Origin of the sequence: Aliidiomarina taiwanensis, from assembly GCF_003987015.1 — a bacterium.
Classification (GTDB): Bacteria; Pseudomonadota; Gammaproteobacteria; order Enterobacterales; family Alteromonadaceae; genus Aliidiomarina; species Aliidiomarina taiwanensis.
Window position 1 is genome coordinate 1 of record NZ_PIPQ01000008.1, and the last position, 57671, is coordinate 57671.

Here is a 57671-nt window from a genome sequence, read left to right on the forward strand (position 1 = left end):
GATTTTGATGCAAGTGTCCGTTAGGACTGTTTCACTCATGAATATCTGGTTCTTACTTATTTGTAAGGCTCTTCCATTCAAAAGTTCAACTATTGCCAACCGAAGTTGGTCTTTATGTTGATGCTTTCGTCTGCAAGTGCCCACACAGATTACTTGGCTTGATAAATTGTTAAAGAGCGTTGCTTCTGTCCGAAGCGAGGTGCGCATTCTACACACCTATTTTTGTTTGTCTACCTTTATTTGAAAGTTTTTTGAAACCTTGCTCTCAACTCTCTTTTGGTGACCTCTTCTCTCGAAGTGGTGCGCATTCTAGCTACTTTTTTAAAAGGGTCAAGCCCTTTTTTAAAAAAATACGCTTTTATCCATAATATTTTGCTCAACAGCCAGTTACGGGCTAGGATAGAGGTGTAATTTTGTACACTTACTCTTTATCTTCTTTAATCAAAGGAATCGTTCATGCAACAAGCAAGTAGCGCTCTTCATATTATTATAGCTGCTCTTTTAGCCGCAGCCGCGACTGTTATTACTGGGTTTATTCTTGGCTCTTGGGAAAACGCTGTTCTTACAGCTGTGGCATTAAGCACTTTCCTCGGCGGTTTATTAACCCCTTACATTTCATCGGCGCTTAGTAGTAATGGCTCAAGTGCAAAACCCAAAGCAACGTCTTCCACAACACAAGCAAGCACTTCCGCTTCAGGTGAATTACGCACACTCTATGTTGGCAATCTGCCATTCAAAACCGACGAAGAATCCGTCAGTGCCCTTTTCTCTCAATATGGTGCAGTCAATGCCGTTCGCTTAGTAAAAGACAGACGGACTGGCCGAAAGAAAGGATATGGCTTCGTTGAAATGGACGCTCATGCTGTCGACGCAGCATTAGCAGCCTTAAATGATAGCGAGTTCGAAGGCCGTACTATAAAAGTACGCACCGCGCACTCTGATACCGAGTCATAGTATTTCACTGCTTCACCCAAACAGCCCGAGCAAACTTGCTCGGGCTTTTTTATTTGCAAACCGCATTTCCACGTCGTTCGCTTGTGACTTTTAAACCTGAACGCTGTAATATCCACTGCTCATTTCTCCTGTGCAAGCAAGGTTACACACTATGCCGCGTACTCAAGCAGACTATCAGCAGCAACTCTCGGAAAAAGAGTTACGGTTAAATCAACAATTTTCTCTTTTTGCTCATGAGCAGTCGTTACCTGAATTACAGGTTTTCACTTCGGCCCCGACACACTACCGTATGCGTGCAGAGTTTCGGGTTTGGCATGAAGGGGACGACCTGTTCTACATTATGTTCGAGCCAGGAACCCGTAATAAATACCGCGTAGAAACTTTCCCTGTGGCTTGCGAGCTCATTAATACTCTCATGCCTGAGGTTTTGAACTATGTAAAAAGCAAACCTGAGTTACGCCACCGGCTTTTCCAAATAGACTATCTCGCTACACAGACGGGCCAAGCGGCTATTTCTCTTTTATATCATCGCCAACTAGACGACCAATGGATAAACGCTGCAGAAGAAATGCGTGCCCACCTGCAAAGCTTTGGGCAAATAGAACTTATTGGCCGTGCGCGCAAGCAAAAACTCCTTGTGCACAATGACCGTGTTATCGAAACGTTACAAGTAAACGGCAAAGCCTTTCAGTTTGAGCAAATTGAAAATAGTTTCACTCAACCAAATGCCCAGGTGAATGAAAAAATGCTGGAGTGGGCGCTCTCTGTTACCCAAGGAAGTTGTGGTGATTTACTCGAATTATACTGTGGTAACGGTAACTTCAGCTTGCCTCTGGCACAGAGCTTTCAACGGGTGCTAGGTACTGAAATATCGCGAACCTCCGTTATGAGTGCGCAAACAAATATTGCGTTAAACAGTATTGATAATGTGCTCATTGCTCGGATGTCAGCTGAAGAAGTTTCAGCGGCTATGAAGGGGGAGTTTGCGTCACGTCGCGTGGATGAACTAAAGCTAGAAGACTATGACTTTAAAACCGTGCTGGTTGATCCACCAAGAGCAGGGTTAGATGACGCGACCTTAGGTATGGTGCAGGCTTACGACAATATATTGTATATCTCCTGTAACCCTGACACTTTAATTGAGAACTTAAAACAGCTATGCAAAACCCACCGCATTGTGCACCGTGCGTTGTTCGATCAGTTTCCCTTCACCCACCACACGGAAGCCGGGGTTTACTTAACCAAGCGCTAACGGCCGGTGACTACGAGACAACTGCTTCGGTTGTCTCGTGAGCTTCTACAGCGACACTTTCTTCTTCAACTTGCTCGCACGGCACTTTATTGTGCTTACGGCATAGGTATAAGTTTAATGTATGCGCAGTGATCAGAAGTAAGGCACCCACAATAATGGCCAGCTGTTCCCACGGGGCCGACATTTCATGTTTGAAGAAGAACAAAACGCCCGCCGCAATAAGAGCGACTAACGGTGCAAAGCTGGAGTGATGGCGCATACCCAATACCACTGCAATACCACCTACAGTGAAGCTAATTGCAAGCACCACAAGTTCGACCCACAGCATACCGAAAAATGACAAGCCCATCAGTGCCATCGTTGGCAATACCACGGGCAGCATTAAACAATGCAAGGCGCAGAGTATGGCGATGGTAATACCGGCTTTATCGAATGATTTGTGTTGCATGGCTGAGGTGCCTCCAAGTTGAGTTGTTATAGTATAACATACCGACTCGGCGGAGATAAATATTTTTATGCAAGTAAACTTGGAAAAGTCACAACTTCTTTTATATTTTTCACACCTAGCTTAATCATGAGCAAGCGGTCAACACCTACAGCAACACCTGAACAATCTGGTAAACCATGTGCTAACGCGGCGAGTAAGCGCTCATCAACTGGCACTTCCTCAAGCCCTGCCTGCCGACGTTTTTGGTTATCTTCTATAAACCGCTGCCGCTGCTCCATGGCATCCGTTAACTCCCAAAAGCCATTGGCAAGCTCTAAGCCTTGGTAAAATGCTTCAAATCTGTGTGCTACGCGAGGGTCATTTTCGTTTTTTCGCGCTAATACCGCTTGGCTCGATGGAAAATGATAGACAAAGGTCAAGGTGTCTTGCGGAAAATGCGGCTCCACAATAAGGCTCATGGCTAAATTCAACAAGCCGTCCTTGTCTTCTGCAACAACATCGCAGTCAATGCCCTTCGCGCGTATGGCTTCGGCTATTTCTTGGCGAGAAGCAACCAAAGGGTCAACGGCTAAAGCCTCAATGAACGCTTGCTGGTAGCTGATACGGCGCACCGGCATAGTGCCAAGTAATAACTTAAATAGCTCTTCAACTTCAGACATCAGTGCCTGGTCGTCAAAGCCAAGCCGATACCACTCCAGCATACTAAATTCAAAGTTATGCCGGAGGCTCAGTTCTTCGTCGCGCACAACTTTGCTTATTTGAAAGCAGTCTCCTATGCCCGCTGCTAACAGCCGCTTCATTGGATATTCAGGAGACGTTTGTAAGTAATAGGGAGTGCGGTCAGGCAAGCCTTGCCCTTGCAGATACGTCACTGCATTCACTAAATGCAGATCTGTCACACCGGTACGGCATAATAAAGGCGTTTCAACTTCGAGCACGTCTTGCTCATTAAAAAACGCCCGGATCTGACGTTGTATATCAGCCCGGGCTTTGATCGCCTGACGCGACGCTGTAGGTCGCCAATCAAGAGTATGCATAGATACTATTTTTGCGCGCGTGAAACGTACTCACCGCTACGGGTGTCGACACGCACCACTTCACCTGTTTGCACAAATAAAGGAACGCGCACTACAGCACCAGTAGACAAGGTTGCAGGCTTACCACCTGTTCCTGCCGTGTCACCTTTTAAGCCTGGGTCGGTATCGACAATTTCAAGTTCAACAAAATTTGGAGGTGTTACACTAATAGGCTTACCATTCCAAAGCACCAGGGTACAGGCGCCTTGTTCTACTAACCACTTAACATTTTCACCCACAGCTACTTCGTCTGCTGCAACTTGCTCAAAGGTTTCATTGTTCATGAAGTGCCAGAATTCACCGTCGTTGTAGAGGTAATCTAGCTCAATCTCAACCACGTCTGCAGCTTCAACACTGTCACCTGACTTGAAGGTTTTCTCAATGACACGACCACTGATTAACTTACGTACCTTCACACGGTTAAAAGCTTGGCCTTTGCCCGGCTTAACCATTTCGTTCTCAACGATAGAGCATGGCTCACCGTCAAGCATAATTTTCAAACCACCTTTAAATTCATTCGTACTATACGTTGCCATGATTCCCTCTTCAGTCCAAACCGGCAAAAAGTCGCACTGATAATAAACCAAAATGGCACAAATTTCAGGTAAAATAACAGGCTCACGTTTAGAGGGTATAAAATAGAGTGTCGAATCAGGTTCAATTTACGTTTTATGAAGACTGGCAACGAGAACTTAGCCAAAGCTTTACCTCCCCTGAAGCCTTGGGTAAGGCATTGAATTTAGACAGCAACTGGATTGAGCTACACAGTCAAGCGCGCCAGCTGTTTCCAATGCGCGTCCCCCGTCCTTTCGTGGCCCTCATGGAGCCAGGTAACCCCAAAGACCCTTTACTTTTACAAGTATTGCCCCTACAAAACGAGTTTGAGCCCGCAGCAGGCTTTACCCAAGACCCGCTAGAAGAACAGTCGCTTTCGGGCCCAACAGGATTACTGCATAAGTATAAAAGCCGTGTACTTATTGTATTACGTGGTGGCTGCGCAGTGAATTGCCGCTATTGTTTTCGCCGCCACTTCCCGTACCACGAGCACCATGTGTCGCGCCGTGAACTGGACGAGATAGACGCATACCTAGCACAGCATACCGAAATTAATGAGGTTATTTTGAGTGGTGGCGACCCGCTTATGGCGCGCGATCAGCATTTAGCTGAAGTTATTCAGCGCATGGAAGCCCACCCACACCTCAGCCGCATTCGAATTCACACGCGACTGCCCGTCGTAATACCTCAGCGTCTGACCCAACAGCTAGCTACTTTATTAAGCGACTCTCGTTTAGACGCGGCCATTGTCTTGCACATCAACCATCATCAAGAAATAAGTACAACGTTGAAGGAACGGTTAAGTCTATATCGAGCCCAAGGTATTTGGCTGTTTAACCAAAGCGTACTATTACGCGACGTCAATGACTCGGTGGCAAGCTTAACCACATTAAGTGAACATCTATTCAGTGCTGGCGTTCTCCCCTACTACATTCACCAACTTGACCGTGTAGCAGGCGCAGCACACTTTGAAGTGCCAGAAGAAGAAGCTCGCTTCATCATGCAGGGGTTATTGGAAGAATTGCCGGGCTTTTTAGTACCGAAGTGGGTGCGAGAGGTAGGTGGCGAGCGAAGCAAAACTCCGCTCGCTTTATTCCATGAAACCTAACGTACTGCGTTTAACCTGCGTCAAGAAAGGTTTCTTTAAACCAGCGGTTGAGCATTTTTATTTCTGAACCTATGGTTTCTTCGTCACGCTTGCTTACCTTAGGGAAGTTTGAAATACCTTCCGTACGAATGGCGCGGCCGGTTATTTCCACATCTGCAGCTTCAGCTAACACTGTACCCTCTTTATCTTTCAGCGTGTAACTTAAGGTCATGCTGGGAAAGTCATTGGGAAATTGAGAGCGCGTAAAGGCAGAACGATTTCCAGGACCTGCGTCCGCTTGCTGCACTCCCGCCATATCATAGTCTGTCACTACAATATGGAGCTGCTCACCCTGCTTGAAGTGCATTGTCGCTAGCTTATTCAGGTGTCGCGCCAAACGCTCCAAGCGAATATTTAACGACGCATTATCCGGGTCTAAATGGTTTACCTTTGCATCAGTATACTCGCTCGGGTTTTTCCATTCGACCGTGACAGGCTCGGCAGCGAGCCCCGCGTGAGCCCAAAAAAGTGCGCATAAAAGTAGTATATAGCGTTTCATTGTTGCCCCCTTACTAGGTTTTGTGTGGAGTTAGCACCTTTGCTTAGTAAGTCTTTCGTAGCACGTTACTAAGCAAGGCGCTTACCAACACGAACTGACCTAAGTAAATTAAGCCGTTGTATTGATATTCGTTCCAATAGAAGCTCCGGGTGTGGAGCTCGATTTAGGCCCGCTCTGTGCAGCCGACTCAAGCAACTGTAAGGTTGCTGCGCCTTCTGACTTCTGTTGGTTCTTTGCAAGCTGCAATGAAACCAACTCCAAGCTTTGTGAGCCCGTTGGTGTAATTTCCATTGGTTCTCCTTTCTACAACATCTACGTTTGGGAGCATGCGGTAATCACCGATTTGTGTTTACCGCATACCTTGTAACGGCAGTGTCGCCAATTACTTAACGTAATTTTCAAAACGGAAGCGGAACCAACGCTCAATCATCGCTTTTTCATAGTCCAGCAGGTCATGCTGCGGGCGGGCCTGGCGGGCGATACGGCCTTGCCCTGGTAACTCCCGACCACGCAAACGTTCCTCGCCAGCTTCCACCTGCACACCTTTCTCGTTCAATAACTGATAGCTGAACTCAATACGTGGGAAGTCATTACTTTTCACCACCCGTAACATCTGCATTCTGCCTAAGTCCGTATTGAAAATAACTTCACCCGCTAAATCTAAGTCCGTTACCTTCAGCTTTAAGGTATAACCTTCTGGTAAACGGTCTGTGATATAGTCGAAGTACATTTCGAACTCTTCGAAAATACGCTTTTCAAATCGGCTTTGTATTTCTTCACCCGCACGAACATCGCGATATTTTTCGGGTTCATGCCAGGAGACCTCGGCAGTTCCAGCCCACGCAGTAACCGAAACGAAACTTAACAGTACTAACATTCCATACATTTTCATCATCATTCCTCGCCTTCTGTGAGCCTACATTGAAAGCATACATACACCTTCGCCGATTTACCGTCAGAATGCTTTTTACTTTGTAAAAGTTTGTCAAAAAAAAGGGAGATGCCGCAGCATCTCCCTTTCATTTTATAAACTAGGCTTAGCTTATATGATGAAGCAAGGCTTACATCATGCCGCCCATAACAAATCATAACCGCATGATATTGCAGTTATTTATTCTTTTTCATACACTTAATGCAAACATTCCTGTCAACAAAACTGTCAACATTAAGTAGTCATGAGCAAGAAAAAATCGATTATTGACCGCAACCTGAACAAGCGTGGCAACGTCTATTGGTACTCTCGAAGAATCCCTAAAGAATTACATGATGTTCTTGGCAAAAAGCGTGAAGACATATCCCTGAAAACTAGCGACCTCCAACTAGCACGAATACTCAGAGATGAAAAAGATGCGGAAATATCTCGCCTGTTATACCACAAGACTGCACTTCGTAGAGCCAAGCTAGAGCAGGCGCTAGGTGACTTTAGACTTTACCAAATGAAGTCAGTGGATTCCGGCTCAGTGTTTATCGATTTTCCACTATCATCAGCAGATCTGAGAGCAATGGGGCATGAAGTAGAAGCAGATGCTCTTAGTATTCTAGAAGGCTCAAAAGAAACGAAAGAGAAGTATAGCTTGAGCTTAGGTGAGGCCGTTTCACTCACTAAGCAGCGCAAGCAAGGTAGCATTACAGATGAGTCATTACATCGCTATGACAAAGCAGCGGAAAAGTTTGCGGAGTTTATGCGAGAAGATGTTCATTCGCTTCCACTAAAATCAATAGACCGAGTGACTGCACATAAATTTGTGCGTTTCCTAGAAACCTCAAGCTATAAGCGAGCAACTATTCAAGGCTTACTCAACCGTCTCAAGGTTGTATGGCAGCAATCAGCTAACTTAGGTCATGTCGGGCATGAAAACCCGTTCGATAATCAAGACATAATTGTCGCGGACACTCGTGAGGACAACAAAACACAATTGTTTAGTGATGCCGAGCTTGAGCAAATTATCGATTTGGTCAACCAGCAATCCCGAGACTTTAAGCTCATTATCAAAATTCTAGCGTTTACAGGCGCTCGCCCTGCGGAAATCTGTAACCTGTCCGTAGATGCGTTTAGGGAGCATGAGGGAGTAAAGGTGCTAGTTATTAAACAGGGGAAAACGCTCGCAGCATCAAGGTTTATTCCGCTCACCGAAGAATTGATTAATGACATCGAAAGTCACTGCAACCTGCGTGTGGCAGATGCCCCGCTCTTTGATTTGGATGCTAAAGAAGTTGGTCGCATATTTTCAAGATTGAAATCTAAGGTAATTTCTAGTGACGAGCGAAAAGTAATGTATAGCTTACGGGTTCACTTTGCCACCGCAGCTCAGCGTGCTGGCGTGAGAGAAGATATAGCTGCTCAAATAGTCGGGCACTCGAATGCCAAAACGTTAACTTTTGGGTACTACTCGAAAGGACATGAAGCTCCCGTATTAAAGCAAAATTACGATAAGATAGCCCTATACATTAGGGAGCGTTGGAAAATGCACATCCGCATCTAACAAGATAAAAATAGCCAAGTTAATGTCGGTAACTGCGACTTTCGATGGTAACATCGTAATCGATTTCGGAATTTTACTTTTCTCTCTCTTTTAAGATTGACTCAAGTCGTCGAACGACTAAAGTGCAAACATAGTCAGGGGGAGTTTTTTCTCCCATGAGCCAGCTCTGTAAAGTTCGATGGGGAACACCGTACAGCAGCTCACATAGCTCTCTCTGGCTTACATTAAGCTTAGCTTTATAGCTTTTAATTTGCTCACAAAAATTCATCTACCCGCCTTGACATTGCGCACTGAGTGCGTAATATGTGGTGGTATAGTTAACGAACAACGAGACAACCATGAACAAACCAATCCTATTCTCTTTCTTTTCCGGCTCAGGTTTTCTTGACCTTGGTTTCGAATTAAACGGCTTCGATGTCCAGTTCGTTAACGAGTACCATGTTCCATTTCTCAAAGCTTATCAATATAGCAGAAGCAGGCTAGGCATTTCGACTCCTAAGTTTGGGGTGGACAGCTCTGACATAGACCATTTGGTTTATGGTGAAGGTCGAGCTTTGTTATCTCAAAAAGTGAGTAAGGCTAAAGAGAGTGGCTCGCCTGTCGGATTTATTGGAGGGCCACCTTGTCCTGACTTTTCGGTCGGAGGTAAAAACCGTGGGCACGAGGGCGAGAATGGTCGTTTAACTCGTACCTATGTCGATGGCATCATCAAGTACGCTCCTGATTTTTTCATCTTTGAAAACGTTAAAGGTCTATGGAGGACAAAACGACATCGTGAGTTTTATGAGCAGATGAAGGCTAATCTAGTTGAAGCTGGATATGAGCTTGCGGATCGGCTCACTAACTCTATCGAGTACGGCGTTCCCCAAGACCGAGACCGCATCATTCTATTCGGAGTCAAAAAAGCATCGCTGTCATCAAAGTTAAGCAAACCATTACTCGATGCTCTCGGTTGGGAGTCATACGTTAAGTATGACCGAGACCGCATATTAGGTAGTGAAGCTTGGCCGACCACAAGTGCATACAGAGAAGACAGTAAGCTCCCTTTACCCAAGAGTGTCCAGGGTTTAGAGCAATTAACAGTCGAGTATTGGTTCAATAAAAATAATGTCTCCAAACATCCGAACTCGTGTCATCATTTTGTGCCGAGAGCAGCGTTAAGTCGTTTTCAAACCATTGACGAAGGTGATGTCGGTAAAAAGTCGTTTAAAAGGCTACACCGTTGGCGTTATTCACCAACAGCGGCATATGGAAACAATGAGGTACACATACACCCATATAAGAGCCGACGAATCTCAGCGGCAGAAGCTCTAGCGATTCAGTCTCTACCGAAAGAGTTTGAGCTTCCCGCTGATATGTCACTGAGTAATATGTTCAAAACCATTGGTAATGGCGTGCCTTATCTGTTGAGTGAAGGCATTGCTCAAATGGTGTCCGTTTTTATCGGTCGTTATTTATCTCAAGAATTACCTCAAGAGCATCGTGAAGCTGCTCAACAGAGTCAATAACAAAAACATCATCTACCGCTGCTTGCGGCTTACTCGATACGTTAGTAATTGAGTGGGTCGCAACTGTTTTTAGAGCCTCTCTATCAGAATTATTTACCTTTGTTGCCGCAGCGTAGTACTTGAGTGCTTTAGGGTCAATTATCCAGCTACGGGTTTGAAGGTGAACATGAATGGCTTTCATTAATGAGCCTTCATGCGGAATTTGAAGTCGCCTATCGGGTCTGAAAGTCGTCTTGACTGAAAAATAGCCCCGTATATCGTCAAATGAACACTGCCCAATAAAATCCTGATACGCCGTATCGAGTAGGTCTAGGTCATCAACGGTAAGGCGTCCAAATGGGATGTGAAACCTATGTGGAAGCTCGATATTACTTGTATCTATAATCACAAAATCTGGGTTAGAAGTGATTAATTCAACATCAGATGATTCTGATACTTTTTGTCTAAGATCTGCTATTTGGTCTGAGAACTTATCCTGATATAGCTTAGAAACATCGAATCTTTTTTTGTTCGGTAAGTTCAGAATTAGAAGAGGAGATTGCTTCTTTATCCGGTAGTTCCATGCGTTTGCGCCAATAATCCATTCATACCAGTCGCCTCGAGCATTGTTGAGAGCGCCTCGCTCTAATCCAGCATTCATTGCTACCGAATCAATTTGAGTAAACGCATCCATTATTTTGAGATCTGGTGCGTGATAGACATCGGAGAAAAAGTTTACAAAGGTTTCGGCCTTCTTTAGCTCAAGACCGCCATCTGTTTTTTGCCCGATGGCCGCCTGTCGTTTCGATAAATCTATGTTCATTCAGAGTTCTCTTTTTTCAATCCTTAAGATTGTCAGTCCATATATCAAGTAGAAGGGCATTTAAAATGTACGTCTTTCTTATCACCACAATCTAACTTATGAAAAACAACTATTCAGAAATATTTTGAACGTCACTTGTATCGTCGATATTAACAGCCTTGTTTTAAGACGTACTCGGACTATTTTGCCACAAAAATCTGAGAGGGTATTTTACAATCAGTAAAAGGCCATCCCCCCCCTTGGTAGGGGGCTAAGTTCTAGCGTAATTGGCACTAAGCGTTGGTCTATTGAGTTCTCCACTCACCAGTTCTGGCGTTCCGCTCTATCTGTTTAATAACCTTGTCTTTAATCTCAGTATCGGAAAGGACTCTATGCGTGTAGCTAGTTCTTTTGGTCGGCTTCAAGTTTTGAGGCCATGTCCAATTGCATGAATCGTTATCGCACACGTAATTTGCTTCCGCATCAGGATAATATCCGTTTAAATCATCTAGCTTCATTTGGCACGACGGGCAATATGCAAATAGGTCATTGATGCTTACACAGTATTCAAGGTCATGTCTGTAACTTGTAGTCCATTTCCATTTCCAAGTTAAACCGTATATCGAGTCTTCAAAGTAGGTGGTGTATGACGGATACTCAACCTTTGAATTTACAGTGCGTAGCTTGTCTCTAATGAAAAAGACTAATATGGTAATTAAGGCAATAACCACGATAGCCCATATTGGCAGCTCGAATGTAAAAGCATATCTCAACCATGAAACCACCTCCCTTACCCCTACACTGTATGAAGTGAGGAAAAATGACACGAATAAGATGAAAAGAGGATGCTTCAAGATTTTTTTTAATACCAGCACAATTTATTTCCCTTCATATTTTCCTCAACTATTGAATAGGCTTGCAGAAAGCATTATCCGAACATTTTGTATGCTGTGGCTTATCCAGTAAACAATACAACAACATAAGCCGGATTGACACAAATAGGTATAGAGTAGCGATACACTCGTATGAGACACAAAAAGTGTATCAATAGAGTTGATTTTTATATTTTGAGGCGGTATAACTTTAGCAGTCTAGACTTAAATGAGACAGTTGAGGTTATACAGACATGCAAAACATTGGTTACATCCGAGTATCAACAGTTGACCAAAAGACCGACCGCCAGCTTGACGGTATCCAATTAGACCGAGTGTTCACTGATAAATGCTCAGGCTCTACTACCGAGCGTCCACAACTAGAACAGCTAAAGGCGCATGTCCGAGAGGGTGACATCGTTCATGTGCATAGCATTGACCGAATGGCTCGTAACCTAGAGGACTTACTCGATTTAATCAGGTTCTTTGATGACAAGGGTGTTCAGGTTCAATTCAAGAAAGAGAACATGACGTTTGGTGGTGCTGAGAGTAATCCCATGCAGAAGCTCATTCTGTCAGTCATGGGATCTGTCGCTGAGTTTGAGCGAGCGATTATCTTAGAGCGCCAGCGAGAGGGCATAGAGAAAGCTAAACAGCGTGGCGTTTACAAAGGGCGTAAGAAGTCGGTCGATAGAGACAAGGTGCTTGAGCTTCACCAGCAAGGCATTAAGAAAATGCAGATAGCCAAGAAGTTAGGCATAGGTCGAGCGACGGTCTATCGGATACTTGAAGAGCAGGCTGAGGGCTAGTTAATTAGGCTGGTATGCGAACTGAATTTGACAAGTGCCGCTCTATAAACTTCTTTATATATGCTACATCCAGCATTTATCCATAATGCGACCCTAACGAGCAAGGGGGTTACATTTGGGTAATCTCCGAGCGCTCGGCTTTTACCGAGAATTAGCGAGGAACTGTCGATGGCAAAAACCAAAGATGGTAAAAAGAAAGTTTACGTCGCTGAGCATGTGCGGATTATTAACGGCAAGAAAGTTAAAATTCCGGCTCATTACCGCTCAACAAATGACTAAACTTTGATGAGATGCTGGGTGTAGCACTATTATAGGTTCAATGAAGTCAGAGAACAGCATCTGATATTTTTGGTTTAAAATTTCTGAGTCAACATGGTTGATTTAATATTTGCACGAGCATTAAAGCCATTGGTCTTAAAAGAATTAGATGTCTACTCCGATAATGGAGCTACAATAGACGTCGCCAAGGCTTCAATCGCTTCCTTTTTTGTTTGCTCGGGGGTTACCCACCACATAAGCCCGCCAACAACTACTGCCACAAACAGACTCGCAGCAAGGCTGGATAATCCGCTCAAAAACCAATTCAAAGCTTTTTCTCTGAATTTGGGATTTTTATAAGTTCGGGCTGCCGCCACAAGCTTTTTGGCCTCGGCATCGAGCGCTTTTTTGGCGGCAGACTCCAATTTCTGCTTTCGCTCAAGCCACTCTCTTTCTTGTTGCTCATGTTTCCGATTAAACTTGTCGCTTATTTCACGCTCGATTTTATCCGTTATACCTACTAAGAATCGTGTCGCGGACTCCACATAGGTGTTTAATATCTCTTGGCTTTTCACCGCATTATCATGGTGGGCTTGAACACGAGTGCGTATTTCTTCCTCAGAGGCACCCTCTTCTCTAAGCTTGACTGCAATTTCGTGCTTAGCTTTTTTGTAAAACGAATAAGCGATAAAACCTACGGGGTCATTGTCTCCTTTTACCAAGCACTCGAAGACCCAATTTTTATTTTTATTATCGACCATAATCGAGTCTCGTATTTATATTCCATTATTTTATTGAGCTGACAACGGGAAGGTTACGCTTTGTTATAGGCCGATAAAAACAAATCACCCCAACGGCTATTTAGCTGTTTACGACTTTTTTTCTTATGAGCCGCAACAGATTTCTTATCAGCTAATTCGGAGATAACAACTTTTTCAAGTGCCTTCTCGATTAACTTTCGCTTTTCCGAGTCAGTTAAACTACGGTATGGCCTAATTCTATTTCTCATATTCCCCCTCCCGCGCATTCGTAATTTTAGGCGAAAATCTAACCTGATTCAAACTTTTAAACCAACCACCAAATTTGAGTGGAATGCTCATACAACTTTCCCACCCCTATGGGGAGGCTAAGCCCCTGTTTTAGCGCTTTCCAGCAAATCCCACCCCTATGATAAAGCCGCCGTAGTTGTGGTGGTTTTGTCGATACGTTGTCGGTGGCTAGTGATTCTCTGGTCATTGGCTTGGTAGATAATTACTCAATAACAATCACAGTACGAGTGAGCTAACGGTTGTCTGTTAGTTACCAGTTACCTTGTCTTAGATTGATTAATTAACCATCAAACTAAGTGATTTCAACTGGTCTATAAACAGATGACGAGCCTTGTCTCAGTAACCATCAACCATCTACTAGCCAAGCATTGACCAAGCACTAGACCTCACTGATTTCATCGTATTGTCCTTTATCATTTATTCATTAACCAAGCAGACGCTGGGGGTGACTTAGCTATCTTAGAGACGACCTTAAGTCATTAGGGTATGGTTTAGAAAACCTTGAGCCTACCTAGCGTCCTCTTATGGAGGGCTCCATGATTCATCAGTCAATTACACGTTCAAAACGTAACTACGAATGGTCAAAGACACTATGTGAACACTATGATTTCTCTGGTTCAGTGCGAGATGTATCTCTAGACACCAGCTCAGGGTTGTCAGGTAGTGCAATAGATGACCTGTTTAGTGAGTGGTATCCAAGCATTAGCAACAGAGCTAAGCGTGGTACAAAGCAGGCCTTTCAGTCAGCCTTATTGAACATCGCTAATGCGCTGAGTGAAACCGACAGATACCAAGAGCCTACTGGATTTCTCTGCTCTACGCTGAACAAGTACAAGCGAGAGATTAAGCGGTACAAAGACAACGATTTTAGCCGTGTACTCTTTGCATCGGTACTGAGAGATCTGGCCAATAGAGGCTTCTTAGATCTTTACCGAGGGTTTAAGGGCGAGAACCATACGAAAGGACTGCTCTCCCTTTGGTTGCCAACAGATAGCGCTAGAGAGCTTCTCAGTGAGCTTAGCGCCAGCTCTGAGGTGATACCATTTCACGATAGCATTGAGCCGATTGTGCTTAAAAGTGACAAGGGTGAACTCATCGACTACCAAGACAACGATGAGTCACGCTTAATGCGCTCAGAGCTAGAGCTATTGAATGAACTGAGAGAGTCAGTAACGTGGTCTTATCGTCCTGCTGAACGCATTCATAGCGACACTGGTAAAGCGTTTCTAAGTGACCAATATGTGACGCTAGGCTCTCGTAATGTCCGCTTCAAACGCTCATTCAAGGGTTCATTCAGTATCGGTGGTCGGTACTACGGGAATGCTCAGTGTCTAAGCAAGGCTGAACGCTCCACTATCATCATCAATGGTGAGCCAACGACTGAGCAAGACATCAAGAGTATGCATGTTCGTATGCTCTACAACTATCTGGGGAAACCAGCGCCAGCTGATGGTTATGACATTGACGGATATGACCGAGAGACCGCTAAGAAAGTGGCTCTGATTGCGCTTAATGCTGACTCTGAGAAGTCCGCTGCTGGCGCTATTCGTCAGAGTTTAGGGTTTACCTCAGATGAAGCAAAGCAAGCCATAGAGAGCTTTAGGCAAGCCCACAAGCCAATCGCTCAGTTCTTGTATTCGTCGAGTTGGAAGCAACTGCAATACCTAGATAGTGAGTTAGCGAGAGGGATACAGCTAAAAGCCGCTGAACAGGGGATTCCAGTGATACCCATTCACGATAGCTTTCTAGCTGGTGCGGGCAAGGCTGATACATTGACTGAGATAATTCATAGCGAGTATGAGAAAAGATTTGGGTATCCGCCCGTGATTACCATGTAAACCCCATCGATAATTCTCATCTGGTGCGCTGGTTTCTGAGCCTGTGCACCGGATGCGCCGAACCAAGATTTATTCTTATCTTGAACTTTTAGCTATCGACCTGTTTGCGTCTTGCGTCAAGCATTTTAATTGCTCTACTGTCCGAAAAATAAACAATTGATGCATATACAAAAACAAAAAGCTGTAATCCCCCAAGCCAATAGCTCGGCTTTATTAACATAATCAGATAGATTGAACTTGATATAACAACGCCAAAAATTCTCTTTGCAACATGGTATTCGGCGTAATCATGATTTACTTTCACTTGCGCTTTCGAGGTGGTATTTGACATTCGAGCCGCGAGTTGTCCAAGTACTAGTGTAGATGCTAACGACCAATCTGGCGCTAGGATAAGCTGAGATAGACTTTCATTCACAAAAGTCTTTACCAAGACGAGCAAAGTCAGTGGCAAAAGAACGAAGACGTACCCCGTTTTTAAGCCCCACTCAAACCCGATATTGATTTTAGAATTCATCGAATCCGCCCTGATTCAGTTTATGTCGCACAATCTCATATACATGTACTATTTTGGCGTTTTTAATATCTGAAAATATCCCATCTCCGCCATCACAATATTCCATCTCAACTAAAGCGACCATTACATCTTTCGCTCCAATCCCCGAAAACTCAGAATTCTGGTACTTTTTCAACCACTCCTCGTGAACAACTTTAGCCTTAAAGACCGATTTGGTTTTGTTGTCTCTAAATGTCCATACGGAATCGCCTTCATTGACTGCGATTTTGACGGTTAGATACATTTTCTGCCTTACAAAATGACCTTCGGCAAGGAACATCTCCTTTACGTTTGCGTTAAATCGCCAGTCAGTATTTAGGCGAAGCGTTTTATCTGATGCATCCCGATTAATAAACTCAACCGACTCAGACTCAACTACTCTTTCATTAACACTTGAGAGTTCGGCCAATACCTCAGCGAACGCCTCTCGAGAAATTACTGGATAATGACCATCCACGAAACCAACCGCAGCATCGTTTAACTCTTTTTCTGCTTCTTCGACTAGTTTTTCCACCTGCTCCCTGTTGGAGATATTCTCTACAAGATTTGCAAATGTCCTATCAGAGGATTTTCTGACTGCATCAACCACATAGCTTTGCGCACCCTTAGCCTTTGCGGCGATTTGCCCGATGAGCGAGCCAACCTTGACCTTTTCCAATTCATAAATTAATTCTTCGCTTTCTCCAAGTGCTGCGCTTAATACATTTCCTAGCTTTGTATAAACTCTAATGTAACCAGCCATAACCTCGAATACTTCCGCTGGACTTTGATGCCCAGAGCTAAAGTTGTATTTGATGTCGATTCCCTGAGCCATGCGCCGCCTCCCTATAAGGTCAATAAGCTAGAGTTATTACCACCTTAGCAAAACTTCAACTAAAAGTTACAAAAAACAAAAAAGGGAGATGCCGAAACACCTCCCCTTTCACTGTCAACATCAATGTCAACAAAACTGTCAACACGATTGCGTAACCCTTTGTTTTATAAGGGATACGATGACGGCTTCGATATTACATCATGCCGCCCATACCACCCATGCCCATGTCGCCACCTGGCATTGCTGGAGCATCGTCTTGCGGTAGTTCTGCAATCATCGCTTCGGTGGTGATCATCAGACCTGCAACCGAAGAAGCGAACTGCAGCGCTGAACGGGTTACTTTTGTTGGGTCTAGAATACCCATTTCAAGCATGTCACCGTAGGTGTCGTTACCTGCGTTGTAACCAAAGTTACCTGTACCTTCTTTCACTTTGTTGGTTACTACAGACGACTCTGCACCTGCGTTGTCTGCGATTTGACGTAAAGGTGCTTCCATTGCACGTAGTGCTACTTTAATACCTACGTTTTGGTCTTCGTTGTCGCCACGAAGGTCTGCTAGGTTGCTAGCGGCACGAACAAGTGCAACACCACCACCTGGAACAACACCTTCTTCAACAGCTGCGCGTGTTGCGTGAAGTGCGTCTTCAACACGTGCTTTTTTCTCTTTCATTTCAACTTCAGTTGCTGCACCTACTTTAATAACTGCAACACCGCCTGCAAGCTTAGCTAAACGCTCTTGTAGCTTCTCACGGTCGTAGTCTGAGCTGGTTTCTTCAATTTGCTGACGAATTTGTGTTACGCGGCCTTCAATCATTTCTTGGTCGCCTGAACCGTCAACAATTGTGGTGTTGTCTTTGCTGATAACAACACGCTTCGCACTACCTAGGTCTTCTAGCTGTGCTTTTTCTAGCTCCATGCCAATTTCTTCAGAAATTACGGTAGCACCTGTTAGCACTGCAATGTCTTGTAGCATGGCTTTACGACGGTCACCAAAACCTGGCGCCTTCACAGCAGCTACTTTCACAATGCCACGCATGTTGTTAACAACAAGTGTTGCCAGGGCTTCACCTTCAACGTCTTCAGCAATAAGCATAAGCGGCTTACCAGACTTAGCTACACCTTCTAGCACAGGTAGTAATTCGCGAATGTTGCTGATTTTCTTGTCAACCAGAAGAATATGCGGGTTGTCTAGTTCAACAGTGCCTGCTTCTTGGTTGGTCATGAAGTAAGGTGACAGGTAGCCACGGTCGAACTGCATACCTTCAACAACTTCTAGCTCGTCTTCAAGTGCTTGACCTTCTTCAACGGTAATAACACCTTCTTTACCTACTTTGTCCATTGCTTTGGCAATGATTTCACCAATGGTGCTGTCAGAGTTTGCAGAGATGGTACCTACTTGCGCAATGGCTTTGCTGTCTGAGCACGGCTGAGATACGTTCTTTAGTTCAGCAACGGCTGCAGTGACTGCTTTGTCGATACCACGCTTCAGTTCCATTGGGCTCATGCCCGCAGCTACGGCTTTTAAGCCTTCGGTAACAATTGACTGTGCTAGTACTGTTGCTGTTGTGGTACCGTCACCAGCTTCGTCGTTTGCTTTTGAAGCAACTTGCTTCACCATTTGTGCGCCCATGTTTTCGAACTTGTCTTCAAGTTCAATTTCTTTCGCTACGCTCACACCGTCTTTAGTAATAACAGGTGCGCCAAATGACTTGTCTAGAACAACGTTACGGCCCTTTGGACCTAAGGTTACTTTTACTGCATCAGCTAGGGTGTTCACACCTTTTAGCATTTTCTGACGCGCTGTATTTCCAAACTTAACTTCTTTAGCTGCCATGATTATTTCCTTAACTTACAAATTAGGTCGATAAATCAGAATAAAACTCAAAAATCGGCTGAATTACTCAACGATTGCCAAAATGTCCGACTCGCTCATAATAAGCACTTCTTCGCCGTCCACTTTTTCTGTCTTCACGCCGTAGCCTTCACTAAATAGAACCGTGTCGCCTACTTTTACGTCCAGAGCTTTCACTTCACCGTTGTCTAAAATTCTGCCATTACCCACAGCAATGACTTCACCACGGGTTGACTTTTCTGCAGCAGAACCAGTTAACACAATACCGCCCGGCGATTTGCTTTCAGCTTCTGAGCGCTTAACGATCACGCGATCATGTAAAGGACGAAGTTTCATTGTGATACTCCCATAGTTAATGTTGGAAAATAGATCAGACCCATTCTGATCCTTGTTTAAGGTTGTGGTTAGAAAATGGGGTCACCTTGTTAAATTGCAAGGCCACCCCTAAAAAATTTAGTCTTTCTTCTCTCGATCGTCGGAAATATGACCATCGATGTCGGTTTTTTCTTCGTATTCCGCGTCAAAGACATTGGAGTGGTCTCTTTCACGCTGCCCGAAGCTTTGGCGAAAATGAGTCTGTGTATGAACACTGCGCATTTGTAGCTTCTTCACCACCCAAAGACCCACCGCCATTTGTACAGGCGGAAACAACAGCAACACAGCGACGGCGTCTGTAAAGAACCCTGGGGTAACAAAAAGCACACCGGCAAAAAACAACATAATGCCCGACAACACTTCTTTGCCCGGTGGTTGGCCCTGAGCAAGCTTTAACTGCGCTGCTTGTAAGTTTCGAATACCCTGGCGGCGTACTAAGGCGGCCCCCACAAAGGCCGTTAAAATAATCAGCAGAATCGTATTAAAACCACCAATTGCATCGCCCACTTCTATTAGTAGACTAATCTCGATAATCGGTACGATTATAAATAATATAAGTAAAAACATAGTGAGCCTTCTTTGGTTTCTCATTAAGATATGGGGCATGATAGAGGCCGTTTCAAGTGCTGGAGTATGGGTTATGCAAGTTTTTTTACGTTCAATGGTTTTTACGCTGTTCTTGGGTGTTTTTAGCAGCTCCTCTTTGGCTGCTCTGCAAAGCCCTTTTGGCGACGCTATACAAGGCAATAAGTACCCACCTTCCGAACAAGTGTTTGTAATAGACTACAATCAAGTTGACGCGGAGCTGCGCGTTCGCTTCAGCATTCGCGATGGGTTTTATTTGTATCAGCATCGCTTCGACTTCAGCCCTGAAGAGAAAGTTCATCGAGTTCACCCGCTGCCAGAAGGAGAGTTACATAGCGACGAGTTTTTTGGCGATACGGTTATTTATCGCGACCATGTGGAGCTTGTGGTGGACTTGAACGCGGCACGCCGTAATGAAATTTTAAACGTGCACCTTCAAGGATGTGCCGACGAGGGCTTTTGCTACCCACCAACGACACAACAAATTTTCCTACGGCGGACAGCAGGCACAAGCGATGACACCGCAGCCTTAGCTTCTTCGCCAGCGCCTGAGCCCTTGCAGGCGTCAAAGTCACAAACCACAAGTGTGTTTCTGTGGGGCCTTTTTATTCTGGCAGGGCTTGCCCTTTTAGCGGTGCTTTTACGTCGCAGAAAAAAGTGATAAAAGTGCATTTATGCAGCGATATTCGCTGATACGACCAGTATTTTGCTGTGATTTTATCAATTCACTCTTATAATGTCAGAATGAGCTAACGAAGCCGACACTGCATTAAGGTAATATGGCGGTTCTATGACAGAAACAAAGCGCATTTTAGTTTTAAACGGGCCAAACCTTAACTTATTAGGCTTGCGCGAACCAGACGTGTATGGCGCAACAACACTGGCTGACATTGAGTCTACCTTAAAGCGACAAGCTCAGGCTGCCCGCTGTGAATTAGACTTTTTTCAGTCCAATGCCGAGCACGAGCTCATAGAGCATGTCCATCAAGCAGCAGGTCAGTATAACGGGATTATTATTAATCCGGCAGCCTTTACCCACACCAGTGTGGCACTGCGTGACGCCTTGTTAGGAGTCGCTCTTCCATTTATAGAAGTACATATTTCGAACGTGCACGCACGAGAAGACTTTCGTCGTCATTCGTTCTTTTCTGATTGTGCCGTGGGCGTTATCAGCGGGTTTGGAGCGCAAGGATATGAACTTGCTCTGACAGCCGCACTCAAACAATTCTAAATAAAACTATCTTTTCACTACGAGAAGTAAAATTTACCGACAAAAGTGAGTTAACAGGTTATGGATATTCGTAAAATCAAAAAGCTGATTGAATTGGTGCAAGAGTCTGGCATTGCCGAGCTTGAAATAACGGAAGGTGAAGAGGCGGTTCGTATTTGCCGTACAGCTTCCAACACTATGCCTGCTATGGCTCAATACCCGGTGCCTCAGCAAATGCCTGCGCCTGCTGCAGCCCCAGCCCCTGCCGCACCTACTGCTCAGCAAGCTCCACAACAAGAAGCGGCTCCAGCTACTGAAGAAGTATCAGGTAACGTTGTGAAGTCACCTATGGTGGGTACTTTTTATGAGTCGCCAGCGCCAGGCAGCAAAGCCTTTGTTACGGTTGGTCAGCGCGTGAATGTCGGTGACACCCTGTGCATTGTTGAGGCAATGAAAATGATGAACCACATTGAAGCCGAAGTAGGCGGTGTGGTGAAAAAGATTCTGGTCGAAAATGAAGCGCCGGTTGAGTTTGACCAACCGCTATTTATCATTGAATAAACGACCCAATAAGGCGAAGATCATGCTAGATAAAGTAGTCATTGCCAACCGGGGTGAAGTTGCATTACGCATCCTTCGTGCTTGTAAAGAGCTTGGCATTAAAACCGTTGCCGTTCACTCCACGGCCGACAAAAGTTTAAAACACGTATTGCTGGCAGACGAGTCGATTTGCGTCGGCCCGCCTTCAGCAACTGAAAGTTATTTGAATATTCCACGCATTATTAGTGCCGCAGAAGTAACCGACGCAACAGCCATTCACCCAGGCTATGGGTTTCTTGCTGAAAATGCTGACTTTGCAGAGCAAGTGGAAAATTCTGGGTTTATTTTTATAGGCCCAACCCCAGAAGTTATTCGCACCATGGGTGACAAGGTCGCTGCTATTGAGACCATGAAAAAAGCAGGCGTTCCTTGTGTGCCTGGCTCTGATGGCCCCTTAGGTGACAATGATCAAGAAAATTTAGCGATTGCACGTCGTATTGGCTACCCGGTTATTGTAAAAGCGGCCGGTGGTGGCGGTGGCCGAGGTATGCGCGTTGTTCGCAATGAAGACGAGCTTCTTAAGTCCATTGTAGCGACCCAAACCGAAGCGCGTGCTGCGTTTGGTAACCCGGTTGTTTACATGGAGAAGTTCCTCGAAAACCCTCGCCACGTTGAAATACAAGTACTAGCCGACGGTCAAGGCAATGCAATTCACCTTGGTGAGCGCGACTGTTCTATGCAGCGCCGCCACCAAAAAGTGGTGGAAGAAGCACCTGCTCCAGGCATTAGCCCCGAGGTTCGTCAAAGCATTGGTGAGCGCTGTGCTCAAGCCTGTTTAGAAATTGGCTATCGCGGTGCAGGAACCTTTGAGTTCTTATATGAAAATGGTGAGTTTTACTTCATTGAAATGAACACCCGTATTCAGGTAGAGCACACAATTACCGAAATGGTGACGGGCTTCGACTTGGTGAAGGAACAGCTGCGTATAGCGGCGGGTATGCCTTTGTCCATTGCTCAGGAAGATGTGCAAGTGCGTGGTCATTCCATTGAATGCCGTATTAACGCAGAAGACCCACAAACCTTTATCCCTTCGCCGGGAACCATTACGCGTTTCCATTCCCCAGGCGGTATGGGTGTACGTTGGGACTCACATATATATACTGGTTATCGCGTACCACCAAATTACGACTCCATGATAGGCAAGCTTATTACCCATGGTGAAACACGCGAAGTAGCCATTCGTCGTATGCAAATTGCTTTGTCAGAGCTTATTTTGGAAGGGATAAAGTCGAACGTTGCGTTGCATCAAGACATTATGGCCGACGAAGGCTTCCAACAGGGTGGTACGAACATCCACTACTTAGAAAAGAAGCTAGGCATTAACTAAGCACTTTTATTGCTATTAAAAGTAAGTGTCTTGCACTTTTGACAAAGCTCAGGTAAAACGCCTGAGCTTTTTTATTTTAACAAAATAAGGTAACCACCATGGCTTGGATACAACTCACGCTAACCACCGACAACGAGCACGCACGTCAGCTTGGTGATATATTGATGGCAAACCAAGCTCAAGCGGTCACCTACCGGGACGCTCAGGACGCCCCAATATTCGAGCCGCCTCCAGGGGAAATTGCCTTATGGTCACAAAGCTTAGTCACTGGCCTGTATCCGGCTGAAACTAACTTAGCGCCAATTTTGGCAAACCTGAAAAAAGTAGGCTTTTTAGCGAAGCCATTACAATACAAAACAGACCCATTGGAAGACAAAGATTGGGAACGCGCATGGATGGACAACTTCAAACCCATCTGCTTTGGTCAGAGGTTCTGGGTCGTACCTTCTTGGCACCAACCACCAGAGCCCAACCAACCGTACCTCTTACTTGACCCAGGCATGGCCTTTGGTACTGGAACACACCCAACCACAGCCTTATGTTTAGAGTGGCTGACAGAGCAAAACTTAGAGGGTAAAACCATTGTCGATTTCGGTTGTGGCTCAGGTATTCTTGGTATTGCAGCGCTAAAACTTGGCGCAGCTCGCTGCATTGGCATCGATATCGATCAGCAAGCCTTGAAAGCAAGTAAAGAAAATGCTGAACGCAATGGCGTTGCTGACCAATTCGAGGTGTACCTTGCTCACGAAGCACCTGCTATTCAAGCCGATCTCGTCATTGCTAATATTCTTGCTGGCCCTTTACAAGAACTCGCTCCCATCATTCAAGGCTATTTAAAGCCACAGGGGCCTCTAGCACTTTCAGGCATACTAGAGCGCCAAGCGGCTGATGTAATGCACGCCTACCAACCTAGAATTAGTTTTAACCCACCCCGACACCAAGAGGAATGGACGCTAGTTTCAGGGCGCTGCACAGCTTTATTGCCCTAGAGCGTAAAAAACACGCAGGTACTTTAGGTCGCCCTCATCAACCACAGCATAATGACCACCCGACGGGGATACCTCGGCCAAAGTACCAAATAAAGCTTCTTGGGTAAGCACATCAAATTGCTCCTGCCCCAGTGCCTGCGCTGCAATTGAGACAATACAATGGTCTGTGCTGCATTCATTGTATTCAAGCACCAAGCCGCCTGTTAAACCGGCTTCAATAACAAAGTCATTAAAACGATTAGCAATAAAGGTTTTGCTTTCATAGTTTATCGCTCCCTCACTGTGCATAAAAATATGCTGATCGGCTAATGCCGTGAAATTTTTATGTTTTACAAAATCAACAAAGCCCAGTGCTTCATAGGCATCATTTCCACTCGTTGCTACGAAAGCAGAGTTATTAGTATTCTTTATCACCAGCGGCTCTGCTACGTGACGTTCATTTATAAAAGCCTCTTCTTTAAGCGCTATATTGGTATTTTTTTGCACCTGAGTGTGGCTCTTGCTTTTTATTTCCTGTTCATCAAGATCACGGCTTTTATGTACAGCACTAACTCCATATAAAGTAAGAGAAAGTACAGCACCTATAAACACTATATTTTTTTTCACGTTTCTCTCCATACGCGAGCCGCATACGTTAGCGATGCGGCTCGCGTTGATTCGTTATTTAATTTCTTGGTACGTGCGTCCGCCACAGCAATCGCGAACCGTTGCAGGCCGAGTACTTGTATCAACAACACACCTTGTCTCGCAAATATAATTTACTCCATCAACAGCCACACCTTCATGAGCCAGAGAAACACCCCAAAAAACCAATAAATAACCAACAAAAACAACATTTGACAAACGTAACATATAGTCTTCCTTCTTATTTAAATAGTATTGACCCAACTCAATAACAACATACACACTACCCCCCCCCCTCCTATTTGTAAACCTCACCTTGTATACAATCACCTCTGTCTGTCTCAACATTCAAATAGATGTTTTCATCATTCGGAATAAAACGAAACCCATTCCACCTTATTAAGGCAACCAACTATACAAAACGAAAGTCAAGCGTAAAAAGGGCAAAAAACACCTCTTTTGTTTACTTAATAGCCTTTTTTTTTGTGGCTAAATTCCCTAGAATTCCTTCCCCTTTCGCTGAACAGTTTTTAATCGATGCGGATTGGTCATTACCAATTACAGAATAATGTGCTGTTAGCGCCTATGGCTGGAGTGACAGATGTCCCGTTTCGACGACTCTGCACACAGCTAGGCGCTGGTTTAGCGGTGTCCGAGATGTTATCGAGTAACCCAGAGGTTTGGGATACGGATAAATCACGTAGCCGTATGATGCACCAAAACGAACCTGGTATTCGTTCTGTACAAATTGCCGGCTCAGACCCTGAGATGATGGCGCGTGCCGCCCAGCATAATGTTGCTGAAGGCGCACAAATCATTGATATCAACATGGGTTGCCCTGCAAAAAAAGTAAATAAAAAATTGGCAGGCTCCGCACTGTTGCGTGAACCTTCACTAGTGCGCGAAATTTTACGCGCCGTGAATAGCGCAGTGGATGTTCCTGTCACCCTGAAAATTCGGACAGGCTGGGCCCCTGAGCATAGAAATGGGGTTCAAATTGCCGAAATAGCTCAGGAAGAAGGAATGGCAGCGTTAACTGTACATGGGCGTACGCGCACATGTATGTATAAAGGGAACGCTGAGTACCACACCATACGTGACATTCGTGGCGCCATTAGCATTCCATTAATTGCAAATGGCGATATAACAACCCCAGAACAAGCCAAGTTTGTGCTTGAGTTCACCGGGGCTGACGCTGTCATGATTGGTCGTGGTGCACAAGGAAACCCATGGATTTTTAGAGAAGTAGTACACTTTCTAAAGACGGGGGATAAATTAGCACCACCCAGCCGCGAGGAGGTAACCGCTGTCATGCAGTCGCATGTGCGGCACCTTCATCAGTTTTACGGCGAGCGCCGCGGTGTGCGCATCGCTCGGAAACATATCGGCTGGTATGTACGCGGTATTGGCGACCCAACCAACTTCCGTGCTGCTTTTAATACGTTAGAAACAGCCCAGGAGCAATTGGACGCCTTAGTATTTTTTAGTCAATTTAGCAGAGAGAAAGAGCGCTATTATGTTTGACCCAAATGGTAATCGAGAAACAGTTGTTAACCCACTAATGACCCAAGCACCAAACGCAAACCCACGTCCTTTGCGTAATTCCGTGAAGCAAGCCTTAAATAGCTTCCTGAGCCAGCTTGACGGTCAAGACCCTGAAGAGCTATATGAGCTAGTTCTTGCAGAAGTTGAAGCGCCACTCTTAGAAGAAGTGATGACCTATACCCGAGGTAACCAAACCCGTGCAGCCACCATGCTAGGCATTAACCGCGGTACACTTCGCAAGAAGCTTAAAAAGTACGGCATGAACTAATTACCGTTTGAAGCATAAAAAGCGCTCTGTCTCAGGGCGCTTTTTTGTTTCTGCTTCGCTTAAACCGCAACATTGCGTATAATACCCGACCGCATAAACACTCGATTTCTGCGGCCTGTTATGGCCAACACACAACTGCACAGTGAGCATTGACACTATGAGCCAAGTTCGCCCTATACAACGCGCCCTACTAAGCGTTTCAGACAAAACCGGTATTGTTGAATTTGCCCAAGCCTTGCACCAGCACGGCACTGAAATTCTTTCTACTGGCGGTACCGCTAAGTTGCTTCAAGAAGCAAACATTCCTGTCATTGAAGTGTCCGAGTACACAGGTCAGCCCGAAATTATGGACGGCCGTGTGAAAACTCTACATCCTAAAATTCATGGCGGCATTTTAGCTCGCCGCGACGTCGATCAGGCCGTCATGGAAGAGCAAGGCATTGGCCCTATCGACTTGGTCGCAGTTAACTTGTACCCCTTTAAACAGACCGTAGCGAACCCCGACTGTAGTTTCGCAGACGCTATTGAAAACATTGATATTGGCGGCCCCACCATGGTCCGGGCAGCGGCTAAAAACCACGCCGACGTGACCATTGTCGTGAATGCAGCGGATTACCACCGGGTACTTGCTGAGCTTGAAAGTGCGGGAGGCGTTTCGGCCGACACACGCCGCGCGCTGGCCACTGCAGCATTTGAACATACAGCCGCTTACGACGGTATGATCGCGAATTACTTAGGCCAACGGACCGGCGAAGGCGCAAGCATTGAAGCTCCAACCCGCTTCCCACAAACCTTCAATATGCAGGTACAGAAAAAACAAGACTTGCGCTATGGTGAAAATAGCCACCAACAAGCGGCGTTTTATGTTGACCCAGAGAGCCAAGCCCCCAGCGTGTCCACTTCGACCCAGCTGCAAGGAAAGGCGCTTTCTTACAACAATATTGCCGACACAGATGCAGCATTCGAGTGTGTGAAAACCTTTACTGCCCCGGCGTGTGTCATTGTAAAACATGCCAACCCGTGTGGCGTTGCTGTCGGCGCAAACATTTTAGAAGCCTATGAGCGCGCCTATAAAACAGACCCAACTTCTGCCTTTGGTGGCATTATCGCCTTTAACCAACCGCTCGATGAAGAAACGGCCCATGCCATTGTTTCTCGCCAGTTTGTTGAAGTCATTATTGCCCCAGGCGCAAGTCAGCGTGCACAGTCTATTGTTGCGAGCAAACCCAATGTTCGTTTACTCAGCACCGCTGCACTTGAGCAACCAAGCGCGCAGCTCGACTTTAAACGCGTGCAGGGTGGCTTATTGGTTCAAGACAGTGACCATGCCATTGTGCCACGTGACGAGCTACAGTTTGTGTCCAAGGTAAAACCTACGGAACAACAAATTGATGACTTATTATTTGCTTGGAACGTCGTACGCTTCGTCAAATCCAACGCCATTGTATACGCCAATGAAGGCATGACCATAGGTGTAGGTGCAGGGCAAATGAGCCGCGTGTACAGTGCCAAAATAGCGGCTATCAAGGCTGCCGACGAGAACCTTGAAGTAAAAGGCTCGGTCATGGCCTCAGACGCTTTCTTCCCATTCCGCGACACCATAGACGCAGCGGCTGAAGCCGGTATTACCGCTATTATTCAGCCAGGCGGTTCGATACGCGATGAGGAAGTGATAGCGGCAGCCGACGAACATGGCATTGCCATGATCTTCACCGGTATGCGCCACTTTAAACATTAAAGGGGAAAGTCTGTGAAAATACTCATTATTGGAAGTGGCGGCCGTGAGCACGCCCTAGCCTGGAAGGTGGCTCAGTCAGACAAGGTGCAACAGGTATTTGTTGCACCGGGAAATGCGGGCACGGCAACGGAGCCTAAAGTAAGCAATGTTGCTATTAACGTTGAAGACATTCCTGCGTTAATTCACTTTGCACAGCAAGAAGCCATCGACTTAACCATTGTAGGCCCTGAAGCCCCACTTGTTCTGGGTGTTGTGGATCAGTTTCAGGCCGCAGGTTTAGCTATTTTTGGCCCGAGTAAAGGCGCGTCACAACTGGAAGGATCGAAAGCCTTCTGTAAAGACTTCTTTGCTCGCCATAATATTCCAACGGCTGACTACGAGAACTTTACTGAAATAGAACCAGCCAAGGCCTATGTACGTGCAGGTAAATTGCCCATTGTTATTAAAGCCGACGGCCTTGCTGCAGGTAAAGGTGTGATTATTGCAGAAACACTTGAGCAAGCAGACGCCGCCATTGAAGACATGTTAGCTGGCAATAAGTTTGGCTCTGCTGGCAGCCGTGTGGTTATTGAAGAGTTTTTAGTGGGTGAAGAGGCGAGCTTTATAGCTATGGTCGACGGCCATAACATTCTGGCTTTCGCTTCCAGCCAAGACCACAAAGCACGTGACAATGGCGACACAGGCCCAAACACAGGTGGTATGGGCGCTTACTCCCCAGCACCGGTACTAACCGACAGTATTAGCGACTGGGTGGTTCAGCATATTATGCAGCCAACCGTCGACGGTATGCATGCAGAAGGCAACACCTATGTGGGCTTCTTATATGCCGGACTCATGATTGCCGACGACGGTACCGCTAAAATTCTTGAGTACAATTGTCGCTTTGGTGACCCTGAAACCCAACCCATTATGATGCGTTTAGAGTCGGACCTGATTGAGCTGTGTTTTGCAGCCTTAAAAGGCGAACTTAACACTACCCCTATCTCCTTTAGTAATAAGGCGGCAGTGGGCGTGGTAATGGCTGCTGGGGGCTATCCTGAGAGCTATAGAAAAGGTGACGTGATTCAAGGCTTAGATCAGGTTGCTTCCACTGTGAATGAACACGAAGGTAAAGTGTTTCAAGCCGGCACACACGAACAAGATGGTCAGCTCGTCACCCAAGGCGGCCGTGTTCTTTGTGTCACAGCACTTGGTGACACAGTGACAGAAGCCCAACGAAATGCTTATAACATGGTCCACATGATCTCTTGGCCGGACTGCTATTATCGAACGGATATTGCACACCGCGCCATTGCTCGAAAAGCATAACCACTGCAAAAAGCCTCGCTGCACAGTGACGTACAGCGAGGCTTTTTTAGTCTTCTAGTACTAAATCATCTTCCGTACTGTCCGAGTCGTCGAAGTCATTTTCATCTACCACCTTCGAACGCCCATACATACTTCCGACACGTGGACGATTAATACGCTTTTGGTATTTCATCCATGCCTTTTCTACTATTGTTTCTGCTTCTTTTTCACCTGCAATGACGGCAAGAATACTTTTGTCTTCTTCTGTTGAAGGTTCAATATCACCTGCAACAAGAGCACTAATAAGGCTGCCATATTTTACTAACGCATCGCTTTCACGAATGGAGAAGTCTCCAGAGCGCGAGAAGCCATACGGGTAATTGCGGTAGTCGTTATACACTTTACGCAATAAGGTTTCTCTATCAGTCGTTGCCATAGTCATATCCACCTTTGGGCAAAAAATGAATGGGTTGTGCAGCACTGTCACTGCTCAGGCAACGATATAAGGCCAGAAATACATACTGTCAAGCATTTTTTTCAAAAATAACAATAATAAAACGCTTCGCTTGGCCTGTAGCAGGTCGGTTCGGCCTTTGGAGGGATTTCGCTGCCAGCAAGAAACACAAACAAAAACGCCACCCGAAGGTGGCGTTTTTGTTGAATTTGGAGCGAGTAACGAGGTTCGAACTCGTGACCTCAACCTTGGCAAGGTTGCGCTCTACCAGCTGAGCTATACTCGCATGTGCTAGGGGCTTGCCCTGACTGCGAAATGCATTTTACTGATTCTAAGAGGTAATGCAAGCCCATTATTGCATCTTTCTTACTGTTCGACGAAAAAATGAGCACGGTAGTGCTTTAATTCGATAATTGACTCACGAATGTCGGCTAATGCCTCGTGTGCATTCTGTTTTACCAGGCCTTCCAGCACATTTGGCTGCCAACGCTTAGCTAATTCTTTCACTGTGCTGACGTCTAAATTACGGTAATGAAAGTAAGCTTCCAGCTCGGGCATGTAATTCGCTAAAAAACGTCTGTCCTGACAAATGCTATTCCCACACATCGGCGATGTGTTCGCGTCCACATGCTCTTTTAAGAATTCAATGGTGGCTCGTTCGGCCACAGCAATATCCACACCCTCTTCTTGAATCCGCTTTACCAAACCCGACTCTGTATGCGTGCGCGTATTCCATTCATCCATTCCGGCTAATACGTCGTCGCTTTGTTTAATGGCAAACACAGGACCAACAGCTATTTCATTCAAGTCGGCGTCTGTAACTATCGTGGCAATTTCGATTATTTTGTCTTCGTCGGGTAAAAGCCCCGTCATTTCTAGGTCAATCCAAATTAATCGAGTGCTTTTGTCGCTCATGCTGTTCCCTTCTTTCGTTGAAGCTGCGCTTTTGCGCGCTTTTCATCACACTTTATTGCACATTATTGTATGATAGATACATATAAAAAGCTCGCATATCGCCAAGGAGACTGCGTGGGGCAAAAAAGAAAATTAACCAAAGGTCAGCAGCGTCGCATTCATGCCAACCAAGCGAAACGGCTGGCACGTCGCGACACAGAAGAAACACAAGTCTGGAGTGAAGAACAGCTTGGCCCACTCCAGCCTGGCCGTGTGGTGAGCCGCTTTGGTCAGCATGCCGACATTCTAGATGCCGATGCAAATATATATAGGTGCAATATTCGGCGGGCTGTTCAAAGCCTGGTCACAGGTGACAAGGTTGCTTGGCGTAAAGCGCCTACACAAGAACAAGGCATGCAAGGCGTTGTTGAAGCCGTAGAAGAACGTGAAAGCGAGCTGTGTCGCCCAGACATTTATGACGGCTTAAAGCCTGTTGCCGCAAATATAGAACAAATTTTTATTGTTTCGTCACCTCAGCCGGCCTTCTCCGATCAAATCATTGATCGTTATCTTGTGGCTTGCGAAGACGCCGGCATACAGCCCATTATTGTGATGAACAAAACTGACTTAATGACACCCGACGAAGCAGAGTTTATTCAAGAACGGTTATCAGTTTACCAACGTATGGGCTACAGCGTCGTTCGCGCAAGTGCCGCGACAGGTGAAGGTATTGAAGAGCTGAGGCAATGCTTTATTGGTAAGATCTCGGTATTAGTTGGCCAGTCTGGAGTGGGTAAGTCCTCACTTATAGACAAAACCTTACCTGAAGTGAGTTTACTGATTGGCGACATTTCGGTTAATTCAGGTTTAGGCCAACACACCACCACGGTCGCTCGCTGGTACCCTTTAAATGAAGGCGGCGCTCTGATTGATTCGCCGGGCATTCGTGAGTTTGGCTTATGGCATATGTCCGCTGAGCGTATTACTCAAGGGTTTGTGGACTTTCACCCATTTTTAGGCACCTGCAAGTTTCGCGACTGCCGTCACGACACGGACCCAGGGTGCGCACTCCAGCAGGCTGTGGCAGAAGGTAAGCTAGATGCTCGCAGACTTGCTAATTTCCACCGTATTATTGACTCATTAGAGAAAAGTTGAGGTTTGAAGTGACTATTATTGAGCGGTTTAAAATTGTAGGGCAGTATATTTTACCTAAACATTTGCTGTCCCGTTTGACTGGGCGTTTTGCTGCAGCGCGGGCAGGCTGGTTTACCCAAGTGGCCATTCGCGCCTTCATTCGTAACTTTAGCGTGGACATGTCCGAGGCTGCCTCGCCTGATCCTAAGTCGTATAAAACCTTTAACGACTTCTTCACTCGCCCTTTAAAAGAAGGAGCACGCCCTTTACTAGCCGAAGGCAACCAGCTAGCCCACCCTGTTGACGGTACAGTCAGCCAGGCAGGCCCCATTCATGCTGGAACCATAGTACAAGCCAAGAATCACGACTACAGTGTCGCGGCTCTGCTAGGTGGAGACCAAGCCCTCGCTGCAGAGTTTGACGGTGGCGAGTTTGCTACTATTTACCTCGCACCACGTGACTACCACCGTATTCACATGCCATGCGACGGCGTATTGCGTGAAATGATTTACATACCGGGAGACTTGTTCTCCGTAAACCCACTGACAGCACAGCATGTACCTAACTTGTTTGCCCGAAACGAACGCGTGGTTGCGGTTTTTGATACGGAACAGGGCCCCTTCACCATTGTCTTGGTTGGCGCCACCATTGTGGCCAGCATTGAAACCGTTTGGGCTGGAACAGTAACCCCACCGAGGGGGCCTGGCATTCACCGCTGGAGCTATCCTAAGGAAGGTGTAAATGCTGTCACACTCAAGCGCGGTGAAGAAATGGGACGCTTTAAGCTGGGCTCCACCATTGTCATGACCTTTCCGAAAGACACAGTGAAGTGGGAAAACGACCTGGTACCTGGGCAAACCACGCGCATGGGTACAGTTCTAGGGCAGTGGGATAGCTAGCCCTATGCTCATTATTGCCCATCGTGGGGCGAGCGCTGTTACAGCAGAAAACACGCTCGCCGCATTTGAAGAAGCAATACACGCTCAAGCAGACGCTATTGAGCTTGATGTTTATCAAGTTGAAAACCAACTCTATGTGTTTCACGACCGCCATTTAACGCGGCTGACTTCTAGTACAGGTCGCTTCGTCGACCTGACAGACCAACAAGTTCAGTCATTACTGGTTTTAGGGCAGCATGCCATTCCAACGTTAGAGCAAGCACTTGCCCATATTGCTGGCCGAACGGCCTTAAATATTGAATTGAAAGGCCCGATTGCCTGCGCTCAGATTTGTCGACACCTAGAGAAAGCGGTACACCAATTTGGTTTTACCGAACAAAGTCTGCTGGTGTCCTCTTTTAATCATCACTGGCTAAAAGAGCTTAAACAAGCACGTCCGCAGACTCGCATAGGCGCATTAACAGCCAGCTGCCCGTTAAGCTACGCCGCCTTTGCTAGCGAGCTGAACGCCTATTCCGTTCATATTGACGTGAACACAGTTACTGAAGCATTTGTTGCCGACGCCCACGCACGTGGCTTGGCTGTGTATGTGTATACGGTGGATGATCCTGCGGATATGGTTTGGCTCCATAAAATAGGGGTGGATGGCATATTCACCAACCACCCCCAATTAACTCGTCAAAGCCTGCAGTTAATCCTTAACTGATTGCGCTTCTTTAAGCGCGTCTTCTTCTGCACGACGGTCCGGATATATTTGCTCAAGTCGCTCTAACTCGTTGGTTATTTCCAGAGGTGAGCGAGTGTTTCGCGCAAGCCCTGCGTACAGCGACGGTACTAAAAATACCGTTAAAAACGCAGAGAAAGCCACACCACAGAATATGACCACACCAATCACCATTCTGCTTTCAGCACCTGGGCCTGTTGCCAAGACTAAAGGCAAAGAGCTCATAAGGGTGGTAAAGGCCGTCATCACAATGGGTCGTAGGCGCAAACGAGACGCCCTAGCTAAAGCCTCTTCAAAACGCATGCCGGCGTCGCGTAGCTGGTTGGCAAACTCCACAATAAGAATACCGTTTTTCGCTGCCAAACCTATCAGCATGACAATACCAATTTGGCTGTAAATATTAATGGTCATACCCGTGGCATATAAACCAAACAGGGCGCCAAAAATAGCCAAGGGCACCGTTAAGATAATAACGATTGGGTGAATAAAGCTTTCAAACTGTGCCGCAAGCACCAAGAAAGTAATGGCTAAGGCCAAGGCAAATATAAAGATAATAGTGCTGCCACCTTCTTGATACAGCTGCGATTGCCCTTTGTAGTCATAGGTCACGTCGTCTGGTAAATCGTTTGCCACTATATCTTCTAAGAAGGCCAGTGCCTCGCCTAGTGAATAGCCGTCCGCTAAGTTCGCACTAATGGTAATAGAGCGCATGCGGTTATAACGGTTCAAGGTAGAAGCTGTTGCCCCCTCTTCCACTGTGACCAGGTTCGACATAGGAATTAACTGGCGTGTGGTTTGCGAGCGCACATAAATATTGTCAATGTCTTGTGGCGAACGGAAGTCCGAACGCTCACCTTCTAGTAACACATTATACTCTTCACCATTGTCTTGATAGCGGGTGACCCGGCGGCTTCCAAGCATACTTTCAAGAGTTCGCCCTATGTCACCAACGGACACGCCTAAGTCTGCTGCACGGTTTTGGTCTATTTTAATACGTAACTGAGGCACGGTTTCGCGATAGTCACTATCAAGTTGAACCAACCCCGGGTTTTCTTGCGCTTTCTCTAGCACAATGTCCCGGTAGCGCGCCAAGTCCGCAAAGGTGTTCCCCTGCAATACAAACTCCACAGGACGCGACCCGCCCCCTCCGCGAATACCACTGCGCATATTCGCAAAGGCAATAACATCGGGCACTTCTTGCAGGCGTCCACGCACTTCGTTTAACAACTCGAACGAGCTCCAGTCTCGCTCACTGAATGGCACAGCACCTACAATCACAATACCGGCACTATTACCCCAGCCAGGGGTACGCGTAATCAGTCGCTCAATTTTACCTTCGTCTATGTAGGGCAATAAAATCTCTTCGATTTTATTCATGTTACGCAGGTTCGACTCGTAACTTGCTCCTTCTGCGCTACGCACCATGACAAAGAAGTTGCCTCTGTCTTCAGGTGGCACGAACTCCTGACCAATTTTATTCAATAGTAGGTAAGAGGCTCCTGCCGACAAGACAACCACCGCAAAAGCCACGAGTGGCATGGTCATGCTCTTGCGCACCATACGCTCATACGACACTTCCACTCGGTGAAAGAGGTTGTCTACCGCACGGCCAAAGCGCGAGTTCCGCTCTTGCTTCTTCAATATTTTTGAACACAACATGGGCGATAACGTGAGCGCCGTAATACTTGAAAAAGCAACGGCCGCTGCCAAGGCAATGGCAAACTCTGTAAACAGCAAGCCGATATTGCCGTCCATAAAAATTAACGGCACAAACACTGAGATAAGCACGAGGGTGGTGGCTACCACCGCAAAGCCAACTTCACGGGCACCTCGGTAAGCGGCTAATAACGGAGGGTCGCCATTCTCAACACGGCGGTAAATATTTTCTAAAACCACAATGGAGTCGTCTACAACCAAGCCAATAGCTAGCACAAGCGCCAGCAAGGTCAGTAGATTTATAGAAAAGCCCATAGCGCTCAGCACAATATACGAAGACAACAAGGCTACCGGTACCGTCAGCGCGGGAATTAAGGTGACACGAATATTTCCTAGGAAGAAATAAATCACCAAAATAACCATGCCCATGGCAATAAATAGTGTTTCGTACACTTCGTCGATAGAGTCACGAATAAATACCGACGAGTCGTAACTTGGGACCAGCACCATACTTGCCGGTAAGGTGCTTTGCACACGCTTCACTTCTTTGGCCACGTTGTCTACCACTTCAAGCGTGTTGGCATTCGACTGGCGGATAATACCTATACCCACCATGTTAATACCGTTACCGCGGAACTCTGTGCGGTCGTTCTCGGCTTCCACCGACACCCGAGCAACTTCACCGAGACGCACTATGTAGCCGTCGGCACCATTAATAATGCTTAGGTTTGCGAAGTCTTCTGCCGTTAAATAACTACGGGTCACGCGAACCGAGAATTCACGATCACGCGATTCAATTTCACCTGCTGGTAGCTCAACGTTTTCTGCCCGTAAGCGGCTTTCTATATCCGACACGGTAATGCCACGAGCAGCCATGGCTTGCCTGTCCAACCATATTTTCATGGCGTAACGGCGTTCACCCCCAATGTTGACTCGGGCAACACCGTCAACCACCGACAAGCGGTCGACAATATAACGGTTGGCGTAATCCGTTAGCTCCAGTGTGGTCATGTTTTCGCTACGCAAGCTATACCACACCACAGTGTCTTCGTCGGAGTTTGCCTTGGTGACTTCGGGTGGGTTTACTTGCTCTGGCAAGCTCCGCATCACCCGCTGCACCCGCTCGCGCACATCGTTGGCGGCTGCGTCTATCTCCCGGTTTTGCTCAAACTCAATGGTAATGCGTGAACTTCCATCGCGGCTGGAGGAGTTGATACTTTTAATACCGTCGATGCCGCTAATACGCTCTTCAATGACTTGCGTAATTTGAGTTTCAATAATTTCTGCGTTAGCCCCAGGGTAGCTGGTGCTAATGGACACTACAGGCGGCTCAATGTTCGGGTACTCTCGAAGTGGTAGCGACGAAAACGCCACCACGCCAAAAATAATTAAAAGAATATTGATAACGGTAGCAAATACCGGACGCTTTACAGACACATCAGATAGCAACATAACTTATTGCTCCGTTACATTCACAGGTAAGCCGTCACGCACGCGAACCGTACCTTCAATAATGATCTGGTCGCCTTCTTCTAGGCCAGAAAGAACTTCTACCCACCCAGGCAAGCGACGGCCCACGGTAATCACCGTCATTTCCGCTCGGCTTTCGTCATTAATACGGTACACATGCTGTTCATTCCGAATGGGAATAACAGCACTTTCTGGAATCATTAAGGTGTAGTCACGGCCCCGTTCTAGTTCAACGTTCAGTAACATTCCGGGGCGTAGTTCTCGGGTTTCATTGTTAATTTCAGCGCGTACTTGAATAGAACGTGTCACTGGGTCCACCCGTGACGCCAAGCTTTTTATTTTTCCATGAAAGACACGGTTCTTATAAGCAGCAGAGCTTGCTGCTACCTGCTGCCCCGGTGCTAAGCTCGGCAAATACAGTTCAGGTACACTAAAGTCGACATAAATTGGGTCTAAGGCGTCTAACGTCGTTATCACTTCACCCGGACGGGCAAGCGAGCCAACGCTGACTTGGCGAATGCCTAAGCGGCCAGCAAAAGGTGCTTTAATTTGCATTTCGTCTAAACGACTACGAGCAACGGCCAGTTCTGCGGCTGTTTGTTCAACACGCACTTCTTGTTCGTCTAACATACTGCGTGAAGCAACGTTTTCACGGGCAAGTTCAATTAAGCGGTTTAATTGGCGGCGCGCTTCAGCCAATCGAAACTCCAGGTCTTTCACGCGAGCGCGTTCTTCCCTGTCGTTCAGTTGAATGAGGAGTTGGCCCTCGGTTACTTCTTGGCCATCTTGGAAATGTATTTCTCGCACTGTTTGCGAAACGCGAGCCATTATGTCTACTGACTGGCTCGCTTTCGCTGTGCCTAGTCCTTGAATGGTGTCTCTAAATTCAAGGTTGCGTGCTTCCGATACAACCACGGTAGGCGCACTCATGCCGCGCCTATTACCGACCCCACTTTCCTGTGAAAAGTAAAGCCAACCTATTACTGCGATAAGTCCAACAGCAACAATACTTAATGGTGTAACTACTGCACGCTTTGCCATTTGCTTCTCTCTGTTCCGTTGTTATTTTAAGATCAACTCGTACCACTTCATTGTAACGCCTCAAGGCCTTACACGTAGTACTTTTGACCGCTAATAAAACGGAACTGGTCGCAAAGGCGCTTACTTATGGTACTTAGGGCTTAACTCAGTCACCGCTTCAATAAATGCTTTAGCATGCTCTGGGTTTACACCTGGGTGAATTCCATGACCTAGGTTAAACACATGGCCTGTTCCCGTACCATAGCTTTGTAGAATGGTTTCTACTTCTTCGCGAATACGCTCAGGCGATGCATACAACATGCTTGGGTCCATGTTGCCTTGTAAGGCTACCTTGTCGCCAACACGTGCCCGGGCGTCGCCCATGTTTGTCGTCCAGTCAACACCGAGTGCGTCACAGCCTGTTGCAGCCATAAACTCAAGCCATTGACCACCGTTTTTAGTAAACAGGGTGACCGGCACCTTGCGGCCATCTGCTTCGCGAGTTAGCCCGCTAATAATTTGTTCCATGTAACGTAATGAGAACTCTTGGTAATCGCGTGGCGACAACACCCCGCCCCACGTGTCAAAAATCATTAACGACTGGGCGCCGTTGGCAATTTGCGCGTTTAAATAGCTGGTCACAGACTCCGCTAACTTTTCTAGCAGCAGGTGCATGGTTTGTGGCTCAGAAAACATCATTTTCTTCACTTCAGAGAAGTTCTTGCTGCTCCCGCCTTCAACCATATAAGTCGCTAAAGTCCATGGGCTGCCTGAGAAACCAATCAAAGGCACTTCACCTTTTAGCTCACGGCGAATAGTACTCACCGCACGCATGACATAACCAAGATCGTCTTCTGGGTCTGGAATACCGATTGCTTCAACACTCTGGCGGTCGCGTAAAGGACGTTCAAACTTCGGACCTTCACCTTCTGCAAAGTACAAACCTAAGCCCATTGCATCTGGGATGGTTAAAATATCTGAAAACAAGATAGCGGCATCCAGTGGGAAACGACGTAACGGCTGTAATGTCACCTCACATGCAAGTTCCGCATTACGGCACAATGACATAAAATCACCGGCTTCTTTGCGAACCTCGCGGTATTCTGGCAAGTAGCGGCCAGCCTGACGCATCATCCAAATAGGGGTGCGGTCTACAGGTTCCTTCGCAAGGGCACGTAAATAACGATCATTTTTAAGTTCTGTGGTCATATCTGGTTTTTTGTCCTCAAATAGCTGAATGCCAATTCTACCAATTAACAGGCTCGCTGTCAGTTAATTCGCCACCTACCTTTTTCCTCACCACTTCAATGAGTTTTGCGGCAATAGAGCCCGGTGCAGGGGCTTTTGGTAAGTTGTCGAAAGCGAACCAGCCCCCTGTAACTAACTCCTCAGGGTCGAGCTTCAATTCGCCTCCCGCGTAGCGCGCAATAAAGCCAGCCATTAAGGAATGAGGAAAGGGCCACGGCTGACTCCCTACGTATTCTAAATCCGTGACTGTTATGCCTGCTTCTTCAAAAACCTCACGGTGCACGCATTCTTCTAGCGACTCGCCACTTTCTACAAATCCGGCTAATACCGAGTGTGTCCCTTCTGGGTGGCGTACACCCTGTGCAAGAAGTATTTTGTCTTCTTTATATATACCCACAATAATGCACGGTGAAATACGTGGGTAGCTTTCTAGTCCGCAATAGCCACACACGACAGCGAGGTCACGCCTATGCTGGGCTACTTGCTCGCCACAACGGCCACAAAACTTATGGGTGTCGAGAAACCCAGTAATTTGACAGCCCCGCGCACTTAAGCTGAATAGCTCCTTGTCACTACGTAAAATGCATTGGCGTAAGGGAAGGAAAGTCCAACCTGCCTGTAATGGCATGCTGTCACTGCCTATGAGCAAAAACACTGGCCGGCCTTGGTACTGGCCTATTTCGGCTGTATAGCCATGCGACGCATAAGGAACGTCCTCAACGGCCAGTAACGGTGGCCGGAAGCTTTGTCCCTCTGGTGTAGTGTCTATTAACTGGTTGTTATGAACAATAATCCACCAAACGGGTTCTTTCTCTGGCGGCATGCGATCAGGAAAAATCATAATTCACTCATACCTATATTTATACTGAACCATAAAAAAACTCACCGTACGTCTATGCAACGCAACGGTGAGCTTTACGAACCTAAGTTTCTCGTCAGGTTTATTCTGCTGCTTCAATCTCAAGCAGCTCCACCTCAAAAATAAGTGTTGCATTCGGCGGAATTGGGCTACCAGGGCGCTGTTGGTCACCATAGGCAAGTTCTGCTGGAATAACAAAGCGGTACTTAGAGCCAACATTCATTAGCTGCACCCCTTCCGACCAACCTACTATCACGCGGTCTAATGGGAAAGCAATGGGCTCGCCACGCTCATACGAGCTATCGAACACTGTGCCGTCAAGAAGCTCGCCCTTGTAGTGAACGGTTACCGTGTCCGTTGCAGCGGGCTTCGGGCCTTCACCTTCTACCATCACTTCGTACTGCAGGCCTGACTCTGTCACAGTGACACCGTCTCGGCTGGCGTTTTCTGCTTGATACGCTAAACCTTCTTCAAGGTTTCGTTCGCCAGCAGCTGCAGCCTCCGCTTCCGCTAAGCTAGTGCTTAGCTCCACAAGCTCCATTACCGCCGCTTGTACTTCATCTTCGTTCATCAAGCTTTCGTCGTTCATTGCGTCGCTAATTGCTGCAAGAATAACGTCTTTATCCAGCTCCATTCCCGTTGAAGACAGATGCTCAAGGTTCGACTTAACCTCACCACCTAAAACAGTTCCTAATGCATAAGCATGGCGCTGTGATTCTTGCTCTAAATCTACTTTTGTTGCTGTTTCGCCACACCCTGCAAGTGCAAGGGCAACAACGGAAGCAATCGCTGTTTTTGCCACTAATTTCATGTAACTCTCCGATCCATATAAGTAAATCTGCTGGTTTCGCTCTATACCCTTTGCAGCAAAGAACGCGTATGCGCACTATAATAAACACAAACGATAAGGATAACGAATGACATTTGTCTATCATAACTTAAAATTTATGTTGTTGAGCGCAATACTCATTGCTTGTAGTCCTGCTGCTGAGCGTATTGAGCGAAACGAACGTACCTTCTCTAGGGTACAAGCTGCCGCCGTGAGTCACAACGGCCAATATAGTCTTGTTTCAACCACGGAAGAAGGATTGCGGCTGTTCGACACGCAAACCAACGAATTGTTGCATAACTGGCAACAAGAAGATGAAGGCATCAGCCAAATTGTTTCTGCCAAGTTTTCTCCGCAAGCAGACGTTACTCTGGCCGCAAGCCGTATGACCCTTGTACTGTGGGACACACAAAGCGGCGACGCCTTAGGCGCCTGGCGAAATGACGACAGCTTTATCTTGGACGTGGCCGTTTCTAATCAGGGTCAGCACATTGTGCTCGCCCGTAACGACGGGGTTGTCTTGCTGTTTGAACCTGCTACCGGTCGCAGGGTTGAGTTTCGGGTGCATACCGACAAAGTCAATAAAGTCGACATATCAGCCAATGGCCAGTATGTGTTGAGCGGAGGGAACGACCACCAGGCTATTTTATGGCAAACCGACCCCGTCCAAGTTCGTCACGTATTCCCTTTGACCGGTCGTGTTACTGAACTTACGCTAGGCCCAGCAGGCCGCTATGCCCTCGTAGCCAGTGCAACCCAAGCTGAGATCCGCAATTTAGTAACTGGCGACGTCCAACAAACCCTTGATTTAGGTGCCCGCCAGAAGGTATTTACGACCGCTACCTTCTCGCCCCAAGCTGAGTTACTGTTAACAGGCACAGCGTCGCGCCTTGTGGAAGTCTGGTCTGTTGCAAGTGGAAAACGCTTATGCAGTTGGCGCATTAAAGGTCGCGCTGGTGAGCACCCCCCACGGGCTGCTATCATCGGTGCTAGTTTTATAAACGCAAACACTATTGTAATAGAAACAAGCGCCGGCTTTAGTGAGCTGTGGCGTTTACCGTCAAGCTGCCAAGCCCCGCGCAGCCCATCTAGTGAGGAGTGAAAGAAGTTCCATGGACAAGCAATTACAGGCATTAGTGCAGCGTATTGACGATTTAGAAAGCAAGCTCGCATTCCAAGATGACACCATAGACGCGCTGGACAAGTTGGTACAGGCGCAAAGCAGTGAGTTGCAAACATTGCATAAGTACATTCGGTTACTGGCTGAAAAAATACAGCCTGAGGAAGACGCTGAAGAAAGCCCCCCCTTTAACCTCATCGACGAACGACCACCTCACTACTAATAATAAAAAAGGACGTGTATGTCTGTTAATCACCCTATTATTGCTGTTACCGGCTCTTCTGGCTCTGGCACCACTACCACAAGCCAGGCAGTGCGCCATATATTTCGACATTTACAATTAAATGCTGCATTTATTGAAGGTGATAGCTTTCATCGGTACTCACGCCCCGAAATGGACGTGGCCATTCGCAAAGCGCAAGAGCAAGGCCGGCACATTAGCTACTTTGGCCCTGAAGCAAACGACTTCCATTCTTTAGAACAGCTGTTTACCGAATACGGTGAGGGCGGCTATGGGAAAACCCGGCGATACCTGCATAGCTTTGACGAAGCCGTTCCCTACAACCAAATGCCCGGAACCTTTACGCCATGGGAGCCTATTCCAGAAAATACCGACTTGCTGTTTTATGAAGGCTTACACGGAGGCGTGCAAGGCGAGAATTACGACGTGGGCAAACATGTGGACTTGCTCATCGGCATGGTGCCCATTGTTAACTTAGAGTGGATTCAAAAGTTATTAAGAGACACTGCCGAACGCGGTCACTCTCGGGAGGCTGTCACCCAAAGCATTGTGCGCAGCATGGAAGACTATATTCACCACATAGTGCCGCAGTTTAGCCGTACTCATATTAATTTTCAGCGGGTGCCTACAGTCGACACCTCCAACCCTTTTAGCGCCAAAGCCATTCCAACCATGGATGAAAGCTTTGTGGTGATCCGTTTCCGCGGCATGAAAGGCGTCGACTTTCCTTACTATTTACAAATGATTGATGGGTCATTTATGTCGCGTATGAACACGCTAGTGGTACCGGGCGGGAAAATGGGCTTGGCTATGGAGTTAATACTTACGCCGCTCATTGAACAACTTATTGAGCGGCGTAACAACCGTATTAAGCAGAAATAACTTCGAAGCTATGAGTCACTTCTACGCTGCTGCCTAACATAATAGACACCGAGCAGTACTTTTCAGCGGACAAGCTGACAGCACGCTCTACGTGTTTTTCTGAAACCTCTGTACCTGTCACAATGAAGTGCAGGTTCATTTTAGTAAATACCGCGGGCGTTGCATCGGCGCGCTCTGCTGTTAATTTTACCTCAACACCACGCACATCTTGGCGTGCTTTTTCGAGAATGCTCACCACATCCACCGAGGCACAGCTACCTGCCGCCATAAGAACCATTTCCATGGGGCTGGCGGCGTGCTTGCCTTGGTTTCCGTCCATAACAACTTGGTGACCACTGCCACTTGTTGCCACAAAGGTTAAGTCACTTAACCACTGAACACGTGCTTCCATTATTTTTCCTTACGACATTATTTTCGAGTCAAACAGGTTCTTGACCAGGCCTACAAACTCCACAATAAAAGCTTCTTGGGTTGGGCTTGGACGCTTGTCCAGTACAGACGACAGCACTTCTTCTAGGTCATACAAAATGGCATCTGCCTCGCGTACAACTTCTAATCGTGCGGTTTCATCTAGACTGTGTTGCTGATTTATTTGCATCACACTTTCAGCAAGCTGCTCTTCAAAACACTCCCGCACCGTGAGCGCACCTTCCGGTGCGTCTGGGTCGGGCTGTGTGAATACATCTAAATGCTCAGTTAAGTATTGAACAAGCTCTATATACCCTTTGCTTTGTGTAATCATAAAAGCCTTTTGCTGTCGATATGCCAGCCAGGCTGCACTTCCATTAGAAGTGCAGACCAGCGTTTAATTGACTTGGTAGCTCATTACGCTCCGCTTCAACAGAAGCAACAGGATAAGCACAATAGTCCGCCGCATAGTATGCACTCGGACGGTGGTTACCACTGTCACCCACGCCCCCAAAAGGTGCAGCACTGCTTGCGCCTGTAATGGGCTTGTTCCAGTTCACAATGCCGGCACGGATATGCACAAAGAAATGGTCCCAGTCAGCACGACTATCAGACAAGAGCCCCGCCGACAAACCAAAGCGAGTATTGTTCGCTTCGGCAATAGCTGCATCAAAGTCGCTGTAGCGAATGACCTTAAGAAGAGGCCCAAAGTGCTCTTCATCTGGTAGCTCCGCCACATCTGTTACATCTAAAATGCCTGGAGTGACAAAGCCCTTGTTGCTGTCTAACTGTTCCATTTTAACCAGCGACTTAGCACCACGCTCTAGCAGCATTGCTTCTGCTTCTAGCATACCCGCTGCTGCTTTCGCTGAAATCATGGCTCCCATAAACGGCTGTGGGTCTGCTGCATAGTCACCAACTTCAATTTTCTTCGTCACTTCCACTAAGCGCGCCATAAGGGCGTCGCCCGCGTCACCTTGCGGCACAAATAAACGGCGTGAACAAGTGCAGCGTTGGCCACTGGTCACAAAGGCCGACTGCACTATGTTATGCACCGCCCCATCAACATTTTCCACGTCACGCACGATAAGGGCATTATTCCCGCCCATTTCAAGCGCAAGTATTTTGTCTGGGCGTCCACCGAACTGGCCATGAAGCAATTTACCCGTCGTTGACGAGCCAGTGAAGAAAAGGCCATCCATTTCCGGGTGAGCTGTCATTGCTTTTCCGGTATCAACCAAGCCCTGGACTAGATTGATCACACCTGCAGGCAAACCTGCGTCGTGCCATACCTTTAGGGTTTCTTGCGCAACCATAGGGGTTAGCTCACTTGGCTTAAACACCACGGTGTTACCCGCTAGCAATGCCGGCACTATGTGCCCATTAGGTAAGTGGCCTGGGAAGTTATAGGGTCCAAAAACAGCCACCACACCATGGGGCTTATGGCGAATAAAGGCTTGTGCGCCCGGCATTTCGTTTTCTACTAAACCAGTACGCTCTGCATAGGCTCGCACCGATATTTCAACCTTACCAACCATAGCACCCACTTCGCCAAGGGTTTCCCACATAGGCTTGCCGGTTTCTTTGGCAATGAGTTCAGCTAAGTGCTGCTTGCGCTCACCTAATAGTTCTGCAAATTTACGAATAATGACCAACCGGTCTTCAACGCTCCGTAATGACCACTCAGCAAACGCTTTTCGAGCCGCTTTCATGGCTGTGTCGACCTGCTCAGCGGTGGCCGCCTTGCCAGTCCAAATCACTTCATTGCGCGCCGGGTCAATGGAAGAAAACTCGTCACCTAAGCCGGCGACCCAAGTGCCGTTTATATAATGTGTTTGCTCTACGGACATGTGTTACTCCTTAAAATGGTGCTACACGAATGGTGTCGCCATCCGCGACTAATAACGCGTCTGCAACTTCTTGTGTAATCATAACTTCTTCGTCGTTCATATCTACTTCGGCTTGCAACGCTCTGAAATTTTGCAGCTCTTGGTTACAGGCCAGCACAGTGTCAGACGAGCTAACAGGCCCAACACGCACTGTACGAAGCTCACTTGCCTGCACGGTTCTCAAGTACTTAACCCGTCCTTCCACCGTCGGTCCTGCGTCGAAAATATCCACGTAACCACGGAAGCTAAAGCCTTCTGACTTCAACAAATTCAAGGCAGGCACGGTGTTTTTGTGCACTTGACCTACCACTTCTTGGGCTTCTTTGTTCAGTAAATTAACGTAGATAGGGTGACGCGGCATAAGCTCGGCAATAAAGGTTTTGTCACCAATACCGGTCAGGTAGTCAACCTGGCTGAATTCCATATTGAAGAAGTTCTTTTGCAGCCAGCCCCAAAAAGGCGAATTACCTTCTGCGTCTGAAACACCACGCATTTCAGCAATGATTTTCTTGGAAAAACGCTCACGGAACTGCGCTAAGAACAGCATGCGGAATTTAGAGAGAGTGCGGCCATTTCGATTTTCGCGAAAAGGCTCACGTAAAAACAGAGTGCACAACTCGCTGCACCCCGTATAGTCGTTACACAAGGTTAAAGTGTCGAGCAACCGACGAACATTGTGCTTTTCTGAGTAATGGGCTTCTTTGCCCAAACGGTAATGCCAAAACGCTTCGCTCAAGCCAACACTGGCTTCAATAGCACTCACCCCTAGAATTTCCTGTGTGCTCAGGTTTTCCATCACAAACAGGTAACCTTCATCGCCTGGCGACGTTATATGCTGCTTAGCAAATGAACGTTCTGCTTTTTCTATGCGGCGTTGCAGTAGCTCTTCATCGATCGGTAGCGAAGTGAAGCCGAAACCCGACTCCACTGCGCATTGATAAAGGGCTTCATAGTCGCTTGACTGAATAGGCCGAATAACAATCATTACGAGGCCTGCTGTGCTGCAACCACCTTGGCCACGGCCTTTTCAAAGCGCGCCATGCCTTCGGTAATATCGTCTTCGGAAATAATAAGCGACGGCGTGAAGCGAACAACATCTGTGCCAGCAACAAGCACCATCAAACCTTCTTCAGCAGACGCAACCAAGAAGTCACGCGCCTTGCCTTTGAAGTTTTCGTTCAGCGCTGCACCTAGCAATAAGCCTTGGCCACGAACTTCGGTAAATACATTGTGCTTTTCATTAATAGCGTTCAGCGCATTTCTAAACAGTTGCTCTTTTGCTTTCACGCCTTCAAGCACCTCTGGCGTGTTGACCACATCCATCACCGCTTCTGACACAGCGCAGGCAAGTGGGTTACCACCGTATGTACTACCATGGGTACCTACTTTTAAGTGCTCTGCAATCTCGGCCGTCGTTAACATAGCACCAATTGGGAAACCACCACCAAGTGCTTTAGCTGTGGCTAAAATGTCTGGCGTGACACCTGTTTGCTCATAGGCGTACAAGCTTCCCGTCCGGCCAAACCCTGTTTGCACTTCGTCAAAAATAAGCAATGCATTGTGCTTGTCACATAGGGCCCGCACGCCTTCTAAGAAGGCCTGATCTGCTGGCACTACGCCACCTTCACCTTGTAATGGCTCTATCATAACAGCACAGGTCTGGTCTGACATAACGGCTTCAAGTGAAGCTAGGTCGTTGTAGTCCACATGCTCAATAGCACCTGGCTTAGGGCCAAAACCGTCTGAATAGGCTTCCTGACCACCCACAGTGACCGTAAAGAAGGTGCGGCCATGGAAGCCTTTGTTAAAGGCTATAATTTGGTTTTTTTGCTCGCCAAAGTTGTCCAGTGCCCAGCGGCGCGCTAACTTCAAAGCCGCTTCGTTGGCTTCCGCGCCAGAGTTGGCAAAATACACTCGCTCAGCAAAGGTTGCATCGGTTAGCTTTTTCGCTAGACGTAAGGCAGGTTCGTTGGTCATGACGTTACTTAAATGCCACAGTTTGTTTGCTTGTTCAGTAAGTGCATTCACCATGGCTGGGTGACAGTGCCCTAGGCAGCTCACAGCGATACCACCTGCAAAATCTACAAACTCTTGCCCTTCTTGGTCCCACACCCGCGAACCTTCGCCACGAACGGGAATAATGGCTGCAGGGTTATAGTTTGGTACCATCACTTCATTGAATAAGGCACGAGTTACCGGCATTGCATCTGACATGTTTTCTTTCTCCACTGTATTGAGTAAGCGCCGCTTAACATGAGGGCGGTCTGTATTAAGGCCGCTATTATCGCACGAAGACACACAAATGTCTGCTACGTAAACACTTGATTAATAAGGGATTTGCAAATTATTAGATTTGCACATGGACCGCATAATTATGCGCTTCCACGTGCCAGCTAGCGTACAGCACCACGGCTTAGCTTTAGCCGCTTTAAATTAACGCTGCGCAATGCTTCAAGTGTCCTTTGAGACAGCTCTGCTTCTGCACAGAGTCGTTTGCCGTCTTGTGAGCTCGCTAGCTTTTCACTGTAGAGGGTTCGGAACAGGGAATAGCGCTGGGCTTGATATAGGGTCAGCCCCATCCCGGTAAAGTCTTGCAGGCTCTTGGCTTTATTTAATTCCGTATAGACAGCGTGGAAAGGAATGTATTTCAACTCAAACTCACTAAAGAGTGCGCTGGCAAAGCGCCCTGACAAGTGCAAGTTCAAGTCTCTTAAAAAGTGCGCTGAAGGCCTTAGCTCTAGTAAAGCATTATAACGCTTGGAGTTATTGCCGTAACGTAACTCGGTGAGAAACGCGTGCTGTATGTCTTCAAACAGCAGGGAGTACAAACGCACCAGAGACGCTTTTCCTAAGTCATGCATTAACCCCACAACAAACGCCTTGCTAGGCTCAACTACACCACTTTCTTCAGCAATCACCTGAGCTGCAACCCCTGTACTTAAGGCGCTTTTTCGTATTTTGCCTCGGCATAAGTTAAAGGGCTCCATGGACTGGGGAATCCAACGTCGCAGGCAAAACACGGGCACCAGCAACCGCAAGTCGTCCATCCCAATAAAGCGGAGTGCATTGGTAATGGTCGCCACCTTTACTCGGCGTTGGTCACTGGCATTTACAAAGGCAGGGCCATTCACCATCTTAATCAGGTCTTCACAGAGCCAGGGCAAACTTTTAATGGTTTCTTCGATGGTTTTCATTGAGCTTGCACGGGCAAATAAAACGTCGAGTAGCTCGATGGACTCAGGCGAGAGGTTGAGCGCGCGGGTATGAATGCGTTCTGGCTCATTTAGTAAGTCTATTAATGCAGTATAAATACGCTCATGCAGTTCATCGGACATGGCTTCCCGCAAATACGTTTGCGAAGCACGGCGACGGTCTCGCTCGTCTTGTCTGCGCTGCTCAATATCAAGCAACTCACGGCTGAGCACTGCAGACTCTTCTTCTGGCACTTCACCCCGCTCCTCTCGTCGGGCGAAGCTGAAGCTAATCAATAGGCTATTGAATAGCTTATCTAGCCTTGCTAACTCGCTGCTATCTGGGCTTTCGCATAGCGCTTTAAATTGTTGATAGTCCAATCTTTTGCCCCGTCGGCTGCCGTGATTATTAATATACCACTATAACACTTATAGAAAAAAGGGCTCATTGTGTGTGAGCCCTTTTATTCTACAACCGTACTGTTTATTGCCCTAGCGGCGGTATAAAGCCAACGGCGTCATACACTTGCTTTAAGGTGGCTTCTGCCCGCTCTTTTGCTTGCGCCGCGCCTGACTGAAGTATTTCATCTAAAGCTGCACGGTCGCTACGCAAAGCCTGGTAACGGGTTTGCATAGGCTCTAAAAAGGCAACCACTGCATCGGCAACATCGCCCTTCAAATGGCCATACATTTTGCCTTCATACTCAGGCACTAGCTCCTCAATGGAACGACCTGTGGCACCGGAAAGTAAGGTCAGTAGGTTTGAAACCCCTGCTTTCTCTTGTGGATCAAAGTAAATGCGCGCCTGTTCGTCGGAGTCCGTAACCGCCCGCTTAATTTTCTTCACAATTTTTTTCGGCTCCTCAAGCAAGCCAATATAGCTGCCTGGGTTATCATCCGACTTCGACATTTTCTTCGTCGGATCTTGCAAGCTCATAATGCGTGCACCATGAGGTGGGATAAATGGCTCTGGCACCACCAAGGTGTCGCCATAAATGTTATTAAAGCGAGTAGCAATATCTCGGCTTAGTTCTAAGTGTTGTTTTTGGTCGTCGCCAACAGGCACCTGGTTGGCACCATACGCCAAAATATCAGCAGCCATGAGCACCGGGTAGGTAAACAGCCCCACATTCACGTTCGACTCATTTCGCTGCGATTTGTCTTTAAATTGGGTCATGCGGTTGAGCTCACCCATTTGCGTAAAGCAGTTTAATACCCAAGCAAGTTGTGCGTGCGCCGGTACATGGGACTGTAAAAACAACTTACTTTTGTTGGGGTCCAAACCACAAGCAATGTAAAGCGCAATGCCGTCTAAGGTTGCTTCACGGAGTGCTTGAGGGTCTTGGCGTACGGTAATTGCATGCAAGTCCACCACCATAAAGTGGCAGTCGTGGCTGTCTTGCATGCCAATCCACTGTCTCAGCGCGCCCATATAGTTCCCTATAGTTAATTGACCCGACGGCTGACAGCCACTTAGTACGACAGGTTTACTCATGCTTTACTCACTTTTTCATTTAATCGTTTATGTATAAAATAACTAGCGTACAGCTTTATCAATTTCAGCACGCATTTGGTCTATCACTTCGGCATAATCTGGCGCATTAAAAATAGCACTGCCTGCAACAAACATATCAGCGCCAGCTGCAGCAATTTCGCCAATGTTGTCCACTTTAACACCACCGTCTACCTCTAAGCGGATAGCGCGACCACTTTCTGTAATACGTTTGCGCACAGCACGTAGTTTTTCCAATGTGGAAGGAATAAAAGACTGTCCACCAAAGCCAGGGTTCACCGACATTAACAAAATAACATCTAGCTTATCCATGACATAGTCAAGGTAATGCAGCGGCGTGGCCGGATTTAACACCAAACCCGCTTGGCAACCTGCGTCTTTAATCAGTTGAATTGTCCGATCAATATGTACTGACGCTTCCGGGTGAAAGGTGATAATAGACGCCCCTGCCTCTGCAAACGCAGGAATGAGGGAGTCGACAGGCGACACCATCAGATGCACGTCGATAGGAGCAGTTATACCATAATCTCGTAATGCTTGGCACATCATAGGGCCAAAGGTCAAGTTTGGTACAAAGTGGTTGTCCATTACATCAAAGTGAACCACATCAGCACCCGCCGATAAAACAGCCTCTACGTCTTCCCCAAGCCGAGCAAAATCGGCAGACAAGATAGATGGCGCAATTAAGAAGTCAGACATGAACAGCCCCTGTAAAAAAATAGCACGATAATCCGCAGCTAGTTTAGCAACCTCACCGCATGGGTTCACCTATTGATTTACCTAAAACTGGTAAACTTATTCACTTAATGGTATGTTTTTGCAGCAACTTCATATTCAACATCACACTTCGGGGGCATGATGCGTAAACGTATACTTGTTGGTGGAGCCAGTCTATTCGCTGTTTTTTCGGCAGTGTCCTTGACTATGCCGGCCCCGCAACAATGCCTTGATGTATTTAATGGTGTGCAAAAAACCACGTGCACCGCAAGCACAACAAAGCAGTCTATTACTTGGCATGCTTGGGTAAAAGGGCAAAGCAGCTCTGTGCAATTTCATTTCCTTGATTTGGTAGAACTGATGTTTAGTCCTCATGTCTCAGAGACCACACAGAAGCAAACGTCGCAAGAAAACAAAAGCCGCTTTTTTTAAATCACCAACCGCACCCCCTTGGTACGGCTGGCTGTGCAACTATCCTAAGCGGTTTGTATTCCTGAGTGTCTCAGTAACGCGCCGATTTCTGGGTCACGGCCTCTAAACTTTCTAAATAGCTCTACAATGTCTTGGCTACCACCCGCCGACAAAATAGCGTCTAAAAAAGCACGCCCCGTTTCTTGGTTGAAAATCCCCTCTTCTTCAAAGCGGCTAAATGCGTCGGCTGACAACACTTCAGCCCATTTGTAACTGTAATAGCCCGCGGCATACCCGCCAGCAAAAATATGCCCAAAGCTATGTTGGAAACGGTTAAACTCAGGCGGAATCACCACGGCAACTTTTTCGCGCACTTTATTCAAAATGGCTTGTACCTGGCCAGGCGCCCTCGCTGCTTTATCCATGTGTATTGCCATATCGAATAGCGAAAACTCTAACTGACGCACCATTTGCATGGCCGACTGGAAGTTGCGTGCTGCCAGCATTTTTTCCAGCAACGCCTCGGGTAAGGCTTCACCGCTTTCATGATGCTTCGAAATGAAAGCCAAGGCTTCTTCCTCCCAGCACCAGTTTTCTAAAAACTGACTAGGCAGCTCCACTGCGTCCCAAGGCACACCGTTAATACCTGAAATAGACGCAATGTCCATTTGAGTCAGCATATGGTGTAAACCATGGCCAAACTCGTGGAACAAGGTCACTACTTCGTCGTGAGTGAACAGCGCTGGCTGGTCTCCTTGTGGGCTATTAAAGTTGCAGGTTAAGTACGCGATGGGCTTTTGTATGCCTTGTTGCGTACGACGACGCACCGCATGGTCAGCCATCCAAGCTCCGCCCCGCTTTTTCCCTCGGGCATACAAATCTAAATAAAAGCCGGCTATGACCTGTTTGTTTTCGTCCAGCACATCGAAGTAACGGGCATCTTTATGCCAGACATCCACGTCGTCTCGTTCCGTGAAGCTCACACCGAACAGCTTTTCTGTCACTGTGAACAGCCCTTCAATAACGCTGTGTTCAGGGAAGTACGGGCGGAGCATTTCGTCGGACACTTCGTAGGCCTCTTGCTTTAACTTTTCTGAGAAGTAAGCAATATCCCACGCTGCAAGTTCCTTGTGCCCTAAAGACTGAGCAAAGGCTTCTAGTTCCGCTCGTTCGCGCTGCGCTTGGGGAACCGAGCGTTCAGCCAAGTCATTCAGGAACGACATGACCTGCGCAGGTGATTCCGCCATTTTGTTAGCCAATGACAGTTCAGCATAGTTCTCGAATTCCAGCAGTTCCGCCAACTCCTGGCGCAGTGCTAGGGTTTCTTCAATTATTTTCGTGTTATCAAATTCACCCGCATTTGGCCCCAGCTCGGAAGCTCGGGTAACAAAGGCCCGGTACATTTCCTCACGCAGGGCACTGTCATCTGCATACATCATGACCGGTAAATAGCTGGGTATATCCAAGGTGAATACCCACCCTTCTACCCCTCGTTCTTTAGCAGCATTGGCTGCAGCAATGCGGGCACTCTCCGGCAAACCGGACAAGCGTTGCTCGTCGGTGATGTGGCAATGCCACGCATGGGTTGCATCGAGTAATTGATTACTAAACAAGGAGCTGAGATCTGACAGGCGTGACTGAATTTCACCATAACGCTTTTTCTTCTCGGCTGGCAGGGCAACACCCGACAAGCGAAAGTCTTTCAACGTTTCGGTAATAACACGTTGCTGTGCCGCACTCAGTTGTTTGAACTCAGCACTTTCTGCATACGCTTTATACGCTTGATACAAACCTTCATGTTGGCCGACATAGGTACCGTAGTCTGACAGTAGCGGCAGGCAGCTGTCATGGGTTTCTCGCAGGGCATCGGAATTCACTACAGCGTTCATATGGGAAACGGGGGCCCACGCTTTATTTAACTTATCGTCTGCCTCTTCTAAAGGCGTAACCAAGGTAGCCCAAGTATGCTGTTCAACCTTGGCTGTCGCATCCACCACCTCTCGGCACTGCTGCACTAAATGTTCAATCGCAGGGCGTATATGCTCCGGCGCTATGTCGGAAAATGGAGGGTGGGCCGTGTCGGCTAACAAGGGGTTTAGTTCAAGGTTCATATCCTGCCTATCGTTTTAAATAATGTATTACTGTATACGTGAGGGTAAATGCTATGTATTTCAAGTAGCAGCCTTGGGTATGTTAGGTATCTGAAATGCCTGTTACTATATTGGCATACAACACTTTGGGATATAACACTATGGCATTGAAACGAATTGCTACGCTAACCTTGGCGGCTTCGCTCCTTGTACTAGGCTGTCAAGCAACCAATCACACAACAACATCCGCAGCTAATCAAACTCACGGAGAGACGAGCTTTTCTTTAGCTGACCTTTATCAAGATGGCTATTTCAACACAGCTTCTGTCCCGGCTACACGCTGGTTGGAAGACGGCTCTGGGTACACTACCCTCGAGCAAAGTAAGCGAGGGCAGGGAAAAAGCATTGTCCGTTACCACCCAGAAACAGGACAGCGTACCGTACTGGTATCCGCGCAACAGCTAACCCCGAGGAGTCAAACAGAAGCATTAACAATTGCGGACTACCAATGGTCCAGTGACGCTTCGAAGCTGCTCATTTTCACAAATACCAAGCGTTCTTGGCGTACCCACACCCTCGGAGACTATTGGGTGCTTGACCGAGCCAGCAATGAACTATTTAAACTGGGCGGAAATGCCCCTGCTTCAAGCCTGCAATTTGCAAAATTTGACCCTCAAGGCGAACGCGTTGCCTATGTGCAACAAAACAACATGTATGTGCAGTCTCTCCATTCGAAGCAAATATCACAGCTAACTTTCGACGGTGGCCCACATACCATTAATGGCACCTTTGACTGGGTGAACGAAGAAGAGTTTGGCCTACGCGATGGCTTTCGCTGGTCGCCTGACGGGCAGCATATAGCCTACTGGCAAGTCGACACAACAGACGTCCCCTTGTTCACCATGATCGATAACGTCTCAGAACTATACCCAACCCTAACCCAGTTCCCTTATCCAAAAGTAGGAGAAACCAACTCGGCGTTACGTGTAGGGGTATTACCCGCCAGTGGCGGCGACACTACCTGGGTACAGCTACCTGGAGACCCGCGCCAACACTATATTGTCCGTATGGATTGGGCAGGCAATAGCGACTCGCTACTGATCCAGCACATGAACCGTGCGCAAAATACCTTAAATGTATTTTTAGCAGACCGAGCTTCTGGTACTACCGAGCGCCTTATCCAAGAAAAGAGCAATGCTTGGGTAGAGCAAGTAGACGACGTGCGTTTTTTCCGTAACGGCCAAAGCTTTACATGGCAGAGCGAGCGAAGTGGGTACCGCCATCTGTATCGTTACGACGCAGACGCCTCAGGCAATAAATTAACTGCATTAACCCAAGGCAATCACGACGTGGTGCAACTGCTTGAAATTGTTGCCGACGACGCTGGAAACGGTTATGCCTACTACATTGCGTCCCCCGAGTCGCCATTACAACGATACTTATTTCGTGTTCACTTAAGCGGCAACAGTGCCCCAGAGCGGCTCACTCCCGCCTCGTGGGAAGGTACCAATGGCTACCAAATCGCCAAAGACGGCCGTTACGCCATACATACTTATTCCCGCATGGGAGTACCACCGCAAACTCGCATGGTCAGTCTGCCAAATCATCAGGTTTTGCAGTCTATAGAGTTGAATGGCGAACTCCAAGAGCGTCTCGCCCAGCGAGTCACCAACACCACTGAGTTCTTCCAAGTCGAGGCTCAAGACGGCCTAGTGTTAGACGGCTATGTTATGAAGCCGAAAAACTTTGATGCAAGCAAAAAGTACCCTCTCATCATGTTTGTTTACGGCGAGCCTTGGGGACAAACCGTTGCAGACCGTTGGTTAGGCCATTTATGGCTATGGCACGAGTACATGACACAGCTTGGCTTTGTGGTGGCGTCTGTAGATAACCGCGGCACTCGCTCTCCGAGGGGGCAAGCATGGCGACATTCCATTTACAAACAACTTGGCATTGTCACTGTTCGCGACCAAGCCGATGCGCTGAAGGGTATGCTGTCACGCTGGTCTTGGCTCGACGGCGACCGAGTAGGAATTTGGGGGCATAGTGGTGGCGGCTCGCAAACACTCAACGCTCTGTTCCGTTACCCGCAACTTTTCCATGTGGGTATCGCCTCTGCGCCTGTTCCAGACTTGCGCTTGTACGACACTATTTATCAAGAGCGTTATTCTGGGTTATTGCCTGCTGACGCGGCAAGTTATGAAGCCACTTCAGCCATAACGCACGCCAAGAACCTGCAAGGCGAGCTGCTATTAATTCACGGTACGGGCGACGACAACGTGCACTACCAAGGGTCAGAGCGACTCCAAGATGAGTTAATTCGCCACCAAAAGCAGTTCCGCTTTATGGCTTATCCAAATCGCAGCCACTCCATCACCGAGGGTGAAGGCACTTCGCTGCACTTCCGTACCCTCATGGCAGAGTTCTTTCTAGAAAAGCTCTCGCCCTAAAAAGCGAGCTTAATCATGCGGGTCCGGGCACATGTGTGGTACGGACCCAGCCTTTTTCAATCGCTCCGCTTAAGTTATGCTCTAACGCTTCAAGTCCTGCTTTGTTCTCTTCTAGAAGCTCCATCACCCCAAGCGCTTGGTTCCTACCTTGTACCTTTCCTAGGTAAAGTGCCATATCGGCAATTTGTAGGCAGCGTTCCCAGTCATGAATCGTCTCGACACCAGACTCAAAAGGAAATGAAATGAAGCCCGCAGTTGCTGTTACTGAAATAGTTTTACCTGCAGCCTCTACCGGTGTTTCACCAATTGTTTTCAGCAGTTTTTCCACATACGTAGGCAAAAAGCTCGGATCCATCTCTTTTAGGTAAATCAAAAACTCTTCACCCCCCCAACGTACCACCATATCGGTGTTACGCGACAAGCTCCGTAACCGCTGGGCTAACTCAACCAACACTTTGTCGCCTGCTGCATGGCCTTTGCGATCATTTACTTTTTTAAAGTAATCCACATCGAGTAAAATCAATGCGTCAGGATGTTTGTCTTTATTTGAGCTATCTGAGAGGCGCTGTTTATTGGTCATGGCCGCCTGAAAGGAACGGCGATTCAACAAGCCTGTCAGCGGGTCGTGACTTGACTGGTACTCCAGCTCCTGGTTGAGTGACTGCAAGCGGATATTAGCACGTCGCGCTGCACGCCAAGCCAGCAGTAATAGCAGTGACGCAAGCACAATGACCAAGCTCAACAAGTAAAATACTTTTTTCTGTAAGTCTGCATTGCGCAACTTGCTTTGTTGCGCCAGATTGCGTTGTTCAAGCAGCTCTATTTCAATGGCTTGCTCATTGGCTTGTGCACGAAGTTGCAATTCTTGAATGGCTTTGTTTCTTTCTTTGCGGCTAAACTCCTGCTGCAGTTCGCGCTGTGTTTTTAGCACATCAATTGTTTTTTCGTATAACCCAGCATGCTCATAGGCCTTGGCCATATACTGCAGTAAGTCAATGTATTCCGACTCACTAATCACATGACGCACTTGTTCCGCAGCTTGTTCTAGAGCCGGTACACTTTCCAATGTTCCTTGCATTACGTCTATATATAAAAGGTTGAAATGCAATAAGCGCGAAGTAAGAGTGTCATTAACACGCTCTGCTTCTGATAAGGCGGCCGAAAGTATGTCACGTGCTTCTTCATAACGCTCGAGCTCCATCAGGGTCGAGCCAATATTGTTCATATTGAGTAGAATGGTTTCTTGATCGTCAAACTGTTTCGCCCATTCTATGGAGGTCTCAAAGCTTGCGATAGCCGCTTCTAACTGTAAGAGGATGCTTTGCAAGTACCCTTTAAATAAATAAAGGCGGGCGTACTCTTTTTCTAAACCTGCCGCTTCGGCAATTTCAATGAGGTTGATGGTGGACTCTAAGCTTCGCTCGTATTGCCGCATTCCCGTATGAACTCGTGCAATGCCTTCTGTCACCAGCATGCGTCGGCGCAACGTCAGCATATTGTCGGTTTCATTCACAGCTTCTGCAGCTTGTAAGTAGTGAGACAAAGCTTGCTCATAATCGCCCACTGATCCCAGCAACTGACCTGCAGCCTGGTGAGATAAAAATCGAACACGGGGTGAACTGACATCAGGCAACAGGCGCCCCAACAGTTCCAGCTCAACTAAAGCGGCTCGGGTGTCTCCTTGGTTAAAATAAAGATTAACCAATAAGGCCTTCATTTCAGTAATGGCAGCTGTTACACCCGATTTATTTGCCTCTTCCGCTAGCGCTATTGCTGCATTCAACGTTTGCTCGTCTATTTCAGTAGGAGACATCGCCATTACGCGATAACCAAATGCACGTGTACGTGTCTGAATAGGGGTATTCGAGTTCATCTGCCGGTAAATGGCGTCTAAGTCAGCAAGGGTAGCTGTGCCTTGTGAGTAACCAAGTAAGTACTGGTCAAGTTGAGTTTCTAGGTTTGTCGTTTCTTGGGCAACAACTCCAGCATGCAGAAAAAGGCTTGCTGTACTCACCCAGAGAAAATAAGTAAGCAGCCTTGCAAGTGTGATCAAAGAGTATTGCATGTCATTACCCATTCCACTTAAGTTCCGTTCAATTGGTTAAACATCATGTAAATTCAGCGGCACGACCTTGATTCATGATACAGTTCGATAACAATCAGTGCTATGCATTTAATTCTGTACTTTATAAGGAGAAAAACCATGAAGTCCCTTATTCTTCCTGTGGCCATTACATTAGCTTTGGCTTTTGCTGCTCCCACTCAGGCTGCTGGCT

General features: G+C 47.1%; 57 protein-coding genes and 1 tRNA gene (1 of these 58 running past the window's edge). 24 read left to right on the top strand and 34 right to left on the bottom strand.

Translation table 11 applies throughout. From position 1 onward, the window contains the following. The first annotated feature begins 456 nt into the window (after positions 1–456). Both CWE15_RS10155 and trmA read left to right on the top strand, forming a co-directional pair. On the top strand, positions 457–954 hold the full coding sequence (locus tag CWE15_RS10155; protein WP_126757979.1) for an RNA recognition motif domain-containing protein: 498 nt from the start codon (positions 457–459) through the stop codon (positions 952–954). Positions 955–1105: 151 nt separating this feature from the next. Next, positions 1106–2206 (top strand): tRNA (uridine(54)-C5)-methyltransferase TrmA, encoded by a 1101-nt coding sequence (gene trmA, locus CWE15_RS10160; protein ID WP_126757980.1) that lies wholly within the window; start codon positions 1106–1108, stop codon positions 2204–2206. 10 nt (positions 2207–2216) lie between these two features. Here trmA and CWE15_RS10165 read toward each other — a convergent pair whose 3' ends face one another. The 3 genes from CWE15_RS10165 to efp form a co-directional block, all read right to left on the bottom strand. Then, complete coding sequence (locus CWE15_RS10165) at positions 2217–2654, bottom strand: MerC domain-containing protein (RefSeq protein WP_126757981.1); 438 nt, start codon at positions 2652–2654, stop codon at positions 2217–2219. A gap of 65 nt (positions 2655–2719) precedes the next feature. Beyond that, on the bottom strand, positions 2720–3691 hold the full coding sequence (gene epmA / locus CWE15_RS10170) for an EF-P lysine aminoacylase EpmA (protein WP_126757982.1): 972 nt from the start codon (positions 3689–3691) through the stop codon (positions 2720–2722). Between the two features lie 5 nt (positions 3692–3696). Beyond that, the gene (efp, locus tag CWE15_RS10175; RefSeq protein ID WP_126757983.1) at positions 3697–4266 is read right to left on the bottom strand and encodes an elongation factor P; all 570 of its coding nucleotides are present in this window, start codon (positions 4264–4266) and stop codon (positions 3697–3699) included. Positions 4267–4373: 107 nt separating this feature from the next. On the opposite strand from efp, the gene epmB reads away from it, so the two are divergent. After that, a complete protein-coding gene (gene epmB / locus CWE15_RS10180; RefSeq protein ID WP_126757984.1) occupies positions 4374–5393 on the top strand; it encodes an EF-P beta-lysylation protein EpmB in 1020 nt (339 codons plus the stop codon). 10 nt (positions 5394–5403) lie between these two features. On the opposite strand, the gene CWE15_RS10185 is transcribed toward epmB, so the two are convergent. The 3 genes from CWE15_RS10185 to CWE15_RS10195 form a co-directional block, all read right to left on the bottom strand. After that, positions 5404–5931: a DUF3016 domain-containing protein gene (locus CWE15_RS10185; protein ID WP_126757985.1), complete on the bottom strand. Its 528-nt coding sequence runs from the start codon at positions 5929–5931 to the stop codon at positions 5404–5406. 108 nt (positions 5932–6039) lie between these two features. Next, the gene (locus tag CWE15_RS10190) at positions 6040–6222 is read right to left on the bottom strand and encodes a hypothetical protein (protein ID WP_126757986.1); all 183 of its coding nucleotides are present in this window, start codon (positions 6220–6222) and stop codon (positions 6040–6042) included. A 91-nt stretch (positions 6223–6313) separates the two neighbouring features. Continuing rightward, positions 6314–6829, bottom strand: coding sequence for a DUF3016 domain-containing protein (locus tag CWE15_RS10195; protein ID WP_126757987.1), 516 nt, complete (start codon positions 6827–6829; stop codon positions 6314–6316). Positions 6830–7106: 277 nt separating this feature from the next. Here CWE15_RS10195 and CWE15_RS10200 point away from each other — a divergent pair, with 277 nt between their 5' ends. Both CWE15_RS10200 and CWE15_RS10205 read left to right on the top strand, forming a co-directional pair. Then, positions 7107–8414, top strand: a complete 1308-nt coding sequence (locus tag CWE15_RS10200; RefSeq protein ID WP_126757988.1) for a DUF6538 domain-containing protein — start codon at positions 7107–7109, stop codon at positions 8412–8414. Between the two features lie 338 nt (positions 8415–8752). Beyond that, on the top strand, positions 8753–9922 hold the full coding sequence (locus CWE15_RS10205; protein ID WP_126757989.1) for a DNA cytosine methyltransferase: 1170 nt from the start codon (positions 8753–8755) through the stop codon (positions 9920–9922). Here CWE15_RS10205 and CWE15_RS10210 read toward each other — a convergent pair. Next, positions 9855–10724: a Cfr10I/Bse634I family restriction endonuclease gene (locus CWE15_RS10210; RefSeq protein ID WP_126757990.1), complete on the bottom strand. Its 870-nt coding sequence runs from the start codon at positions 10722–10724 to the stop codon at positions 9855–9857. The genes CWE15_RS10205 and CWE15_RS10210 overlap by 68 nt on opposite strands. Before the next feature lie 1105 nt (positions 10725–11829). Between CWE15_RS10210 and CWE15_RS10215 the strand changes: the two genes are divergently transcribed. Then, positions 11830–12384: a recombinase family protein gene (locus CWE15_RS10215; RefSeq protein ID WP_126757991.1), complete on the top strand. Its 555-nt coding sequence runs from the start codon at positions 11830–11832 to the stop codon at positions 12382–12384. A gap of 431 nt (positions 12385–12815) precedes the next feature. On the opposite strand, the gene CWE15_RS10220 is transcribed toward CWE15_RS10215, so the two are convergent. Together CWE15_RS10220 and CWE15_RS10225 are read right to left on the bottom strand one after the other, a co-directional pair. Then, positions 12816–13403 carry a hypothetical protein gene (locus CWE15_RS10220; protein WP_126757992.1) on the bottom strand — a complete coding sequence of 196 codons (588 nt, stop codon included), beginning with the start codon at positions 13401–13403 and terminating at the stop codon, positions 12816–12818. 53 nt (positions 13404–13456) lie between these two features. Then, a complete protein-coding gene (locus tag CWE15_RS10225; RefSeq protein ID WP_126757993.1) occupies positions 13457–13651 on the bottom strand; it encodes a hypothetical protein in 195 nt (64 codons plus the stop codon). A 576-nt stretch (positions 13652–14227) separates the two neighbouring features. Between CWE15_RS10225 and CWE15_RS10230 the strand changes: the two genes are divergently transcribed. Beyond that, positions 14228–15529, top strand: a complete 1302-nt coding sequence (locus tag CWE15_RS10230) for a hypothetical protein (protein WP_126757994.1) — start codon at positions 14228–14230, stop codon at positions 15527–15529. Between the two features lie 88 nt (positions 15530–15617). On the opposite strand, the gene CWE15_RS10235 is transcribed toward CWE15_RS10230, so the two are convergent. From CWE15_RS10235 to CWE15_RS10255, 5 genes are all read right to left on the bottom strand, one after another. Continuing rightward, entirely contained in the window at positions 15618–16043 is a 426-nt protein-coding gene (locus tag CWE15_RS10235) for a hypothetical protein (protein WP_126757995.1), read from the bottom strand. Further along, positions 16033–16896, bottom strand: coding sequence for a hypothetical protein (locus tag CWE15_RS10240; RefSeq protein WP_126757996.1), 864 nt, complete (start codon positions 16894–16896; stop codon positions 16033–16035). Before CWE15_RS10240 ends, CWE15_RS10235 begins: the two co-directional genes overlap by 11 nt. A gap of 193 nt (positions 16897–17089) precedes the next feature. Further along, on the bottom strand, positions 17090–18730 hold the full coding sequence (groL, locus tag CWE15_RS10245) for a chaperonin GroEL (RefSeq protein WP_126757997.1): 1641 nt from the start codon (positions 18728–18730) through the stop codon (positions 17090–17092). Positions 18731–18793: 63 nt separating this feature from the next. Continuing rightward, positions 18794–19084, bottom strand: coding sequence for a co-chaperone GroES (locus tag CWE15_RS10250; RefSeq protein ID WP_126757998.1), 291 nt, complete (start codon positions 19082–19084; stop codon positions 18794–18796). A 117-nt stretch (positions 19085–19201) separates the two neighbouring features. After that, a complete protein-coding gene (locus CWE15_RS10255) occupies positions 19202–19690 on the bottom strand; it encodes an FxsA family protein (RefSeq protein WP_157980751.1) in 489 nt (162 codons plus the stop codon). Positions 19691–19763: 73 nt separating this feature from the next. Between CWE15_RS10255 and CWE15_RS10260 the strand changes: the two genes are divergently transcribed. The 5 genes from CWE15_RS10260 to prmA all read left to right on the top strand — a co-directional run bounded on the left by CWE15_RS10260 (position 19764) and on the right by prmA (position 23834). Then, entirely contained in the window at positions 19764–20369 is a 606-nt protein-coding gene (locus CWE15_RS10260; protein ID WP_157980752.1) for a protein-disulfide reductase DsbD domain-containing protein, read from the top strand. Between the two features lie 129 nt (positions 20370–20498). Then, the gene (aroQ, locus tag CWE15_RS10265) at positions 20499–20939 is read left to right on the top strand and encodes a type II 3-dehydroquinate dehydratase (RefSeq protein WP_126758001.1); all 441 of its coding nucleotides are present in this window, start codon (positions 20499–20501) and stop codon (positions 20937–20939) included. Between the two features lie 60 nt (positions 20940–20999). After that, complete coding sequence (gene accB, locus CWE15_RS10270) at positions 21000–21479, top strand: acetyl-CoA carboxylase biotin carboxyl carrier protein (protein WP_126758002.1); 480 nt, start codon at positions 21000–21002, stop codon at positions 21477–21479. Positions 21480–21501: 22 nt separating this feature from the next. Next, positions 21502–22845: an acetyl-CoA carboxylase biotin carboxylase subunit gene (accC, locus tag CWE15_RS10275; protein ID WP_126758003.1), complete on the top strand. Its 1344-nt coding sequence runs from the start codon at positions 21502–21504 to the stop codon at positions 22843–22845. Between the two features lie 98 nt (positions 22846–22943). Beyond that, entirely contained in the window at positions 22944–23834 is an 891-nt protein-coding gene (gene prmA / locus CWE15_RS10280; RefSeq protein WP_126758004.1) for a 50S ribosomal protein L11 methyltransferase, read from the top strand. Here prmA and CWE15_RS10285 read toward each other — a convergent pair. Both CWE15_RS10285 and CWE15_RS10290 read right to left on the bottom strand, forming a co-directional pair. Beyond that, positions 23823–24440, bottom strand: a complete 618-nt coding sequence (locus CWE15_RS10285; protein ID WP_126758005.1) for a hypothetical protein — start codon at positions 24438–24440, stop codon at positions 23823–23825. The two genes, prmA and CWE15_RS10285, sit on opposite strands and share 12 nt — an antisense overlap. A 54-nt stretch (positions 24441–24494) precedes the next feature. Beyond that, positions 24495–24686, bottom strand: coding sequence for a hypothetical protein (locus tag CWE15_RS10290; protein ID WP_126758006.1), 192 nt, complete (start codon positions 24684–24686; stop codon positions 24495–24497). Positions 24687–24995: 309 nt separating this feature from the next. Here CWE15_RS10290 and dusB point away from each other — a divergent pair, with 309 nt between their 5' ends. From dusB to purD, 4 genes are all read left to right on the top strand, one after another. After that, on the top strand, positions 24996–25982 hold the full coding sequence (gene dusB / locus CWE15_RS10295; protein WP_126758007.1) for a tRNA dihydrouridine synthase DusB: 987 nt from the start codon (positions 24996–24998) through the stop codon (positions 25980–25982). Continuing rightward, the gene (gene fis, locus CWE15_RS10300) at positions 25975–26271 is read left to right on the top strand and encodes a DNA-binding transcriptional regulator Fis (RefSeq protein WP_126758008.1); all 297 of its coding nucleotides are present in this window, start codon (positions 25975–25977) and stop codon (positions 26269–26271) included. The genes dusB and fis overlap by 8 nt, the downstream gene beginning before the upstream one ends. Before the next feature lie 157 nt (positions 26272–26428). Continuing rightward, on the top strand, positions 26429–28009 hold the full coding sequence (gene purH / locus CWE15_RS10305; RefSeq protein ID WP_126758009.1) for a bifunctional phosphoribosylaminoimidazolecarboxamide formyltransferase/IMP cyclohydrolase: 1581 nt from the start codon (positions 26429–26431) through the stop codon (positions 28007–28009). 12 nt (positions 28010–28021) lie between these two features. Beyond that, positions 28022–29317: a phosphoribosylamine--glycine ligase gene (gene purD, locus CWE15_RS10310; protein WP_126758010.1), complete on the top strand. Its 1296-nt coding sequence runs from the start codon at positions 28022–28024 to the stop codon at positions 29315–29317. A gap of 46 nt (positions 29318–29363) precedes the next feature. Here purD and CWE15_RS10315 read toward each other — a convergent pair whose 3' ends face one another. The 3 genes from CWE15_RS10315 to orn form a co-directional block, all read right to left on the bottom strand. Beyond that, the gene (locus CWE15_RS10315) at positions 29364–29732 is read right to left on the bottom strand and encodes a MaoP family protein (RefSeq protein ID WP_126758011.1); all 369 of its coding nucleotides are present in this window, start codon (positions 29730–29732) and stop codon (positions 29364–29366) included. A gap of 228 nt (positions 29733–29960) precedes the next feature. Then, a tRNA-Gly gene (locus CWE15_RS10320) sits at positions 29961–30036 on the bottom strand. An 80-nt stretch (positions 30037–30116) separates the two neighbouring features. After that, the gene (gene orn / locus CWE15_RS10325) at positions 30117–30665 is read right to left on the bottom strand and encodes an oligoribonuclease (protein WP_126758012.1); all 549 of its coding nucleotides are present in this window, start codon (positions 30663–30665) and stop codon (positions 30117–30119) included. 114 nt (positions 30666–30779) lie between these two features. Here orn and rsgA point away from each other — a divergent pair, with 114 nt between their 5' ends. The 3 genes from rsgA to CWE15_RS10340 are packed head-to-tail and all read left to right on the top strand — an operon-like array spanning position 30780 to position 33383. Continuing rightward, positions 30780–31799 carry a small ribosomal subunit biogenesis GTPase RsgA gene (gene rsgA, locus CWE15_RS10330; RefSeq protein ID WP_126758013.1) on the top strand — a complete coding sequence of 340 codons (1020 nt, stop codon included), beginning with the start codon at positions 30780–30782 and terminating at the stop codon, positions 31797–31799. Between the two features lie 8 nt (positions 31800–31807). Beyond that, on the top strand, positions 31808–32677 hold the full coding sequence (asd, locus tag CWE15_RS10335; RefSeq protein WP_198675017.1) for an archaetidylserine decarboxylase: 870 nt from the start codon (positions 31808–31810) through the stop codon (positions 32675–32677). Positions 32678–32681: 4 nt separating this feature from the next. After that, on the top strand, positions 32682–33383 hold the full coding sequence (locus tag CWE15_RS10340; protein ID WP_126758014.1) for a glycerophosphodiester phosphodiesterase: 702 nt from the start codon (positions 32682–32684) through the stop codon (positions 33381–33383). On the opposite strand, the gene CWE15_RS10345 is transcribed toward CWE15_RS10340, so the two are convergent. From CWE15_RS10345 to CWE15_RS10365, 5 genes are all read right to left on the bottom strand, one after another. Further along, positions 33369–36509 carry an efflux RND transporter permease subunit gene (locus tag CWE15_RS10345; RefSeq protein ID WP_126758015.1) on the bottom strand — a complete coding sequence of 1047 codons (3141 nt, stop codon included), beginning with the start codon at positions 36507–36509 and terminating at the stop codon, positions 33369–33371. The two genes, CWE15_RS10340 and CWE15_RS10345, sit on opposite strands and share 15 nt — an antisense overlap. A gap of 3 nt (positions 36510–36512) precedes the next feature. Further along, positions 36513–37568 (bottom strand): efflux RND transporter periplasmic adaptor subunit, encoded by a 1056-nt coding sequence (locus CWE15_RS10350; RefSeq protein ID WP_126758016.1) that lies wholly within the window; start codon positions 37566–37568, stop codon positions 36513–36515. Positions 37569–37688: 120 nt separating this feature from the next. Beyond that, complete coding sequence (hemE, locus tag CWE15_RS10355) at positions 37689–38756, bottom strand: uroporphyrinogen decarboxylase (protein ID WP_126758017.1); 1068 nt, start codon at positions 38754–38756, stop codon at positions 37689–37691. 37 nt (positions 38757–38793) lie between these two features. Further along, a complete protein-coding gene (gene nudC, locus CWE15_RS10360; protein WP_126758018.1) occupies positions 38794–39636 on the bottom strand; it encodes an NAD(+) diphosphatase in 843 nt (280 codons plus the stop codon). A gap of 100 nt (positions 39637–39736) precedes the next feature. Next, positions 39737–40456: an FKBP-type peptidyl-prolyl cis-trans isomerase gene (locus CWE15_RS10365; protein WP_126758049.1), complete on the bottom strand. Its 720-nt coding sequence runs from the start codon at positions 40454–40456 to the stop codon at positions 39737–39739. Positions 40457–40571: 115 nt separating this feature from the next. Between CWE15_RS10365 and CWE15_RS10370 the strand changes: the two genes are divergently transcribed. From CWE15_RS10370 to CWE15_RS10380, 3 genes are read left to right on the top strand one after another with little or no spacing between them, the layout of a single operon-like run. Next, positions 40572–41585, top strand: coding sequence for a WD40 repeat domain-containing protein (locus CWE15_RS10370; RefSeq protein WP_126758019.1), 1014 nt, complete (start codon positions 40572–40574; stop codon positions 41583–41585). Positions 41586–41595: 10 nt separating this feature from the next. Next, the gene (locus CWE15_RS10375) at positions 41596–41826 is read left to right on the top strand and encodes a SlyX family protein (protein WP_126758020.1); all 231 of its coding nucleotides are present in this window, start codon (positions 41596–41598) and stop codon (positions 41824–41826) included. A gap of 18 nt (positions 41827–41844) precedes the next feature. Further along, the gene (locus CWE15_RS10380) at positions 41845–42726 is read left to right on the top strand and encodes a phosphoribulokinase (protein WP_126758021.1); all 882 of its coding nucleotides are present in this window, start codon (positions 41845–41847) and stop codon (positions 42724–42726) included. On the opposite strand, the gene CWE15_RS10385 is transcribed toward CWE15_RS10380, so the two are convergent. The 9 genes from CWE15_RS10385 to prlC all read right to left on the bottom strand — a co-directional run bounded on the left by CWE15_RS10385 (position 42713) and on the right by prlC (position 52966). After that, positions 42713–43117, bottom strand: coding sequence for an OsmC family protein (locus CWE15_RS10385; protein ID WP_126758022.1), 405 nt, complete (start codon positions 43115–43117; stop codon positions 42713–42715). The genes CWE15_RS10380 and CWE15_RS10385 overlap by 14 nt on opposite strands. A gap of 9 nt (positions 43118–43126) precedes the next feature. Continuing rightward, positions 43127–43468 carry a DUF3802 family protein gene (locus CWE15_RS10390; RefSeq protein WP_126758023.1) on the bottom strand — a complete coding sequence of 114 codons (342 nt, stop codon included), beginning with the start codon at positions 43466–43468 and terminating at the stop codon, positions 43127–43129. A 43-nt stretch (positions 43469–43511) separates the two neighbouring features. Further along, entirely contained in the window at positions 43512–44984 is a 1473-nt protein-coding gene (astD, locus tag CWE15_RS10395; protein WP_126758024.1) for a succinylglutamate-semialdehyde dehydrogenase, read from the bottom strand. Positions 44985–44994: 10 nt separating this feature from the next. Continuing rightward, complete coding sequence (gene astA, locus CWE15_RS10400; RefSeq protein ID WP_126758025.1) at positions 44995–46008, bottom strand: arginine N-succinyltransferase; 1014 nt, start codon at positions 46006–46008, stop codon at positions 44995–44997. After that, positions 46008–47225, bottom strand: a complete 1218-nt coding sequence (locus tag CWE15_RS10405) for an aspartate aminotransferase family protein (protein ID WP_126758050.1) — start codon at positions 47223–47225, stop codon at positions 46008–46010. Before CWE15_RS10405 ends, astA begins: the two co-directional genes overlap by 1 nt. A 191-nt stretch (positions 47226–47416) precedes the next feature. After that, positions 47417–48595, bottom strand: a complete 1179-nt coding sequence (locus tag CWE15_RS10410; protein WP_126758026.1) for an HDOD domain-containing protein — start codon at positions 48593–48595, stop codon at positions 47417–47419. A 103-nt stretch (positions 48596–48698) separates the two neighbouring features. Further along, complete coding sequence (trpS, locus tag CWE15_RS10415) at positions 48699–49709, bottom strand: tryptophan--tRNA ligase (protein ID WP_126758027.1); 1011 nt, start codon at positions 49707–49709, stop codon at positions 48699–48701. A 42-nt stretch (positions 49710–49751) separates the two neighbouring features. After that, on the bottom strand, positions 49752–50426 hold the full coding sequence (gene rpe, locus CWE15_RS10420) for a ribulose-phosphate 3-epimerase (RefSeq protein WP_126758028.1): 675 nt from the start codon (positions 50424–50426) through the stop codon (positions 49752–49754). Between the two features lie 494 nt (positions 50427–50920). Continuing rightward, on the bottom strand, positions 50921–52966 hold the full coding sequence (gene prlC / locus CWE15_RS10430; RefSeq protein WP_126758030.1) for an oligopeptidase A: 2046 nt from the start codon (positions 52964–52966) through the stop codon (positions 50921–50923). A gap of 140 nt (positions 52967–53106) precedes the next feature. On the opposite strand from prlC, the gene CWE15_RS10435 reads away from it, so the two are divergent. Beyond that, positions 53107–55395 carry a S9 family peptidase gene (locus tag CWE15_RS10435; RefSeq protein ID WP_126758031.1) on the top strand — a complete coding sequence of 763 codons (2289 nt, stop codon included), beginning with the start codon at positions 53107–53109 and terminating at the stop codon, positions 55393–55395. A gap of 13 nt (positions 55396–55408) precedes the next feature. Here the strand turns inward: CWE15_RS10435 and CWE15_RS10440 are convergent, their stop codons facing one another. Next, positions 55409–57472, bottom strand: coding sequence for a tetratricopeptide repeat-containing diguanylate cyclase (locus CWE15_RS10440; protein ID WP_126758032.1), 2064 nt, complete (start codon positions 57470–57472; stop codon positions 55409–55411). 126 nt (positions 57473–57598) lie between these two features. Between CWE15_RS10440 and CWE15_RS10445 the strand changes: the two genes are divergently transcribed. Next, positions 57599–57671, top strand: the beginning of a protein-coding gene (locus CWE15_RS10445) for a porin family protein (RefSeq protein WP_126758033.1). It continues 422 nt past the right edge of the window; only the first 73 of its 495 coding nucleotides appear in the window; it begins with the start codon at positions 57599–57601; its stop codon lies off the right edge, out of view.

Bases quoted from the DNA above. Each gene is read 5' to 3' on its own strand.
- CWE15_RS10200 (WP_126757988.1), top strand. From the start codon at position 7,107: ATGAGCAAGAAAAAATCGATTATTGACCGCAACCTGAACAAGCGTGGC.
- CWE15_RS10390 (WP_126758023.1), bottom strand. From the start codon at position 43,468: ATGATTACACAAAGCAAAGGGTATATAGAGCTTGTTCAATACTTAACT.
- CWE15_RS10165 (WP_126757981.1), bottom strand. From the start codon at position 2,654: ATGCAACACAAATCATTCGATAAAGCCGGTATTACCATCGCCATACTC.
- CWE15_RS10255 (WP_157980751.1), bottom strand. From the start codon at position 19,690: ATGTTTTTACTTATATTATTTATAATCGTACCGATTATCGAGATTAGT.
- CWE15_RS10435 (WP_126758031.1), top strand. From the start codon at position 53,107: ATGGCATTGAAACGAATTGCTACGCTAACCTTGGCGGCTTCGCTCCTT.
- CWE15_RS10385 (WP_126758022.1), bottom strand. From the start codon at position 43,117: ATGGAAGCACGTGTTCAGTGGTTAAGTGACTTAACCTTTGTGGCAACA.
- trmA (WP_126757980.1), top strand. From the start codon at position 1,106: ATGCCGCGTACTCAAGCAGACTATCAGCAGCAACTCTCGGAAAAAGAG.
- CWE15_RS10195 (WP_126757987.1), bottom strand. From the start codon at position 6,829: ATGATGATGAAAATGTATGGAATGTTAGTACTGTTAAGTTTCGTTTCG.
- CWE15_RS10235 (WP_126757995.1), bottom strand. From the start codon at position 16,043: ATGAATTCTAAAATCAATATCGGGTTTGAGTGGGGCTTAAAAACGGGG.
- CWE15_RS10190 (WP_126757986.1), bottom strand. From the start codon at position 6,222: ATGGAAATTACACCAACGGGCTCACAAAGCTTGGAGTTGGTTTCATTG.
- CWE15_RS10440 (WP_126758032.1), bottom strand. From the start codon at position 57,472: ATGGGTAATGACATGCAATACTCTTTGATCACACTTGCAAGGCTGCTT.
- groL (WP_126757997.1), bottom strand. From the start codon at position 18,730: ATGGCAGCTAAAGAAGTTAAGTTTGGAAATACAGCGCGTCAGAAAATG.
- CWE15_RS10375 (WP_126758020.1), top strand. From the start codon at position 41,596: ATGGACAAGCAATTACAGGCATTAGTGCAGCGTATTGACGATTTAGAA.
- CWE15_RS10260 (WP_157980752.1), top strand. From the start codon at position 19,764: ATGCAAGTTTTTTTACGTTCAATGGTTTTTACGCTGTTCTTGGGTGTT.
- accB (WP_126758002.1), top strand. From the start codon at position 21,000: ATGGATATTCGTAAAATCAAAAAGCTGATTGAATTGGTGCAAGAGTCT.
- CWE15_RS10225 (WP_126757993.1), bottom strand. From the start codon at position 13,651: ATGAGAAATAGAATTAGGCCATACCGTAGTTTAACTGACTCGGAAAAG.
- CWE15_RS10215 (WP_126757991.1), top strand. From the start codon at position 11,830: ATGCAAAACATTGGTTACATCCGAGTATCAACAGTTGACCAAAAGACC.
- CWE15_RS10155 (WP_126757979.1), top strand. From the start codon at position 457: ATGCAACAAGCAAGTAGCGCTCTTCATATTATTATAGCTGCTCTTTTA.
- CWE15_RS10380 (WP_126758021.1), top strand. From the start codon at position 41,845: ATGTCTGTTAATCACCCTATTATTGCTGTTACCGGCTCTTCTGGCTCT.
- orn (WP_126758012.1), bottom strand. From the start codon at position 30,665: ATGAGCGACAAAAGCACTCGATTAATTTGGATTGACCTAGAAATGACG.
- astA (WP_126758025.1), bottom strand. From the start codon at position 46,008: ATGATTGTTATTCGGCCTATTCAGTCAAGCGACTATGAAGCCCTTTAT.
- CWE15_RS10370 (WP_126758019.1), top strand. From the start codon at position 40,572: ATGACATTTGTCTATCATAACTTAAAATTTATGTTGTTGAGCGCAATA.
- CWE15_RS10185 (WP_126757985.1), bottom strand. From the start codon at position 5,931: ATGAAACGCTATATACTACTTTTATGCGCACTTTTTTGGGCTCACGCG.
- CWE15_RS10210 (WP_126757990.1), bottom strand. From the start codon at position 10,724: ATGAACATAGATTTATCGAAACGACAGGCGGCCATCGGGCAAAAAACA.
- dusB (WP_126758007.1), top strand. From the start codon at position 24,996: ATGCGGATTGGTCATTACCAATTACAGAATAATGTGCTGTTAGCGCCT.
- rpe (WP_126758028.1), bottom strand. From the start codon at position 50,426: ATGTCTGACTTCTTAATTGCGCCATCTATCTTGTCTGCCGATTTTGCT.
- fis (WP_126758008.1), top strand. From the start codon at position 25,975: ATGTTTGACCCAAATGGTAATCGAGAAACAGTTGTTAACCCACTAATG.
- nudC (WP_126758018.1), bottom strand. From the start codon at position 39,636: ATGATTTTTCCTGATCGCATGCCGCCAGAGAAAGAACCCGTTTGGTGG.
- hemE (WP_126758017.1), bottom strand. From the start codon at position 38,756: ATGACCACAGAACTTAAAAATGATCGTTATTTACGTGCCCTTGCGAAG.
- CWE15_RS10240 (WP_126757996.1), bottom strand. From the start codon at position 16,896: ATGGCTCAGGGAATCGACATCAAATACAACTTTAGCTCTGGGCATCAA.
- accC (WP_126758003.1), top strand. From the start codon at position 21,502: ATGCTAGATAAAGTAGTCATTGCCAACCGGGGTGAAGTTGCATTACGC.
- CWE15_RS10350 (WP_126758016.1), bottom strand. From the start codon at position 37,568: ATGGCAAAGCGTGCAGTAGTTACACCATTAAGTATTGTTGCTGTTGGA.
- trpS (WP_126758027.1), bottom strand. From the start codon at position 49,709: ATGAGTAAACCTGTCGTACTAAGTGGCTGTCAGCCGTCGGGTCAATTA.
- CWE15_RS10290 (WP_126758006.1), bottom strand. From the start codon at position 24,686: ATGTTACGTTTGTCAAATGTTGTTTTTGTTGGTTATTTATTGGTTTTT.
- epmA (WP_126757982.1), bottom strand. From the start codon at position 3,691: ATGCATACTCTTGATTGGCGACCTACAGCGTCGCGTCAGGCGATCAAA.
- CWE15_RS10205 (WP_126757989.1), top strand. From the start codon at position 8,753: ATGAACAAACCAATCCTATTCTCTTTCTTTTCCGGCTCAGGTTTTCTT.
- CWE15_RS10345 (WP_126758015.1), bottom strand. From the start codon at position 36,509: ATGTTGCTATCTGATGTGTCTGTAAAGCGTCCGGTATTTGCTACCGTT.
- aroQ (WP_126758001.1), top strand. From the start codon at position 20,499: ATGACAGAAACAAAGCGCATTTTAGTTTTAAACGGGCCAAACCTTAAC.
- CWE15_RS10230 (WP_126757994.1), top strand. From the start codon at position 14,228: ATGATTCATCAGTCAATTACACGTTCAAAACGTAACTACGAATGGTCA.
- prlC (WP_126758030.1), bottom strand. From the start codon at position 52,966: ATGAACCTTGAACTAAACCCCTTGTTAGCCGACACGGCCCACCCTCCA.
- efp (WP_126757983.1), bottom strand. From the start codon at position 4,266: ATGGCAACGTATAGTACGAATGAATTTAAAGGTGGTTTGAAAATTATG.
- CWE15_RS10340 (WP_126758014.1), top strand. From the start codon at position 32,682: ATGCTCATTATTGCCCATCGTGGGGCGAGCGCTGTTACAGCAGAAAAC.
- CWE15_RS10250 (WP_126757998.1), bottom strand. From the start codon at position 19,084: ATGAAACTTCGTCCTTTACATGATCGCGTGATCGTTAAGCGCTCAGAA.
- CWE15_RS10315 (WP_126758011.1), bottom strand. From the start codon at position 29,732: ATGGCAACGACTGATAGAGAAACCTTATTGCGTAAAGTGTATAACGAC.
- CWE15_RS10405 (WP_126758050.1), bottom strand. From the start codon at position 47,225: ATGCCGGTAACTCGTGCCTTATTCAATGAAGTGATGGTACCAAACTAT.
- purH (WP_126758009.1), top strand. From the start codon at position 26,429: ATGAGCCAAGTTCGCCCTATACAACGCGCCCTACTAAGCGTTTCAGAC.
- astD (WP_126758024.1), bottom strand. From the start codon at position 44,984: ATGTCCGTAGAGCAAACACATTATATAAACGGCACTTGGGTCGCCGGC.
- CWE15_RS10220 (WP_126757992.1), bottom strand. From the start codon at position 13,403: ATGGTCGATAATAAAAATAAAAATTGGGTCTTCGAGTGCTTGGTAAAA.
- prmA (WP_126758004.1), top strand. From the start codon at position 22,944: ATGGCTTGGATACAACTCACGCTAACCACCGACAACGAGCACGCACGT.